The sequence below is a fragment of the Devosia sp. MC532 genome, from assembly GCF_016461625.1.
Lineage (GTDB): Bacteria > Pseudomonadota > Alphaproteobacteria > Rhizobiales > Devosiaceae > Devosia.
This window is the reverse complement of record NZ_JAEMNZ010000002.1, coordinates 230132-287802: the sequence shown is the minus strand read 5'-3', so window position 1 is coordinate 287802 and position 57671 is coordinate 230132. Positions and strand designations below refer to the sequence as shown.

Genomic DNA, 57671 nt, shown 5'->3' with positions numbered 1-57671 from the left:
CCAACGCATCGAAACGCGCGCGCGCTGGGTTGAGGTCAATTGAGTTGGGATCCTCAGCACCTGCTGCCTCAGGATAGGTTTCGATCGAGAGCGCAGCAAAGCTTCGGATCATCCGCAGATAACCCATCTCGTTGGCCTGCATGCCGTAATTGACGCGACCATTGTCCTCCACAGCCGCCGACACTGCTTGGCGAGGGTTCCCCTCAGCCAGAGCCGCCGTTGTGGACAAGGAGCGCGTAATGGCCTGCTCAAAATTGGCGGTTGTATTGGCGATAGCATCGCCCGCCGCAGTGACAGTGCCGATCGTGAACTGCCCTGGCCCCGCGCGCCCAGTCACGGCCTCCAACGTGACCTCCCTTTCCTTCCCCGATGGCTCGGTGAGGGTAAAGGTCACTTTATCACCGGCAGTGGGCAACTGGCTGAACTGCACGGATAGCGACGACGGCGGCCCCGCGGTCTGCGTTACGGTTGGTAGTGTAGCGGTCGGAGGGAACTGGCTGGACTGTGAAGACGCCGCCGTAATACGGAAGCCATGAGCAAAGGAACTTGGCTCCAGGCCCTTTACGGTAACACTGTCGCCACCGCTCGACGAAACACCCAATCGCCCTAAATTGCTGGCTGATACAGCTGCAGTTTCGCCATTGTACCACTGCACGGTGTCGGATGGAGTTGCGACACGCAAAGAGGTGGCAGTGTAAGGATCACTACCAGCAACACGCACTACGGGCTCGCCAGCGGCGTTAAAGAAATTCTCTGCCGCTGCGAAGGTGGATGCCCCCATCAGCTCGCCTTCGGCCGCTATGTGAATCTTCTCCAAAAGCGCGGTCTGGAAATTTGCAGCTGTCGTTGCAGCATCTTCGCCAATAGTGAACTCACCCTTTGTGCCCGTGTCCTCTTCTGAAGCACGCAGGGTAATCTGCGTTTCGGACCCGTCGGGCAAGGTAAAGCCCAAGGTGATACTCTCGCCGGCACGCGGCAGGTTGGCGTCGTCAAAGGTAAACGCCAGAGCCGCCGGATCCGCGTTTTGCGCGCTGGTGTCGATCGCAACCCGTCCACCCACCTGAGAAACCGTCGAGAGCTTCATGCCGAATGGATGTGCACCATCCTCAGCAAATGTCACGGTTTCGGGCGTCAGAACATCAATGTCTGTCGTCAAACGGCCGTAACCCGATTGCCCCAAATCTGCAGCACGCCGTTCGGTCACCACGGTGGCATAGCCAGCACGACCGCCCACACCGTTGAGAAGTTCTTCCGTAGGCTTCAATGGCAAAGTGTCGGTCTTGTTACCACCATAGAGGTAGCGACCGTTGACGTCTGCATTCAGCATGGTGACCAGCTCGTCAAAGCGCGCCTTGGACAGCCCAGGCAAAGTCGCCATATTGATGTTGTTGGACCCGTATTGCCCCTGCACTGCTGAGTTGCGCGCTTCGCCTTCCATCTTGTCCATGCGGGTGAGCGCATTGTTGTAGAAGGACAGGCGCAGGTTCACTTGCTCGACATTGCCCATATAGCCTTCGATCTGGGTCAGCCTAGACCGCGCCGAAAGTGATACAGGCAGGTCTTTGCCCATTTGGGCCAATGTCTGCGCCTTGTTGCCCGTGCCGAGCTGCGTCTGAAGGAGCGCGAATTGGCTGTTCATCTTGGAGATGACACCGAAACCAGCCTGAAGCGGGAACATCGATTTATTGACGATCATTTTCTCGATCTCCCTTAAACGGCTTGCATCAGCGTATCGAGCAGTTCCTGCACGACTGACATGACACGAGCATTGGCGGCATAGGTGCTCTGCAACTGAGTCAGACGAGCCATTTCCTCATCCATGTCGACCCCATAGTCGGCGTCCATCTGCTCGGAAATGGTATCCAGAGTCAGCTGACGATGATCACTCACCCGCTGCGCGTTACCGATCGTCGAACCCTGAAAATTGAGGACCTGCCCAACAATCTGTTCAAGCGAACCGTTGAGCTGATGGCGCCCATAGTTGGATGCTGCGGTCGTGCCGGACACAAACGACATGCCCTGCAATTGCTTGAGCACATATTCAGGTCGACTGGCGTCGCCCAACGGGGAATCCAAGTCATACTGCACCAGCAAACGGTTGTCAGAAAGGACATCCGCGTTGATGGTAATGCGTGACGCAAAGCCAACAATCTGACCAGGCTTATACTCTGTGCTGCCCGAATAGGGCTTTGCCCCATCGGTAAACAGAGAGAACGCAAGCTCCCCCTGCTGCATTCCCGTAGCGGTTCCCCGCGTGGTCAATGCAGTGATATCTCGGGTGCCTTCCGGACCATCGTCCAGAATTTGCAGATTACCATCCGTCCCTGAAATTTGCAGAAAGGAGAAGCGCGACTGTAACGTCGATGCCACCTGAGCGGCATCTGGCGGCGAACCGAAACTGAACGACACAACGCGTTGGCCACTCGCATCAACATAGTCTTCATCGACTGTGCTGTTCACCACCCGCACACGCTGCTCTTCGCCATTTTCGCTATAGCGGAACAGAATATCGTTGCCGGATTTGAGATGCGAAATATCGGCGACAAAGCCACTGGCCTGCGTGGCTTGCTGGGTGACTGGCGTACCCTCAGCGGTAATCGTTGAGAAGACCGAGGCCACACTCGCAGCGATCTCATCGAGCTGATTTTGCGTTTCGACCAATGTCTTGTCGCGCAGCTCAACCAAGGCCGCAAGTTCACCACCACCGAGCACACCCTGCTTGACCAGATCAATGGTCAGACCCGAAGGCGTCGTGAGCGTCAGAATGCCGACTTTATTCAGTTCGGGATCAATGCTCGCTTGCGTCGTCGGCGATAGCGCCCCGGCGGTGACAAAATTAAACGAGCTTGGGCCGTTGTCTAACAGGCCAACCCCGGATCGGGTCATTAACGCCACTGAACCATCCGGTCGATAGTCCGCTTGCACGTCAATGATCTCAGCGAGGCCCGCAACGAGGCGATCTCGCTGATCCATAAGGGATGCACGGGCGGTGTCCGTCATGCCAAGATCCAGCATGCGCTTGTTCACTTCATCGAGTGAATTGAGCATGGCGTTGGCAGTCGTCACATTGCTCTGGATCTGCGTCTCAGTATCCTTGCGAAGCCCCTGCACCGTCGTCGACAGCTCATTGAGGCGGTTGGCAAAGGTTTGAGCGTGCGACACCACATCCGCCCGCGTCGAATAATCGTCCGGACTTGTCGCAAGTGCATGCAAAGAGTTTTTGAGCGAACCTACCAGCGTATCGAGCGAACCTGCGGAACCAGGCTTGCCGAGCACGCCATCCAGTTTACTCAAATAGCGCGTTATCACATTTGAGGCCGACGTGTCCGACACCTGCCGATTGTAATAAGTCTGAAGGCTCTGACTAAAAGCGCGGTTCACCCCGACGGTGCGCGCATAGCTAGAGTTCTCCGTATTGTAATCGACAATATTGAGAGCTTGCCTGTGATAGCCGGGCGTCCCCGCATTGGAGACGTTGCGACTTAGGACCGAGATTGCATCTTGGTTCGTCCTAAGACCCGAAACAGCATTGGAGAGTGAGGACATCAAGCCCATGGAAACAACCCTTCCGCGAAATATGAACCTCAGCCATCCTAGCCAAGGGGAAAGTCATGACCCGCCTTAGCGGATCATGTTCAGCACTTCTTGGAGCATTTCATCGGCTGTAGAGACGATGCGCGTGCTGGCCGAATAGGCCTGCTGCGTGATGATCAGCTTGGTGAATTCGTCGGAGATATCGGTATTCGATGACTCCAGGGCTCCCCCGATAATACCGCTGCCGGAGAGGTCGATGATGGGTTCCCCAGACTCCGCGGTCGCCTGATAGACGCCACCGTCGAGACGCTTGAGCGAGTTCACACCGTTGAACTGAGCCGTGGCCACCTGCGCAAGTTCGAGACGCTCGCCGTTGGAATAGGTCGCAACAACGCGCCCTTCATCGGTAACGGCCACGGAGAGATATTCACCAGCGCCATAGCCGTTCTGGTTGAGCGTCGAAACACTCACGGAACCGTTGACGTCTGCAAATTCCGACATCCCATTCTCTTGGTGACGCAATTTTACGTCGCCGATCCTTACGCCGTTGACCGTCAAATTACTGATCGTTGCTTCGGTCACGCCTGGAGCAACGAGGGTACCGTTGGGGTTGAAGGTGTAGTCTTGTCCAACATTGGTCCATGCCGTAGCGCCGCCGACGGCAGTGCTGTTGGACATGTAGAACAACTGCCACTTGTCCTGACCACCTGTGGCTTCGCTATCCACTTTCGCCCAACGCAACTGGACGTTCGCCGGTGCACCGTTGTCGGCGTAAACGGTGATTGCACCACCAGAAATCGACTCGGAGATGAACTTTGCGGAGTCATCGGCAGTGATCGTGGCGAGCGTGCCAGTGGCGGCAGCAAACGAGCCATTCACTCCAAGCGATGTGGCCGCGCTGCCCGCGATCGACACATTGTAGAGATAGTTGCTATCAAACGAGACAACGACCTTGCCACCCTCATAGGCCACCCGCGCATCAGCAGCACCCGGCCCGCCGTTCGCCTGCAGATCCGTCTGAATATCCGCTAGCATGCCATCCAGTGTTTGACTGGAATTGATGATCGCCTCGCCCGTACCTGCGGTCATGCCACCAACAGCATCGAACGTGTACTTGCGGACCAGACCACCGATGTTGATTTCCATCGATTGACCATGAGAGACAGCCATATAACCTGGCGTCGTGGCCGAAGTCACAGCAGCCCCAGTCTGGGCAGTTTTCGTCCCGTCGCCCAGTCCAAGCATACCGCCAACGACTGCACCGCCCGCAGCGCGCGTCGTGGCTAAGGTAAGGTCTGCCGTATTGCCATCCCCAGCGGACAACACCATCGCGCCATGGCGCAGTTGAGCCGAAACCGTCGGCTCACCCGTCGCCGTGCGCAGGGCAGTCTGAATTCGGTCCACGACATCAGCGACCGTACCAGTGTTATCGATCAGGATTTCCCCAACGGCAGGCGTCGTACCGGGCGGAGCGAACAGCAGGTTATAGGTAGCGCCATGCATCGTCACAGCCAGCAGATCGCCGTCATTGGCAATGGTATTTGCCGCCGCTGTTCCGACATAGATCTGCGCGCCGACTGCACGAGCAGGGACGCTCGTCGCAAAATCGGAAATGGTCGCACCGTTTGTCGTACGCGGATAAGCAGGACTACCGGAAACTCCAGTGTAGGACCAAGTCTTCATCAGCTCGCTATTTGGCGATGCAGCGTTGTAGTTGGCCGTCTTGGGAACCTGTGGAAGGTTCGCCTGGTAGTTGATTAAACGTGTCACATTGGCGGGCAAATAGGCGTTTGAGATCGAAATCACGCTCGGCACAGAGCCCGAGATATTCCCAGTGGCGGTATCGATCGGGAACCCCTTCAGGTAGTAGCCCGCGCCATTGACGAGCAGACCATCCTTGTCGATTTCAAAGTCGCCACGACGGGTAAAGTTATTGGTGCCCGCAAAGAGCGGCGAACCATCAGCCTGACCAATCTTTGGCTCAACAACAAAAAAGCCATTACCGTTCAGAGCGATATAGGTCTCGTTGGAGCTAGTCTGAATATCGCCCTGCTGATTGTTGGTCGATTGCGACTGAGCAAGCACCGCACCAGGGATTTGCGCACGGACCGGCGCGTCTGCGATCAGATCCTTAAAACTCGTGTCGATACGCTTGTAACCAACAGTCTGAGAGTTTGCGATATTACCTGATATATTTTCTAGTGCATGAGACTGAGCGCGCAACCCAGTAACCGCAGTAGAAAGTGCACCATATATACCCATTATTCGCTCCGCCTAACCTCGCGCCCAACTGGGCTCACTTGGCGATAACAAAGCAAGACGAATGCCACTTACTTGGAACGTTGAATCTATTAACGATTTTGACTTTTACCGCGCAATAGACTTGGCAACGACGGCAAAACGCTCCACTCCAACCGGCAGTTTTTGCCTCTTGCTTGTGAAACCACAGAGCATCAGCTAAATCGAACCGATCTATCTAACGACGAGACTGCCCAAATGCTGTTTTCCAGCGCCGATGAATTTGTGAAGGCCCCAAGACGCGCGATCACCGTGTTTGGCATGGCAGGCGTGGGAAAAACTCGTCTGAGCAATATGCTGCGCGACAATAGCTGGTTCCACTATTCGGCCGACTACCGCATTGGCACGCGCTACATGGGCGAGTTCATCGTCGACAATTTCAAACATGAGGCGATGAAGGTCCCGTTCCTGGCGCAGCTGCTGCGCTCGGACTCCATCTACATCTCGTCCAATATCACCTTCGACAATCTCGACCCGCTCTCGACCTATCTCGGCACGCCGGGCGATGAAACGCGGGGTGGATTGCCCTTGGCGGAATATCAACGTCGCCAAGAGCAACATCGCGTAGCGGAAATCGCGGCGCTGCAGGACGTTCCTTACTTCTTCGACCGTGCGAAAGCCCTGTACGGCTACAATGACTTCATTGCAGACACCGGCGGCTCGCTGATCGAAGTGATCGACCCGACCAATGCCGAAGACCCGGTGGTTAAGACGCTGGCCGCGCACACGGCGCTTATTTACATCCGTGGCACCGACAAGGATGCGATTGAGCTGGTGAAGCGGTTTAAAAAGTCTCCGAAGCCCATGTACTATCGCCCCGAGTTTCTCGTTGAAAAATGGGCCGAATATAAGCTGATCAACGGCATTATGGACGACTGCGATGTCGACCCAGCCGGGTTCGGAGCCTGGGGCTTTGAAGCTCTGCTCCATGATCGTCTGCCGCGCTACCAAGCGCTCGCGGACAATTTCGGCTATGTTATCGAAGCTTCGGACTTGGCCACTGTCCGCGATGGCGACGAGTTTATCGATCTGGTGGCCGCCGCAATTGAGAAGCGAATGCGCTAGCGCGCGCACCCCGTGGTGACGCGCGCTCCGCTCGAAACGCTCTCTCCTTGCATCGAATAAGAGGCCACCATGCCTATTAGAATTCCAGACGGGCTGCCTGCCCGAAAGACCCTCGAAGACGAGGGCGTCTATGTCATGGATTCCTCGCGCGCTGCGCGTCAGGATATCCGTCCGCTTGAAATCGGCCTGCTCAATCTGATGCCGAATAAGGAGCGAACTGAAACCCAGTTCACGCGCCTTATCGGCTCGACGCCGTTGCAGGTGAACCTGTCGCTCGTGCGCATCACCGAGCACCAGTCCAAGCATACCTCGGAAGAATACCTCAATTCGTTCTACCAAACCTGGGACGAAGTGAAGAACAAGAAGTTCGACGGCTTCATCATCACGGGTGCGCCGATTGCGCATATGCCGTTTGAGGAAGTACGCTACTGGCCAGAAATGCTCGAGATTATGGAGTGGACCCGCACCAATGTGCACCACACCATGTTTATCTGCTGGGGCGCTCAGGCCGCGCTGCACCACTTCCACGGCGCCCGTCGCTATCGCACCGAGAAGAAGTCGTTTGGTGTGTACGAGCATCAAGTGATCACTCCGCGTTCGCCATTCCTGCGCGGCATGTCCGATAATCTGATGGTGCCCGTTTCGCGCTACAATGATATCGACCGCAGCACGCTCGGTGATAACCTTGAGATTATGGTTGATAGCCAAGAGGTTGGCCTGTGCATGCTGGGCGACAGAAACCAGCGTGCGGTCTATTTCCTCAACCACTTCGAATACGACAATCGCTCGTTGGCGGATGAGTATGAGCGGGACATCAAGGAGGGGCTCGATACCCCGCCGCCGGCCAATCTTTATCCGGACAATGATCCGACCCAAGCGCCGCGCAATATCTGGCGTAGCCACGGGCATCTCTTGTTCCAGAACTGGATCAACGAGATCTACCAATCCACGCCATACAATCTCGACGAGATTGGCGCATAAGATCCAAAGGGGCCCTCGTGGCCCCTTTGTTTTGGAACGGCTCTCCCCCACTTGGGGTTAAAGCCTTGTATTGGCGCAGAACGCCCTTAAATTCTGGGTGCCATTGAGGACTGACCGCGTGCCGCAACCGCCCACCAGACTGACCGACGAAATCGGTATTGCTCTTTCCAATCTTGCAGATAGCGCCACGGGCGTGATGACCCCAACCTTGCGGCTGGGCGTCACCGGCTTGAGCCGCGCTGGCAAAACCATCTTCATCACCGCGCTCGTTCATAACCTCCTCACCAATGGGCGTTTGCCTGGCTTTGTGCCGGCATCTGAGGGGCGTTTCATTGGCGCGCGATTGGCCGAATACCCCGATGCGACCATCCCGCGCTTTGCCTATGAGCAGCACCTGGCAACGCTGACGGGCAACCCGCCGACGTGGCCAGAAGGCACAAAACGCATTTCACAGCTCAGGATTGTCCTGAAATATCAGTCGGCCAAATGGTGGTCCAATATGCGTGGCCCAGCCACGCTGAACCTCGATATCGTCGACTACCCCGGCGAATGGCTGCTGGACCTGCCGCTCTTGGGCCTGTCCTACGCCGAGTGGAGCAAGGACGCGCTGGAGCGCGCACAAAAGCCGGGACACCTCGCCGAGGCTTCCGAGTTCCTGACCGAGCTTAACACGGTTGACGTGAAGGGGGAGGCAACGGACGTTTTGGCCGAGCATCTTGCTGCGGCCTTCACGACCTATCTGCGCCGCAGCCGCGAGCACGGTGCCCTCTCGACGCTACCACCCGGTCGCTTCCTGTTGCCCGGTGATTTGGAAGGTTCGCCTGCCCTCACCTTTGCGCCACTGCCGCTGCCTGCCGGGGACATTCCGCGCAATAGCCTCTACCGCATGCTTGAGCAACGCTACGAAGCCTATAAGGACCGCATTGTGCGTCCGTTCTTCCGCGATCACTTTGCGCGGCTCGACCGGCAGATTGTGCTGGTCGACACGCTGCGCGCGTTGAACACTGGCGCTGCCGCAGTGAGCGATCTCGAAACGGCGCTGACCGCTGTTATGGCTTGTTTCCGTCAGGGTGAAGCGAACCCTATTCTGCGGCCATTCTCGCGCCGGATCGATCGGGTTCTGTTCGCGGCAACGAAAGCGGACCATGTGCACCACACGAGCCACGACAAGCTCGAAGCCATTCTCAATCGGCTGGTTGCTAATGCTGCCAAGCGCGGCCGGTTCGCAGGGGCTGACGCCAAATCCATGGCAGTTGCGGGCATTCGTGCGACCACCGAAGGCACCATCCGCGAGGATGGTCACACGCTGCCCACGCTGGTTGGAACGCCCATCGCCGGCGAAGAACTGGATGGGACCGTTTATGACGGCAAAACCGAAATCGCTCTATTCCCCGGCGACTTGCCTGCGCGGCCGGATTCATTATTCGAAGACGGCGCGCCAGTGGACTTGAATTTCCTGCGTTTCACGCCGCCGCAACGCCTTGAGCGCAACGCCGCCGGTGATGTGGTGCTTCCGCATATCCGCCTAGACCGCGCCATTGATTATCTCATTGGAGACTGGATGGCATGAAGCGCCCTGTTGCCCACACCATCACGTCGTCCGAAGAGAGCCAGGTGCCCGTGCGCGCTCCCAGGGCATTCGCAGCCGAACGCGCGGAGATCGTTGAAGTCGCATTCGAGCCTGAACCAGACCCGGAATTGATAACGCCACCGGCCCGACGCATGGGCTGGGTGGGGCGGATCGCCTGGACGACGGGTGGCATCCTCATATCCGCCGGACTGGGTCTGGCGGCTGAGCGGCTCATCAGCGATCTCTTCGCGCAGAACATCTATGTCGGCTACATTGGCCTAGGCGTTCTTGGCGCGTTCATCGTAGCCATCCTGGCGCTGCTGACGCGCGAGTTTTTTGCGCTCCGACGCCTGCGCGTTCTTGATGCGCTCAAGGCCGATGCCGCACGCGCAAAAGCCGAGAACGACCGCCACCGTGCGGGCAAAGTCGCCGACGAACTGCTCGCCATATACGCGTCTCGCGCTGATCTGGCACAAGCCAAGCAGAACGTCTCCGAACATCTTCCCAATATGTTCGACGGCAATGAGGTGATCGCCCTCTCGGAGCGCGCGCTGATGTCCCCGCTTGATGCGAAGGCCAAACGCCTCACTGCCGCGTCGGCGCGTCGCGTGGCGCTAGTTACGGCGGTATCGCCCCGCGCGCTGATCGACATTGCATTTGTGATTTATGAGAGCATCCGGCTCGCAAGCTCTATCGCAGCCCTCTACGGGGCCCGTCCGGGCCTCTTTGGGTTCTTTAGGCTCACAGGTGCCGTTCTCTCCCATTTGGCCGTCACAGGGGGCCTAGTACTCACGGACGGCATCGTCGAACAGCTAGTTGGGCAAGGTCTGGCCGCGAAGCTGTCAGCACGCTTGGGCGAAGGCGTGGTGAACGGTCTGATGACGGTACGCGTCGGTATCGCCGCGATGCGGGTCGTGAGGCCACTGCCATTTGACACTCAACCGCAGCCGATGGTTCGCGATTTCATTCCCGAGCTGGTGAAGATCACGCAGGATGCGGGCAAAGGAGCATAATGGAGCGTTCGTCGCTTGCCCTTCCGCGCTCCTTGGAGTTTGTCATCACCGGGCTTGTCCGGCAGTGACGGTGGAAGCAATGAACCTCAGTGCTTCACAGCACGGCAAAGAGCCCTCGGGTCAAGCCCGAGGGTGACAGCTGGAGGGGGTGGGCGGGCTGGCCGTTAGGCAGCGAGGCGGATATCGCCAATGGCTTGAAATTGCTCGACCTGTGGCCGAGCGAAATAATAGCCTTGGAAGAGCGAAATACCGGCCTGACGGAGCGCGTGGAGTTCGCCCTCAGTCTCAACGCCTTCGGCCAATACCATCACGCCCAACTGCTGAGCCATGGTGACAATAGCGCTGATGATATGCTGGCGCGCCAACGACGTATCAATGCCGCGGAGCAGTTCCATATCGATCTTGATGAGGTCTGGCTGGAATTTGGCGAGAAGGCCGAGCCCGGCATAGCCGGCACCAAAATCATCAAGCGCGGTCAGAAACCCCATGCGCTTATACTCGGCCACGATGTTGGCGACGTGTGAGGCATCTGCCATGCGTTCGTTCTCGGTGAACTCAAACATCAGGCGATGCGGGTTGAACTCTGTGCGTGCGGCAGCGGCCAAGGTCGCGCGGATGCAGGCGCGTGGCTCATAAACCGCGTTGGGCATGAAGTTAATCGAAAGACGAGCTGTCGACGATGCTGGCAAATGCTGGCCTGCCAGCTCAATGGCTTTAACGCGACACGCCTGGTCGAAGACATAACGGTTCGCTTCCGTGACGACGGCGAGCACCGTACCGGCACCCTGCCCTTCGGCACCCCGAACCAGTGCCTCATAGCCCCAGATTTCTCCGGCACTCACATCGACGATTGGTTGAAACGCCATGGTGAAGGCAATCGGAAACGGTTCCGCATCTTTGCAGCCTCGGCATGAAACGGCACTCATCGACTAGCCTATGTGGTCAGAAAGAAATACGCCGCGTTCCTAAGGCAGGAGAGCTTAAAGCATCGACAACGGAGCATGCTGGAGGCGAAGGTTGGTGTGGGATATGGGTGCTGAGAAGTCCATCCCTGCTTCACCCTCGGCATCCCCGAGTATCCAGACTGTGCAAGCGACGCGATGGACTGCCGGGATAAGCCCCGCATGATGATGGGGGGGATGGCACAGACCCCCACCCGGCCTCCCCCTGGTAGGGGGAGGAGCCAGATCGAGTCCTACGGGACATATTATCAACAGGCGCTGTCGTCCCTCCCCCTATCAGGGCGAGGTTAGGTGGGGGTGATAAAAACCCACTCAGTCCTTAGCTGCGCTTGGGGCGAGGGTCAGTTTGAGACCATCTAGGTCGTCTGAACAGAGGATCTGGCACGAGAGACGCGAGTTCGATTTCACGTCGCCGACCGTGTCCAGCATATCTTCTTCGTCGTCATTGGCAGCGCCAACGGCGTCCAGCCATTCCGGATCAACATAGACATGGCACGTCGCGCAGGCGCAGGCGCCGCCGCATTCAGCCTTAATGTTCAGGCCCCAATCGCGGATCACTTCCATCACGCGCCAGCCTTCCAAGCCCTCAAGCTCGTGAACTTCGCCAGCCTGATCAGTTACAGTGATCTTCATTCAGTCGCTCCTCAACAGCGCGATGGGGATAAAGCCGAAAGGGCGTAGAAGCAAGTCCTACGCCCTCGCCGCAAACAGTGTGTTGGGCGCGAGCCTTATGCGACGCCGAGCTTCTTCTGCAGCTTGGTCGAGCTGGTGGTGTATTGGAAAACAACGCGTTCGCCGGGAGAGATAACGGCCTTAGCGGCTTGCGCCATCAGGGCCGCTTCGTGGAAGCCCGAGAGGATCAGCTTGAGCTTGCCTGGGTACCAGTTGATGTCGCCAATGGCGAAAATGCCGGGAACCGAAGTCTGGAACTTTTCAGTGTCCACGACGATGGTGTTGTCATTGAGTTCAAGACCCCAATCAGCAACTGGACCAAGCTTCATGGTCAGGCCAAAGAACGGCAGCAAGCGCGTTGCTGGGATCGAGAGATCGCCCGCATCGGTTGCGAGGTGAACGTGGTTGAGCTGACCGTTTTCGCCTTCAAGCTTGGCGATTTGGCCGAGCTGGAAGTTGACCTTACCTTCAGCAACCAGTTCCTTCATCTTGTTGACCGAAGCGGGAGCTGCCTTAAAGGCGTCGCGGCGGTGAACAAGGGTGATGGTGCGCGCAACGGATTCGAGAGCCAGGGTCCAGTCGAGAGCGCTATCGCCACCGCCGACGATGACAACGTCCTGACCACGGAAATCTTCCATTTTGCGCACAGCGTAGAAGACGGATTTGTTTTCGAACTGCTCAATGTCAGCAACAGGCGGACGCTTTGGCTGGAACGAACCACCGCCAGCAGCGATGACCACAACCTTGGTGTTGAACACTTCGTCCGCGTCAGTGGTGAGCTTGAACGAGCCGTCTTCCTGCTTCTCGATGGAGTTGACCATGCGCGAGAAGTGGAACTCTGGCGAGAATGGCGCGATCTGCGCCATGAGATTGTCGGTCAGCTGCTGCCCTGTGACGACCGGGAAGCCCGGAATGTCATAGATCGGCTTTTCAGGGTAAAGTTCTGCGCACTGGCCGCCGGCACGATCGAGAATGTCGATGAAGTGGCATTTGATGTCGAGAAGCCCGAGCTCAAAGGCAGCGAACAGCCCGCATGGGCCCGCGCCAATTACAACAACATCGGTGGTGATCTCAGTGGTCATCTCTCACGTCCAATCGAAACCAGAGCCCAGTGGACTCTGGATATAAGGTCCCATCGGGGCCAAGTGCCCCGCACTGAATGAATGGGAACAGCCGCTGTCACCAGCGCCCCCGTTTTGCCTCGTCAAAGGCGATACGCGCGCTCCACTTAACTCACGACGCGCGTCGAAGGAAGGGGCGCGTGCCCGCAGGCACTTCCGTCAATCCAACTGGCTGATAAAACAACGCCATCTCTGGCAGTCGTTTTTCGATCAGCGCTTGGCGCGACGGCTCATGGCTGACCACGAGCGCGGTGAAGCCACAACGATACATATGCGGAATCTGATCCTGCAGAACATCGCCTACAGCTCTGATTTCACCGACATATTTGAGCCTTTCCGCCAACAAACGCGCGGTCGAATAGCCGCGACCATCGGTATAGGCTGGAAACGAGATCGCAATGGAGGCAAAGCGCGCGAGATCATCTTCCACGGCTTCGATTTTGTCGCCGGGGGCTATAAGAAGTCCGAGCGGATGCGGATTGGCAAGATAGTCGCCGCGGTGCGTGAGGAAGTGGGCAAGCGGGACGTGCACATAGCGCGCCTCCGAAGGCGAGACATCCTCTGAAAAAGCGGTGAAGGGATCGGCGATAAAAGCGCCATCCTTCCAGAGCGTGTGACGAGCAGCGGCGGTCATAGCGGGGGCAATCGCTCCGTTGAAATCATAATGGATACCGCATTCTTTCTTGTTTTTGCCGCGCCAACGGCCAGCACGCGGGTCTTCGCCCTCTGCCACCGCCGACGTGCATGGCGCGCAGCCGATGGACTTAAAGCCCTTGGCGTAAAGCGGATGCTCGGGGAGCTTGTGCTCATTGCGATAGGCGATGACGTCTTCGTCGGTAAAATAAGCGAGCGGATTGACCTTGATGCGATCATCAGCGGTCAATTCAAAATGCGGAAGAACGCCGCGCTCTCTGGTCTGGTGGCGCTTACGCCCCGTCACCCAGCCGCCAAATTGTAGCGTGATCGGTTCGAGCGGTTCGGTCTTGCGAATATGGCAGCAGCTATCCGGGTCCGACTGCCAGAGCGTGCCATCAGGATCAAATCGCGTGATGTCTTTGGGATCGGGATGGATCGCGCGGACATTGGAGAGGCCGAGCGTGCGCTTGAGCGTTTCGACGTATTCGAGCGTCTCGGCGAAATGCTTGCCGGTTTCAAGAAAATAGACCGGCATGGACGGATCGACTTGCGCCACCATATGCAGCAGCACAGCAGAGTCCGCACCAAAGCTTGAGACAATGGCGAGATCGTCGGGCAGGACATCGCTGACGGCATAACGCAACACACCAACGGCATCCATTTCGTCGAACATGCCATTGAGGGCGAGGATGCCAAGCGCGCGAAGCTTTTCATTGGCGACGGGAACGGGGGCGAGTTTAGGCATTGCCATAAGAAGAGGCCCCCTCACCCGTCTCTGCGCGCCGACCGCTCCCCCAAAGGGAGAGGTATAGAGAAGTAAGATCAGCCATAGAGCGCCTCCTTGAAGGGGGCTTCGCCTAGGCGGCGATAGGCTGCGAGGAAGGTTTCTTCTTCGCCCTGACGCTGGCTGATGTAGAAATCTACGAGCTTCTCAATGGCGTTTGGCACCTCTTCGGCCTCAAAGCCGGGCCCGATGATCTTGCCCACAGACGCGCTTTCGGTGGCGTCGCCGCCGAGGGTAATCTGATAGAGCTCGCCGCCCTTCTTTTCGACGCCCAAGAGACCGATGTGACCAACGTGGTGGTGACCACAAGCGTTAATGCAGCCCGATATCTTGATCTTGAGGTCGCCGATTTCCTTCTGGCGTACCGGATCAGCAAATTTGCGCGAGATTTCCTGTGCGATCGGGATCGAGCGTGCATTGGCAAGCGCGCAGAAATCGAGGCCCGGGCAGCAGATCATGTCGGTGATGAGGTTGTTATTACCCTCAGCCAAATCATGGGCGACGAGCACATCAAACACCGCGCGCAGATCGGCAATGGCGACATGCGGGAGCACGAGGTTCTGCTCGTGAGTGACGCGCAGCTCATCATAGGAATAGCGTTCGGCGAGATCCGCCACCACATCCATCTGCGCATCGGTGGCATCGCCCGGCGCGCCGCCTACTGGCTTGAGCGAGATCGTCACCGAGGCATAGCCCGACTGTACGTGCGGATGCAGATTATTGTCGAGCCAACGGCCATAGGCCGGATCGATGATCGACTGATAGGCGATGTCGATACTGTCGCCCGAACGGTCGGCAAACGCAGGCGGGGCGAAATAGGCAGAGATACGATCAACCTCTTCCTGCGGAAGGGTGAGAACGCCACCACGCACTTCGGCGAACTCGGCCTCGACCTGCCCCTTAATGCTTTCCAGCCCTTCTTCGTGGACGAGGATCTTGATGCGGGCTTTGTACTTGTTATCGCGGCGGCCATAGCGGTTATACACCCGCATGATGCTTTCGAGATAAGCCAGCAAATGCTCGTTTGGAACGAAGCTGTTGAGGAGCTTGGCGATCATCGGCGTGCGACCGAGGCCGCCACCAACCCAAACTTCCCAGCCGATCTCACCCGCGCCGTTGACGGCAGCCTGAAGGCCAATGTCATGGAAACGAATGGCGGCGCGATCATTGGGCGAGCCGGTGATGGCGATTTTGAATTTGCGTGGGAGGTATGAGAACTCCGGGTGGAGGCTCGACCACTGGCGCAGGATTTCAGCAATCGGGCGCGGGTCGATGATTTCATCGGCGGCAGCGCCAGCGAACTGGTCCGTCGTGACGTTGCGAATGCAATTGCCCGAGGTTTGAATGGCGTGCATCTCAACGCTCGCCAGCTCTTCCAATACCGCGGGGATATCGCTCAGCTTTGGCCAATTGTATTGAATGTTCTGGCGCGTGGTAAAATGGCCATAGCCCCGGTCATATGTGCGGGCGATATGAGCCAGTTTCCGCATCTGGCGCGAACTGAGCGTGCCATAAGGCACGGCCACACGCAGCATATAGGCGTGCAGCTGCAGGTAGAGCCCGTTCATCAGACGAAGCGGACGGAACTGGTCTTCGCTCAGCTCGCCGGAAAGACGACGCTTCACCTGATCAGCAAATTGCGCAGTGCGGCCTGCAACGAAAGCCGCGTCAAATTCATCGTATCGATACATGCCCGTCTTCACCCAAGTGCTGGCGTTCGTATGCCTGCCCGTTCAAAGAGAGGGGAGCGGTGGGGCCCGCCGCCCTGATGCGTTCGCGCAGACGCTTGGGCACAATCACCCCAGCGACCTGCTCAACTTCTTCAATTTCGAGACTGACCACGCGGCCTGTGGCCTTGCTGGCTGCCAGCGCCTCATCGCGAGCAACGGCCTCGTCCTTAGCGTAAAGGCGCGCGGACTGAAGGTCCTCCACCCAAACGCCATGTCCGTCGAGATAAACAGCGGCGCCCGAGATCAGCTCGTTGCCGGTTAGAATTTCCATAGTCACGCTACCTTAAAACTCTCAGCAGCGGCCGAGGCCGCTTGCGCCCAATCACCGTGGGCGACAGCCCGTCCAATCAGAATGACGGCGGGTCCATCGACAAATTCGACTGCGCCCGCAGCCAAGGCACCCAGCGTGCCCGAATAGAATGTCCGATCCGCCCTGCCCGCATTGACGACAATGCCGACAGGAAGATCAAAACCTGCCCCATGCGAAACCAGTCGCGCGGCCGTTTCGGCGGCGATGGCTTTGCCCATGTAAAGCGCGACAGTCAGCCCCGACTGCGCCAACGCCGCCCAATGGTTCAAATCTGTGTCGTCCGCACCGTGAGCCGTCGCAACGACAAAGCCCGTCGACACGCCACGCAGAGTAACTGGCGTTGCCGTATCTGCGGCAGCGGCAAGAGCCGCACTGACGCCAGGCACGATATCGTAAGCAATGCCGGCTTTGCGCAGAGCCGCGATCTCTTCGCCCGCGCGCCCAAAAATCATCGGGTCGCCGGACTTGAGCCGGGCGACCTTTTTGCCCTCGGATGCGAGACGCACGATGAGGGTATTGATCTGAGCCTGACTGAAGGAATGGTGTCCCCGCGCCTTGCCAACGCAAATCTGTTCAGCATCACGGCGGCCCATCTCCACCACGGCTGCGGGGACGAGCTGATCGTGAACAATCACATCAGCGGATTGAAGCAAGCGCTGCGCGCGCAGGGTAAGGAGGTCTTCAGAACCCGGGCCCGCGCCGATCAACCAGACGACGCCTTCGCTGCGGCCAGCATTCGCGTGTTGCTGAAGGAGATCATTGGCTGCGGCATCACCTGTCCCCGCTTCGACAGCACGAGCGACGGCGGGTGAACTGACAAGCTCTTCGTAATACCGACGACGCTTCGGCCCCTCGTGGATCAGGCTCTCGACCGCGTGGCGCATCTTTCCCGCAAGGCCAGAGATCTTGCCGACGCTGGGCGACAGCATGGCTTCGATTTGCGCGCGCACGAGACGCGCGAGAACTGGAGCATCGCCCTCAGTGGAGATCGCCACGGTCAGTGGCGCACGATCCACGATTGAGGGCGTATAGAAATCACATTCGGCTGGAACGTCGACCACATTAAGCGGAATGCCGAGGCGACGTGCTGTCGCTTTCGCCAACTCTGCCGCGTCACTTTTTTCTGCGACGAATACGAGGCTGGCGCCGACAACGTCGTCTGCAGTGATCGCGCGGGGGATGATGGCCACAGGAAAGGCGGAGAAGTCAGTTTCGACAGTCTGGGAGTAAATCTCTACCGAAGCTGTCGTCTTACTAACCAACCGGACCTTATTAAGGGCTTCATCGTTACCGCCGACGATGATGATGCGCTTACCCTTGACCTTAAAACTCAACGGAAATGTGTTGAGACTGCCCATTTGGTTTCCAAACAATAGATGCTGGAACCTAATCTAATTTCATCAAGCGCAACAATGGCTTGAAATTCGATAGCTTTTATTTTCCTCTTCAGACGCGTGACTTGGAAAGAGCATCACCATGCAGGCCACTTCTCGCCAAATAAATCTTTCCCGGATCGCCAGAGAGAATTTTTTGCTGACGAGCGGCGCAAGTTTTGGTCGAGCAATTTGCGTATAGCGACACGTTTGGAGAGAAATATTCTCCGAATTGCACGGTCCGCGTCAGGCCGGATAATTCTGCAAGTCAGAAGATGACGGGCGGTGAGTGGTGTGCGGTCCGTTGCGACGGCTGACGCGGAGAGAGGAACGCTTCTGCGTGAAAGCAGAATGGCCAACAAAAAAGGGACCGCATTGCTGCGGCCCCTTCAAACTTGAAAATCAAACCCTCAGCCCTGGCGGCTCGGTACGTGAACGACAAGACCATCGAGCTCGCCACGCACCTTGATCTGGCATGACAAGCGGCTTTCGTCACGAACGTCGAAGGCGAAGTCGAGCATGTCTTCTTCCATCGACGATGGACCACCGACCGTGTCGCGCCATGCAGCGTCGATATAAACGTGGCAAGTCGCGCAAGTGCACGCACCACCGCATTCGGCGACGATGCCCGGAACAGCGTTCATGATCGCCGTTTCCATGACGGTGGAGCCGTTTTCGCCAACAGTTTCGATACGTTCACCCTGAGCGGTGACATAGGTAATCTTGGTCATTAAGGGGCCTTCCAGACGATCAAAGACCCATAAGGCCTTCGAGGTAATGCTTTTCTATCCCAAACATAGCCTTGACTGAAGCAATCCGGTCAAGCGCGGCTTCGCGAGACATCGCCTGTCCCTTTTGCGCGACGATGAGATTGTTCTTGGGCGTATGTGCATCAGATATGAATTCGAACACCTTGGTGCGATAGCCGTGCACTTCAAGAATGAGTGCGCGTAGACCGTCCGTCACCATCTCGGCCTGCTTTTCAAGGAACGTGCCGTGGCGCAGCAGGAAGTCGAGGCGTTCATCGGCTTGCCCCTGCTCCATCGAGCGACGGATCTGCTTATGGCAGCACGGCGCAACCGCAATCAGGCTCGCGCCTGATGTAATGCCCTTAAAGATTGCGTCGTCGGTGGCTGTATCGCAGGCGTGGAGCGCGATTATGGCATCAGCGCCGCTCGTGTCGAAATCAAGGATCATGCCGGACGCGAAGCTGAGGCTCGCAAAGCCAGACTTTGCGGCCAGGACATTGCCGCTCTCGACCAAGGCGGGACGCATCTCTACGCCCACAATTTTGGCCTTCAAACCTTCGCGCTTGAAATAGTCGGCCAAGGCGAAATCCAGATAGCCCTTGCCCGCGCCCATATCCATGATGACCGGCTCGGTTGCGCCAATCTGCTGAATCAGCGGCGCAAAGATCTCGACCATCTTGTTGATCTGGCGGAACTTGTCTTGGGACGCCGAAAGAACCTTGCCATCAGCACCAGTAATGCCGAGTTCCTTGAGCCAAACAGAAGACGTGTCTGCCAGTGGCCGGTTCTTCGCCCGGTCGTGCGTAGCGGGGGCAGCTTCTCTGCCCTTCACGTCGCGACGCTTGAGGCGAACGTCGTCCTTTTGGCGCTCGAGGCTGAGATCGAACGCAACTGTTTCAAGCTTGGCGCTGCGATAGTCGTTCGCCAGACCCGCCGACAAAAACGCTTCAGCTTCTGCCAAAGCGAGGTTTTTGGTGATGTCGCGTGTTTTGTAGCGATATACCAAGCTCAAACGCTCGCCGGCCTTGATGACAACCTTGCGGGCTTCTACCGATTTCAATTCGGCTTCGGCACCGTGGTAGCCAGCAAGCTTCAGTTTCAGCAGCGTACCGTCCGCGAATGTGTCGCGAACAGCAGCTACAAACTCAGCGATGCGGTCGGACGCGCTCAATGCCGTTCCTTCGTGGTGAGGAAGCGGATCTTGGGCCAGTCCTGCTTCGCGCGGTCAGCCCACCAGGCGTTCTGAGCGAGGAAGACAGGGGATTCAGCGCGATCTTCGGCCATGTTGACCTTCTGCGCAGCAATGAAGCGCTTGAGTTCATCAGCGTCATCACATTCGACCCAACGGGCAACTTCATAGCCCATGGATTCAAAGGTGATCGGCACGTTGTATTCCTTGGCAACGCGCGACGCCAAAACTTCAAGCTGCAGCTGACCAACGACGCCCACGATCCAATCCGCGCCCACCATGCGGCGGAAGACCTGCGTGACGCCTTCTTCGGACAGGTCCGAGAGAGCCTTAGCCATCTGCTTGGTCTTCATCGCGTCGGTCAAACGAACGCGACGGATGATTTCCGGCGCAAAGTTGGGGATGCCGGTGACGTTGATATTCGCGCCTTCGGTGAGCGTATCACCTACGGACAAAGTGCCGTGGTTTGGGATACCGACGATATCGCCCGCAACGGCTTCTTCAGCCAGTTCACGGTTGTTACCAAAGAAGAACATCGGGTTCGACACGGCCATATCTTTGCCGGTGCGGACGTTTTTGAGACGCATGCCGCGCTCGAAAGTGCCCGAGCACAGGCGCACGAAAGCAATACGGTCGCGATGGTTCGCGTCCATATTCGCCTGCACCTTGAAAACAAACCCGGTGACCTTCTTGTCGGCAGGGTCGATTGGCGCGGGCAATGCTGGTTGTGGGCGCGGTTCAGGGCCCCACTCACCGAGGGTCCGCAGCAGTTCAGCAACGGAAACACCCTTGAGCGCCGAGCCGAACAGCACTGGGCTCAAATGGCCAGCGTGGAAGGTTTCGAGATCAAACTCTGGCAGCATGGCTTGCGCCATTTCCAAAGTTTCAAGGGCCGTCATGAAGACTGGATTGTTCGCCAATGCTTCGACGTCCAGCAGATCTTCGAGGCTTTCGAACTCGACGATGGTCTTGCCCTTAGGATCAACAACGCGCTTTTCGATCAGATCGATATAGCCGGTGAAATCCACGCCCTGCCCGATTGGCCAGAGCACAGGCGTCAAATCCAGCGCCAGCTTGCCTTGAATTTCGTCGATCAGTTCAAGCGGGGCATGACCTTCGCGGTCCACCTTATTGATGAAGGTGATGATCGGAATGTCGCGCAGACGGCAGACTTCAAACAGTTTGAGCGTCTGGCTTTCGATACCCTTGGCGGCGTCGATGACCATGATGGCCGCGTCAACGGCGGTCAGCGTGCGGTAGGTGTCTTCCGAGAAGTCCGAGTGGCCCGGCGTATCGAGCAGGTTGAGCGTCAGCCCGTCATAGTCAAAGGTCATCACCGAGGAGGTGATGGAAATGCCGCGCTGCTGCTCCATTTCCATCCAGTCCGAGCGCGTGGCGCGCACGCCCGACTTGCCGCGAACAAGGCCGGCAGACTGAATTGCGCCTGCTGCTGCCAGCAGGCGTTCGGTGAGGGTCGTCTTACCGGCGTCAGGGTGCGAGATGATCGCAAAGGTACGGCGAAGACGGAACGGTTCGTTGGTGGGCCGGGCTGGTGCCGCGGCAGCGGTGGCAATGGTCATCGATACTGCTGAATGTGTTGGCGCTGGCAGAAAGAGCCGAGCGACCCGGCCTTACATATGGGTGCGCTGTATAGTTTGACAGAGGTGTTTGGTCAAACGGACGCAGTGTCTCGCCTGTTCCAATTCATTCTGGAACAAACTTGAGCGTACCGATCTGGCGCAGGGCAAACCCGTCAGAGGTGTGGTGCACCCCATCCATGAGCGGCACATCATGAAAATCGTAAGGGCTAATGCCCTCAAGACAGGCGACGTTCACGCCATATTGCCCGGCAACGGAGCGGCGAACGTGGAAGGTATAGATGCCACAAACCGAGCAGAAGTAGTGCTTGGCCGTGTTGGTATTGAATTGATAGAGCGTGAGCTTGTCTTCGCCCTCTGTGATGGTGATCCCGCCGGGATCAGCCGACACCGCCACGGCCCCACGCATGCGGCAGAACGAGCAAGTGCAGCGCCGTGCCGTGCGCAAACCGTCCGTCAGCTTTACCGTGAATTGAACTGCACCGCAGTGACAGGCCCCTTTTGTTGTCGCAACATCGAGATCCATCACCGCGCCTCCTAGGTTCTCGGCTTACTCTGCTTCGCTCAGAATATCAGCGATTGTTGCCCGCACTTCTTCTACCGCCATGCCCAAATCATCGAGCTGTTCGGTGGTGAGCGGGCGCATGCCCTGCAAATCGCGTTCAAGCTGGCGCGCGAGTTCAGTCACTTCAAACGCACCCACCCCTGCAGAGGCTCCCTTGATCGCATGCAAATTCATGGCCATGCCGTCGTAGTCCGCCGCCAGACGCAGGCGTTCGTAATAGGTTTTGATGGTCGTATCAAAGAGACGCAAAATTTCGAGTTCTAGGTTGGGATCACCCAGGCACTGCTTGGCCAAATGAGCGCGATCAATGGGACGCTTCGGCAGCGCTTCATTGTTCTCTAGCTCGTTCTCGTTGACTGCCCACTGAGCCATAGTCGCACTCCTAGAACCGATCGAAATCGGCAAATACCCTGTGAACAACTTACGCAACGCCCATGAACAGGGAATTAAGCCACAGCTTTGCCTTGCTCAAACGATCAAAAGGTTAACGTTTTTCACTCAAAAATTAACCTTTGAGCAAGAAAGCGGTGGGTTTGCTTAAAATTGAATGTAAGTATGCGCTTTAACCAGCGCGCGGCGGCGAGGGTTTGGGGGACAATCTGGGGCATTTGCATCGCATTGTCCCGTTGTGGCGTTCAGCTTGCTAAGGGCTTGAACGCGATAACAACTCCCAAAATCCGCCGTATTGCTGCAGTGCCGACGCGAGAGTTGTAAAGAGTATGGCGAAGAACACGACACCCCAGAACGATCCGGCCGCACTGGCTTTTTCGGCCGTCGAGGATGCGCTTAAGGATTCGGTGTTCGATTTCGAAGAAGGCGCCGAGCCTACTTCGGAAAAGAAGCCTACGGCCCCAGCCCGTTCGGAACGTTTGCGCGCCGCCGATAAAATCGCGCAGCAAGCTGGCGTTGTCGCCAACGACGACCGCATCTCAACTTCCAAGCTTCTCTATAGCTTGCAGAGTCGTTCTTCAAACACTCCGACCTATCTCGCTCTCGGTCTCTCCCTCGTTTGGCTGCTCGCTTGTGGCACCGCTGCCTGGCTGCGTTTCGCGCCGCAGATGTCCAACTTCGGCCAGTTCATGGGATCGGTCGAATTCGTAGCACTGCTGGCCATCGTTGTTCTGCCGATCGTGGGTTTCTTCGCCGTAGCCACGCTCTTCCGTCGTGCAGCAGACCTTCGCAACGCTGCATCCTCCATCACCCAAGCCGCGATGCGCTTGGCCGAACCAGAAATTACTGCCGCCGATAAGGTCGCTTCGGTTGGCCAGGCCGTTCGACGCGAAGTCAACGCGCTTGGCGATGGTCTTGAACGTGCGCTCTCGCGTGCTGGCGAACTCGAAGTGATGATTCACAACGAAGTCACCGCCCTCGAACGCACCTATTCTGACAACGAATCGCGCATGCGTGCGCTGATTGCCGAACTCGCCAGCCAGCGCGAAAGCGTGCTGACCAACACCGAACGTGTCCGCGAAGCCATCACCGAAAGCCATACCGGTCTGGTCTTCGATCTCGACATGATCAGCCAGCGCATTTCGGGCTCTATCGTCGATAGCGGCGGCAACCTCACCCGCGCGCTGGAAACAGCGGGCAACACGCTTAACACTGGCTTCAACGACCATGCGGACCAGTTCGTCCACCTACTCGAAAACCGCACGACGGATTTCCTCGGCGCACTGAACGACAGCTCGCGTCGCCTTGAGAGTGGGTTCGACGAAAAAACCGCAGAGATGGCCAAGGCTCTCGATGCGCGTGCGCTCAACCTCAATTCTGGCGTTGAAGACCGTATCGCCCTGCTCAGCCAAGCACTGGACGCTCATCAGCAGTCTATCTCTGCGACGATCGACGCGCGCACTCAGCACATCGCCGAACGTGCTGACGTGCTCACCGGTGCTTTTGAAGACCGCACAAAGAATATTGCCGGCCTGATCGAAGCACGCACCACCAACCTTGCCTCTGAACTTGATCTGCGCACAGAAGCGCTGTCGAACCTGCTCACCGATGGTGGCAGCTCGCTGCTCGAACAGCTGCGTATACGTGGCGAAGAAGTCAGCGCCGCCCTCGCCGCTATTGGCGCACAGGTGTCGGGCGATATTTCCGGTCGTTCCACCGAAGCCGAACTGCTTCTGGCAACGCTGTCGCGTCAGCTCGATGAATCGGTCTCAATCCAGCTCAATGCCCTCGATAGCCGCCTGCAGTCGGCCATTATTGAAATTAACGGCGCACTCGATGATACCTCGGAGCGCGCGCGCCTGACCGTTTCGTCGGCTGGTCGCGATTCCTTGCAGGACTTCGACAACCGCCTCACCGAAATCACCGGCGCTCTCGACGACAAGCTCAAGGCACTGGACGATGTTATTGGCGAGCGTGGCGAACAGCTTGTTGCGCGCTTGGGCGAACAGGGCACCAATTTTGCTGCGCGTGCAAACGTGCTGGAAATGGCCCTCAACGCAGAGTCCGGCCGTTTCAACGACATCGTTTCGGAACGCACACGCGAACTGAGCGAAACCCTTGGTGCCAAGACACAGTTTGTTGCTGACAACTTGACCAAGCGCGCAGAAGCGATCGCCGATGTACTCGACGGCCAGGCGACGCTGATTGCCGATACGCTTGACGCTCGCACTGGTCAGCTCAATGAGATGCTGATCAACCGTGCTACCGAAGTTGGTCAGACCATTAAGGCTCAGACCGACGAACTCGGCGAAGTCCTCGCGAACCGCACCGTCGAAGTCAGCGAAGCCATTCACCTTCGTTCGCAGGAACTGGGCGAGACTATCGTCACGAGCACCCAGGCGTTCGATCAAGCTATTGCCGGTCGTACCCAACGTCTCTCCGACACCTTGGAGAACCAGACCCGTCAGCTCGACGAAACTCTCACTATTCATACGCAGGGCCTCGACGAAACGCTCACAGCGCGTAGCGAGTACCTCAATAATGCTCTGGGCACGCACGCGTCGTCCATCGACCAGAGCCTAGCCGTTCGCTCCGCAGAAATTGCGTCGACACTGACTGTCCGCGCAGCTGAAATCGACCAGAACCTGGCAGCGCGCTCGAGCGAAATCGCGTCGAACCTAACAGAACGCGGCTCTATGCTTGATCTCAATCTTGCAGCGCGTGCGGCTGAAATTGCTTCCACTCTGGCCGAACGCAATGCTGAGCTTGATCAGAACCTTGCGCTCCGTTCTGCCGAAATCGCAGCTACCTTGGCTGAGCGCGGCTCCGAACTCGATCAGAGCTTTGCAACACGCTCGGCAGAGCTCACTTCGACCCTGTCGGCGCGTAGCCAGACACTCGAACAGAATCTCGCCCATCGTGCAGCGGAGATTGCGGCAAGCCTGGCCACCCACGCCGGCGACATCGATCAGAACATGGCTCTGCGCTCGACAGAGCTCTACAACACCCTTGCCGCTCGCGCTTCGGAGTTGAACGAAACCTTCTCCGGCCGCGCCGACGAATTCTCCACCACCATTTCCTCGCGCACGCAGGAACTGGCGGCAACATTGGCCGACAGCACGCAGAACCTATCGCAGGCCTTCGATGGTCGTGCCGACGAGCTGGCAAGCACCATTTCGGCGCGCACCCAGGAACTGGCGGCCACTCTGGCCGACAGCACGCAGAACCTATCGCAGGCCTTCGATGGCCGTGCCGACGAGTTGGCAAGCACCATTTCGGCGCGCACCCAGGAACTGGCGGCAACACTCACCGAGCGCACCGACAACCTCTCGCAGGCCTTCGATGGTCGCGCCGAAGCCCTTGCCGACACGATCACCGCGCGCTCGCAAGACCTCAGCGCCACACTGTCGGAACGCACCAACGCGCTCTCGCTCGAATTCGAAACCCGCACCCGCGACCTCGCTGGTCAAATCGACGAGCGCACCGGCACTCTGGTGTCGAACCTCGACGAACGCACCTACGAGCTGGCCAACGCAGTTCACACGCGTACCCTGCAACTCAACGAAGCTCTCGGCACCCGTACCCAGTCGCTCTCCGACACGCTCGCAACCCACACAGCCTCGATTGGCGAAACCATCGGCCTGCATACCGCAGAGCTGGCGTCGACCCTTGATCAGCATGGTGCAAATGCCCGTGGCAGCATTGAAAATGCTCTGCGTCAGGCAACCGACACCATGTCGGAACGTCTCGAAGAAATGTCGCAGACGGTCACCACTAAGGTCACAGAAGTCAACAATGGTCTCGAAAGCGGCCTCGATGCTGCCATCGTTCGCATCGCCGACGCAGAACGCGGCGTAGCAGCGAGCATCGAAAGCGCCAGCATCACTGTCGGCGAAAGCGCCCGTCAGGCGGCTGAGCTCATCGAACACGGTGTTAACTCCGCCCGTCAGGCCATCTCTGACATGGTCGATGAGCGCCTTGGCACCCTGCCGGAGGCAATCACGGCGCGTGCAGACATTACCGCAGAACGCCTGGCCGCCCTCAACGCGACCATCAGCACCTCGATCACCCAGTCCATGGCGGACCTCGAAGCGGGCGCTGACCGTATCGAAGAAACCATCGCGACCCGCATCACTGCGGCGGCTCACGCGATTTCGGACAATGTCGAGAACACAGCGACCCGCATGGACTCCGCTGTGCGCTCTGCACTCGACCAGATCCGTCTGGCCGCAACCAATATCGATCAACTGGTAAGCGTGAAGGCAGTGGACGCTGCCGAAGCAATCGAAACTCGCCTCACCGACATCAATCGCTCGGTGGAAGTGCACACTTCGACCTTCGCGCAGTTGGTCACCGAAAAGACCGGCCTGCTGCACAACGCTTTGGCGAACCACGGCAATATCCTACGTGATGCTCTCACTGAGAACAGCACACAGGCTGAGCAGCTGATGGCAAACTCGACAGGTCGCATCCTGAGCGACGTGAGCACTGCCCTCAACAAGCTCAACGACTCCAATCTCCTGCTGCAGCGCGTCCTCGACGCTTCGACTGCAAATCTGGCGAGCCTCGAAACCAGCGTGGCGCAGCAGACCGCGAACTACTCCAGCACCATGCGCGAAGCCATGGGCCAGACCGAACAGGCTGGCACGATGGTTGCCCAGCACGTTGGCGCCCTCCAGACGACAATTCAGTCGATGGTCCAAGAGTTTGGCTCGATCCTCGGCCGTCTCGACCACGAGGCCGTTGGCCTCAACATGGCCGCGCACGCCCTCGACAGCTCGAGCACCACTGCACTGGAAAATCTCGAACAGCGCCGCGAGGCAATGGACTCCCTCGCGCAAAGCTTCGCGTCGCGTGCGGACGACATCGACGGCCGTATGCGCGTTTTTGCACAGAGCATTGCCGATACCGTCAACGACACGGAACGCCGCCTGATCGGTGCGCGCCGCGCCATGGACGAAGCCCTCAACGCGACCACACACACGGTCACCGACGTGCTGGCGAACACCACCCAGACCCTCACAGAGGCTCTGGAACAGAACAGCGAAAACGTCGCCAACGCGCTCTACACCACCAACGAACGCTTCACTTCGACCCTTAACAGCAATGTTTCGCAGGTTGATCAGGCCGTTCAGCGCGCCGCCGATGCAGCAGCAAATGTTCTGCACCAGACCCAGAGCCAAGTGCGTCTGGCGCTGTCCGAACAGGCCAACCAGGTCAACGCTGCTCTCGACGAAAATGCCAACAAAGTCAGCGATGTACTCTCTACCACTGCTGGCAGCGTAACCGACGTTCTGACCACGACCACCAGCTCGCTCGCCGACACAATTTCGGATTCGACCGCTTCGGTTCGCAACGCGATTTCGACCAATGCTGGCCAGCTGCGCCGTGCTCTGGACGAAACCACTGGCGACGTGACCGGCAAGCTTGGAGAGTTCCATTCGGTCGCCGATACCGAAAGCCGCCGTGCAAGCGAAGTTCTTCAGGAAGCGCAGCAGCGCATGATGGTTGAGATGCAGCGCGCAATCGATGAAGCCACCCAGCGCTTCAACGAAACCGCTCGTGCAATGCGCGAAACTGCCCGCGAAGTGGGTGGCGAACTGGAAGCGACCCGCGCCGAATTGGCTCGCAGTGTCAACGATCTACCGGAAGAAACCCGCGCCAGCGCCGCCGCAATGCGCCGCGTCGTGGCCGAGCAGATCGAAGCGCTCAGCGAACTCAACGCCATCGTCCGCTCGCAGCCAGCCAGCCACGACGTCGCTGAGCGCCGCGCGCCAAACCGCCCTGCCCCACGCCAGCCAGAAGCACCTAGCTTTACGCAGCGTCAGCCAGAACCTGCCCGCGAAGTCTACCGTCCGGAACCGGCTCAGGCGACCTTGGTTGACCCGATCCGTACCCAGCCGGTCGAGCCGCAGCCAGCACCAGCACGCGTTGCACCGCGTCCGCAGCCACAGCCACAAGCGACTCTGCCAACTGCGGCAGAAGTTGCTGCGGCCGCTGTTGCCGAAGCCGGTCCTCCACGGGACGGCGGTTGGCTCCGCGACGTGCTGCGTAACGCCTCGGCCAAGCAGGCCGGTGGCATTGCCCCACAGGGCCTTTCGGGCCTGACCGAAGAGATCGCCCGTGCGATTGATGAGAATGCACTGGCGGAAGCTTGGGCACGCTATCAGTCTGGTGAATCGAATGTTTTCACCCGCCGCATCTATTCGCTGACCGGCCAGGGCACCTATGACGAAGTGCGCCGGCGCATCCAGCGCGAGCCAGACTTCGCGCGCACAGCACAGGCCTATATGACCGAGTTTGAAGCGCTGCTGAAGCGTGCCGCCTCGGGCAATAACCCAGCTGCCGAAACCCGCGAGTATCTGCTTTCGGATCGCGGCAAGGTTTACACGACTCTCGCTCACGCCAGCGGTCGCCTCGCGTAAAACAACACATGATCGAGATGAAAAAGCCCCGGAGAGATCCGGGGCTTTTTTTGGCACATCTGTGGCCCGGTGCTGGCACTTTTGGGCGTCAGGCGTGGCGCGGGCGTGGCTTTTTGGGGCCACGGCGGAGTGGCAACGTGTTGGCGATGCAGAGCAATTGGTGGTTTTTGGGGGGCGGAGGCGCGACTGTCCTATGGGCAGGCAGAAGCACTATCTCTGGGAGGAGAATACAAGATCTGGGGAGTGCGGGGTTAAGTGAAGGGGCCGGACCAAGAGGCTGATGGAAGGCCCCCTCACCCGCCCCAAGAGGGGCGACCTCTCCCCCAAAGGGAGAGGTGAAGGAGGATAGTGTAGTTACAGTCTGCGCGCGCAGTGACCCTTGGATTCAAGTCGACCTTTCAGCACTTGCTCGCTGATCTCAAAGTGCAACGTCCTCGGGTCAAGCCCGAGGATGACGGCTGGTGGGGTGGTTGTTTCACTGATGCGAAGGTAGGCCCCCTCACCCGACGCTGCGCGTCGACCAAGCCTTTCGAGCGTAGCTCTCACGGCCGTGTCCGCGAAGGGAGAGGTACAGAAGCAGCTGCGTGGAAGTTTGGGAAGCAGTAAGGGATTTTACGAATGCCCCCTCACCCGCCCCAAGTGGGGCGACCTCTCCCTTAGGGGAGAGGGAAAAAGAGGTGGGGCGAGTTAAAAGTGGCTCAGAGGGATTTTGGGGGTTTGAGTTTGAGCGAAATCAGAACGCAGATCACCGCTAGAGCGCAGGCGAGGACTGAGTAGAAGAACGCGAAACTACCGAGTGGCTGCATGAGAGCGCCGAAGACGATCAGACCCACCATCGCGGCGGCTTGCGTCAGCATGTTGGAAAAGCCCTGCGCTTCAGCAGCGTTCTCTTCGCGGGTCCAATTGGCGATGAAGTGGACCATGCCAAAATAGCCCAGACCAAAACTCAAGGCGTGCAAGCACTGCGCGACATAGAGCAGCCAAACAGGTGGGCTGAAGGCCATGATGGCGAAGCGCACGAGCCCAGCAATCGCCGACACCATGATCATATTGCGCGCCGTGAACCGGCCGCCAAATTTGCGCCAGCCAAACATCAGGGCCGCTTCTGCTGCCGCCGATACGGCGAGCAAGGGCCCGATGTGATAGCTGCCAATACCGTTCTCGTGCCAGAGCAGCGAGGCAAAGCCACCCATGATCGCATTGCCCCCGTTGACGAGAGCAAAGGCGACAAGTGGCAGAACAAACCAAAGCTTGAGCGAGTCTTTGAGGCGGCTGGGTGCGTTCTGATCAGCGGTGACGGCGGCAACAGTGAGCTGCGGCTCTGGGGCGCGAAAACGCGGGAGCAGGAATGCCAGAAGCGCACGCGCGACGACCACAGCGACATAGAGATAGACGAAGGCTTCTGCGCCCCAAGTGCTCAGAGCAGACCCCATGATAATGGCAGAAGCGACATAGCCAACTGTCGCCCAAGCGCGAATGACACCGAAGTCTGTGCCGTTGCGCCGGGTCATGCGCACAGTGGCAGCATCAATCACCGGGGGAACGAGGCCGTTGCTTGAGGCGCACAGGGCCCAGACGAACAAGATGCCCCAGAATTCCGATACGTAGAAGAGCGGCAAGGCAACCAAAGCCGAGACGATGGATAGACCGATCAGCGCCGTCCGCCAGTCATCGGCCTTATCAGCAATGCGTCCAACGACAACGTTGAGGATGAGCAGCAACAGGGTCGGCAAGGCATTGATAAAGCCAATTTGCTCAGCCTGAATGCCGTTCTCAAAGAGCCAGATGCCTAAGAAGACAGAAGCAACGCCACCGGGAAAATAGACGGTGAACTGATAGATTGTCGCGCGCAGCTCGGGAGTATCCCAGCGCGAAGCCAACGACTGCATGAAACTTGAACTCCGGCGCAAAACCGCGCCCCCAAAACCCTACATGAGCCGGAAGTTCAATTGACGCAAGGAGATTTTACGTGGTGACGTCAGAGGTCGCCAAAAACCGATAGGGCTCAGTCCCTTAGGTACGTTTTCGACCTGTCGTCGCGGTCATCTCCGTCCAGCGGATAAGCTCAAAATCGCCGGAATGATTTTCAACGACGGCTGTGCAGCTTTCGACCCAATCGCCGGTGTTGATGTATTGAATGCCCAAGCGGTCGTGCATGTCAGCGAGGTGAATATGACCGCAGATGACGCCATCGACACCAGTTTCCTTGGCCTCATGGACAAGGGCTTCCTCAAACCGCCCGATGACGGAAACGGCGTTTTTCACGCGCTGCTTGGCCCATGCACTGAGTGACCAGTATTGCAAACCAAGGCGACGGCGAACCCAATTGATGGCGCCGTTGACGCGCAGGGCTGCGTTGTAGGCCCAGTCGCCGACATGCGCGAGCCATTTGGCGTTCATCACCACCACGTCGAACTGATCACCGTGAATAACGAGATAGGTTTTTCCGGTGGCGGAGGTGTGGATGGTGCGCTCGACCAGCTCGATTTCACCGAAATAGGTGCCGAGATATTCGCGCAAAAATTCGTCGTGATTGCCCGGCAAGTAGACGACGCGCGCGCCAGCCTTGGCCTTGTCGAGAATGATCTGTACCAGCTGATTGTATTCTTCAGGCCAGTGCCACTGCTTGCCCAAGCGCCAGCCGTCGACAATGTCGCCGACCAGATAAATCATATCGGCATCGTGGGCGCGCAAGAAGTCGATCAATTGCTTGATGCGGATCGGTTTCATGCCGAGATGCACGTCGGACAGAAATAGCGCCCGGACATGTCGGGTTTGACGATCTTCGGCCATAAGCCAGGCGCCCTCGTTTCAAGCAGAACTTATACTATCGCTGGTCGCTATCGCTGAATACGCAAAAGCAGGCAAGTCAGAATTAAATCGCCAGCTCAACGGATACGCGACTTCAACGCGAGGATGCGTTGGTAACTCTGGTCAATATTTTTTGCAAATTCTGGGTCGCGTTCCGCCTCGGAAACGAGGATGTCGCGGATTTCTTTCCCCAGTTCTGGTCGATATTCGGCCGTGTTGGAAAAGAGAAGAACATCCACACCAGCGCGGACAGCGCGCGTCACGGTCTGTTCGAGCGTGTAGTGATCGCGGATTGCACCCATTTCGAGATCGTCAGTGATGACTACGCCATCAAAGCCGATGTCATTGCGGAGCACGCCATCGATCCACTGCCGGGACAAAGAGGACGGGGTTTTATCGCCCTCGTCGGAATAATCCGCGTGATAGAGGTGCCCGACCATCACCATGTCCATCAAGCCATCCGCCTGCATGAGACGATAAGGCTCAAGCTCAGCGTCAGACCAGGTTTTGGTGATGTCGACATAGCCTTCGTGACTATCGGCGGTCGACGAGCCGTGTCCGGGGAAATGCTTGAGTGCCGTCACCAGGCCCGCTTCATGATGCGCTTGGATAAAGGCACTGTCATAAGCTGCAACCACCACAGGATCTACCGAATAGGATCGACCAAACTTGGCGATGATCTGATTGTTGAGATTGGTATTGAGGTCTGCCACAGGGCCGAAATTGACCGAGAAGCCGACGTCGGCAATGCCGCGCGCCATTTCTGCGTAAATCGCCTCGGCTTGCTCCACCGAGTTGACCGCTGCAATCCGGGCCGCATTGGGGATTTCTTTAAAACCAACATCTTTGGTCAGGCGTTCAACCGCCCCACCCTCTTGGTCGAGGGTGATGAAGGGTTTTATGTCCGCAGACGCAGCGCGAAAACTGGCGTTCAATTCGGCAACGCCGGCAAGGCTGGAGACATTCTTTTTCAAGAACATGACGCCGCCAATAGCGCCCTCGGCCAATTGCTCGGTAACGGCGACAACGCCCTTGGACGTGGGGGAAGTGCCTTCAAAGCCCACCACGACCATCTGCCCTGCTTTTTCGGCAAGGCTGGCAGCTGTTGCTGCGGAAACCGAACCCAAAAGCACAGCGATAAACGCAAAAGTTCGAAGCAAAGCAATCACCTGGTTACGCGCAGAGGAGCAAATGGACCGTCAAAAATGTCCATAGCGTGGTGAAAATGCATTTTTAACGTGCAGAGCCAGCACCAAAGCGCGATAATGGCCCTAGGTGGACGCAATGCCGGATGTTCAACCTTTCATCCGACAACCATCAAACTTTTCGGGCGGAGACCGCAGGGTCGCCGCCCGATTTTTTTCGTTTAGACCTTGTTCTGGCGGTTGGCGATGAGATCATCCACCACAGCCGGATCGGCTAGGGTCGAGGTATCGCCCAATGCGCCAAAGTCGTTTTCGGCGACCTTGCGCAGAATACGGCGCATGATCTTGCCCGAACGGGTCTTTGGCAGGCCTGGAGCCCACTGAATATAGTCTGGCGACGCGATCGGGCCGATTTCCTTACGGACCCAATTGCGCAGTTCAGCGCGCAACTCGTCACTGGAACTCTCGCCAGCCATCAGCGTGACATAGCAATAAATGCCCTGTCCCTTGATGTCGTGTGGGAAGCCAACGACAGCGGCCTCGGATACCTTTGGATGGGCGACCAGAGCGCTTTCCACTTCGGCAGTGCCGAGGCGGTGACCCGAGACGTTGAGAACGTCGTCGACGCGACCGGTGATCCAATAGTAGCCGTCTTCATCGCGACGGCAGCCGTCGCCCGTGAAGTAATAGCCCTTGTAGGTTTCGAAATAGGTCGAAACGAAGCGACCATGATCGCCCCAAATGGTGCGCGCCTGCCCCGGCCAAGAATCCTTGATGGCGAGAACGCCTTCACCCTTGGTCTGATCCTGCAGCTTGCCTTCTGGCGAGAGCACAACCGGCTGAACACCATAGAATGGTACAGTGGCGGAGCCCGGCTTGGTCGGTGTTGCACCCGGGAACGGGGCAATCATATGGCCACCGGTCTCGGTCTGCCACCACGCATCGACGATGCCGCAGCGGTCCTTACCGATGTGCTTGCGATACCACATCCATGCTTCTGGATTGATCGGCTCACCAACGGTGCCGAGAAGGCGCAGCGAAGGCATGTCATGCTTATCAGCATATTCAGAACCAGCACCCATAAGCGCGCGAATGGCGGTTGGTGCGGTGTGGAAGATGTTGACGTTATGACGCTCAACCACCTGCCAGAAACGGCTGGAGTCTGGCCAAGATGGAATGCCTTCGAACATGACCGTGGTCGCGCCATTGGCGAGCGGGCCATAGACGATGTAGCTGTGGCCAGTGATCCAACCCACGTCTGCCGTGCACCAGAACACTTCGCCACGACGATAATCGAAGCTGCGCTCATGGGTCAGCGAGGCATAGGTGAGATAGCCGCCAGAGGTGTGCAGCACGCCCTTTGGCTTGCCGGTTGAACCAGAGGTGTAGAGGATGAACAGCGGATCTTCCGCATTCATTGGCTCTGGGTCATGGAAGGGTTCAACGCCAGCAGCGGCTTCGTGCCACCAGACGTCGCGCGCCCCCTTCATGTCGACAGTGCCGCCCGTGTTCTCGACAACGAGAACCTTGGACACGCCGGGGCAATTCTGCAGGGCAGCATCGACGTTCGCCTTGAGGGGAACGGTCTTGCCACCGCGACGGCCTTCGTCAGCGGTGATGACCAGCGATGAATCGCAGTCATTGATGCGGCCAGCCAACGAATCCGGCGAGAACCCGCCGAACACAACAGAGTGAACCGCACCGATGCGCGCGCAAGCGAGCATGGCGTAGGCTGCCTCTGGAATCATTGGCAGGTAAATGGTGACGCGATCACCCTTTTTGACGCCCAGATTCTTGAGGACGTTTGCGCAGCGGCAGACTTTTTCATGCAGCGTGCGGTAGGTGATATGTAGTGCTTCGTCGGCCGGATTGTCCGGCTCCCAGATAATCGCAACGTCATCGCCACGCTCGGCAAGGTGCCGATCAATGCAGTTGGCAGCAACGTTCAGGACACCGTCTTCGAACCATTTGATCGAGACATCCGGATAGGCAAATGTGGTGTTCTTGATTGTCTTGGGGAAGCTTACCCAATCCAGCCGCTTGGCCTGGTCTGCCCAAAAACCATCGGGGTCTTCTACCGAACGACGATAGTCGGCCTGGTATTGGTCCTGCTTGGTGTGGGTGTGCGCGAGTGCTTCAGCGCTTGGCTGGAATACGAGCTGTTCGCTCATAGGCATCCTCCCTTCGTCTCTCCCACAACTGTTCTACCTGACACCGCAACTATGCGGCAAGTACCGTGGGAGTCGCTGACCGTCTTACACCAGCATGGGGGCTTGCCGAAATGGCAGGTGAGAACCCATTAACAGCTAACCTGTTAGTGTGGCGAAACGCACCAAGAAGCGCGTCCATTGAGGGGGCTCATGGCAGAGATGACAGTACGGGCGGCGACGCCCGCAGATATCGGCCTCGTGCATCGGCAGTTGGCTGCGGTGATCCACGAGTCACCCCATTATTCAGAGCGTTTCAAAGCCCATGAAGCGGCGCGGCTGGACAAAACCTTCCTCCGCAATTTGCTCGCGATTGACCCGTGGCACATCATGATCATGTGTAGCGACGGTGTGCCGGGTGGCGCGATGGTTTCAGGTCCGGAATGCGGCGCAGTCTTCCGCTATTGGTCCTGGGTATTCCCAGAGGCACGGCAAACCAAGCTGGGCATGTTTGGCATGCGGGCCTTCGACGAGCATTGGGACAATGGCCGGTTTCACAAGACCTATACCTATGTGCGGCCTGACAATGCCGTGGCGCGCGCTTTGCTCAAACGCTACGGCTATCGGGAAACGGCGCTGCTGGAAAAGCACATCTTCGGCGAGGACTATCTCCTCATCGAGAAATTCTACACGCGCCAGGACGGGCCGTATGACAGTGGCTATATGGGGCGCCTGGGTCGCCTCAAGAAACAGATCAGGCAGTTGGTCGGCGGCTAGCGCGCGAAATATTGGCGAATGGAGACATCGACCTTGGCGACGCGCCAAGCGATGAGCCAGAGCACCAGCGACCATAGGCTAATGGCGAGGCACGCCGAAACGGCCGCGCCGACGAGCCCATAGGCTGGCACGAGGGCCAGATTGCCCAAGACGAGCGCCGATAGGCCGATGAGCACGGCCGGAACGCTGGCCCAAGGGTGATCGTAGATCGACAGCACCATGGCGGCCGGGCCCAAGAGAGAGCGCACCAGCAAGGCCAGCGACAGCAAGACCAAGGGCCAGAGGCCTGCGCCAAAACCTTCACCAAAGATTGAAAGCGCCAAGGGGCCAAAGATGATGACCCCGACCAGCATCACCAGCGCCGCAAGGCTGGCAGCAAGATTGGCTTCCCCGACTTTACGCAAGAAGCCAGCCCTATCGGAATTAGCCTCGCGCTCGAAGATTTCGGGGAGAATGACGGCATAGACCGCAGCGACACCAAAAGAGACCAGAACGAAAATTCGGCTGACGACGCCAAAGATCGCCAGATCCTCTTTGCTCAACTGGGTCGAGAGCAGCAGAAGATCGATGTCGAAGAAGAAATCGGTGGCTAGACCAATGATCACCCAAGGCAGGGCAAAGCGCCACCAGCGGCGGGTTTCGGGCTGAGGCGGCTCAAGCGCAATGGGAAGCTTGCGCAGGATCGCAAGAACATAGGCAAACTGCAGCGCGGCAATCGCCAGAAAACCGAAGGCAATGGCCCACAGCAAGGTGGCGAAGCCTTGGGTCGGTTGCTCGATGAAGGTGAGACAGACGAGGAAAGTGGCGACCACCATCATCGGTCGGAAAAGGCTGTCGGCGAAATAGCCAGCATAGGGGCGCTTGAGGCCCACGAGCACAGCACCACTGATATAATTGACCGCAGTGGCGCAGGCCAGAATGACGATGGGCAGATGCAGCGCACCCTGCCCCAAAAGCGCCAGCACCAGAACAACGCCGAAGCAAATCGCGACATGGGCATAAGCGCGCTTGATGAAGGCGACGAGTTTTCCGGTTTCGCGCTTGGCCGCATATTCGGCAACGAAGTAAGTGCCGATGGTCTGAAAGCCTAAGGGCATGAAGCAGGCGATCAAATTTACCGCTGCAATGGCGAGCATATAGTCCGCAAGGATCGCTGCGCCCCATGCGCGGGCAATCAGCGCCTGGACGATAAAGGTGAGCCCCGCCCCCGCAAGGCGACTGGCAAAAATAATGCTCGACTGCGACGCGAGCCGTCCGGCAAAACTCATGAAAACTGTCGATCCAAGGGCGGTAATGGTTGATCGGACTGGGCAATATTGCGGTTGGCGCGACTGAGAGTGCGGCGCAGGCGATGAAGCATCTCTCTCGCGCCTAAGGCCCCTACACCCAAGGCATAGGCCAGAGGGTTGGAGGCATAATTGACCACTGGAGGGACTGGGGTAATGACGCCACGCGACCCCACCATGCCTTTTTTGAATTGATGAAGGCCAAGGAAACCATCGGTCCCACCGAGATCATACCACTCAGCATCAGTGCTCTGGCTGAGCCATTGGATGATATGGAAGTGGAGGAAATAGCCCGCACGCAAAGGCAGCGCCGCAGCATTGGTCGCGCCATAAAGATAGACAGCACGCTTGCCAGCTTTAAAAATGACCGCACCCGCAACGAGCGCGTCACCCTCGTAGACATAGAACAGCTCCGGGCGCAGCGTGGGATCGAGCACAAAGAGCTTATCAAGCGTGTCAAAGGCGGAAAAATCGGGGAACAGCTTGCGCTCTGACATAGCGGCATAGAGCAATTTGAACGCACCGAGCTGTTCGGGCGGGGCGTGCTCAAAGCGCAAATTGTTTTTCTCAGACTTGGTGAGCTGGCGTCGCCAGGTTTGATCAAAGCTGGCGCGCAGCTCAGCCTCTGAAAGTTGCAGTTTGACGAGATAGCGATCGGGATAGGTGAGCGCATAGCCGCGCTTGAACCCTGCCCCGCGCAGTGCAGCATAATCAGCATTGTGCGGATCGGTGCTGGCATGGGGAAGGATCGACACCAACATCCCGCGCTTATCGGCATATTCGGCCTTCAGCGCTGCCACCATAGCGTTATAGATTGCATCAGCTTCTGGATGCTGGGTGTCAGCGATCATCGGCGCCCACTTGGCAATAGCGATAGAGGATAGCCCTCCGGGCAAGCGCTGAATCATGATCAGCACACCACCAACTGGCACATTGCTGACGTAAAACAGATTGGGCTCCAGAGTGACCGAGGGCCAGCGCAATTGAGCAAAGGCGAAGATCTGCTCCTGACAGACCGTGTCGAACCCCGAAATGATCGCATCCCAATCATCGGCACTGACCAGCCGACGTGTCAGCTCGATAGTATCCGCCCGAAGCGCGCCGCTCGGACGCAACATCTCGACGCGATCAACAGAACTAACTGCAGCGGACATAAAAACATCTTCCGGACGGCATTCAACATCCGGAAGATAAAACGCTCACATGTTTAAATTCCTACTGCGACAGTGAAAGGCCGGAGAGCTTTTCACTATCGTTTCGCAACTCTTAATGTGCAGCCGCCACATGCGGCGTGTAGAGGAACGGAATTTCCGGAATAGCAACAAAGCTACCAACGCCCTCGAGCAACATCCGAACGGCGACAAAGAGAATGATGATTAGACCAACCCAAGCGATCCAGCGGAACTTGTGCAGAAGACGCGCAATAAAAGACGCCGCGACGCCCATGAGCACTACAGAAAGCGCCAGACCAAAGACCATTGCTTCGATGTGATGTTGCGCTGCGCCGGCTACCGCCAAAACATTGTCCAGCGACATGGACACGTCGGCGATAACGATCTGGGTCACAGCCTGACGAAGGGTTTTCTTTGGCGCCTTGCCGGCAACACGTCCGTCAGCATTGATATCAGCATTGTCGAGGGCTTCGTGCGCCTCAACTTCATCCTGATGGGAAACACTGAGTTCGCGGTACATTTTCCAGCAAACCCAAAACAGCAGCGCGCCCCCAGCAACGAGCAAACCTCCGCCCAGAGAGAGAAGCTCAGTGGTGATCAACGCAAAAATAATGCGCAGTCCCGTAGCGGCCAGAATACCGATGAGAATTGCTTTACGACGCAGGTCGGAGGCTAGCCCGGCCGCGGCCAAACCAATGACAACCGCGTTATCACCAGCAAGGACGAGATCGATAAAAATTACTTGCAGGAGCGATGACAGAAAACTCGAGTCTATGCCAAACATCGAAAAATTGTCCCAGAGTATTGGCAGCGCTATACGCCTGCTCGGCCAAGCTGGGAATGCTCTTTGTCAGGCACAGATCACACACAAGCCATGACACTTGCGCATAGGGCGAGCCGAGAGCCTCGATTAAGAGGCTATCGTGCGGCCAGAACAGAATTTTAAGATTAGAAAATCCACGAAGACCTGAAGGCCTTGGTGGGTGCACAAGGGCTCGAACCTTGGACCCGCTGATTAAGAGTCAGCTGCTCTACCATCTGAGCTATGCACCCGTAAGGGTTTGGGTGATTTCTCACCCCTTCGTATTCTGACCACCGAGGTTAGAAAACCTTGGTGGGTGCACAAGGGCTCGAACCTTGGACCCGCTGATTAAGAGTCAGCTGCTCTACCATCTGAGCTATGCACCCGTAAGGGTTTGGATGATTTCTCATCCCTTCGTATTCGGACCACCGAGGTTAGAAAACCTTGGTGGGTGCACAAGGGCTCGAACCTTGGACCCGCTGATTAAGAGTCAGCTGCTCTACCATCTGAGCTATGCACCCGAAAAGGTTTGGCCGGAGCCAAGAAACAAAACCTCAATGAAGAGATTTAGACTTTGGTGGGTGCACAAGGGCTCGAACCTTGGACCCGCTGATTAAGAGTCAGCTGCTCTACCATCTGAGCTATGCACCCGAAGGCGGTGTGAACCGCCGTCACCAAAGTGGGTGCTATGTAACAAGCGAGTTTCCGACTGTCCAGCGTGAAAAATGCTGGATGTGTATAACTTTGCTGAGAGTTAGGCAGGCTGCGCTTTTCGGCACCGCAAATAGGAATAGTCTGACATTTCAACGACATTGGCGCCGAAGGTGGACAGCTGCGCCTGCTGATCTTCCAACAACGTTACCGTACGCGCGATGATGTATCGAATCTCTTCAGTCCGGTCGTCATCCCCCTCGAGAATGGACACGGCGCGCAACAGGTAGTCACGTGCGAGCAGGTGCGATGATTGCATAGGAGGCTCCGCAATGAGTTTTGGAGAAGACACTGGTTGAAACAGGCGCGAATTTGCCTGACCCAAGTTGCAGCGCTGTTGCACTGTCCGACTCAGATTAAGTCAAATGCGACAGATTCCGGTAAAGTGCTGTGGGTATGTAAAATTTGTCGATACCGATGAGTTTAATCACGGGGGCGAGAGGTGGGGTTTTGGGGGGCGTTTTGACCGGTGATATTGCAGGGGTTTAGGGTGTGGCTGGAGGTGTGGAAGGCCCCCTCACCCGACGCTACGCGTCGACCAAGCCATTCGAGCGTAGCTCTCACGGCCTTCTCCGCTAAGATCGGTCCACCGGACCGATCTCTTCACGCTGCGAAGCCCCCGAAGGGAGAGGTGAAGAGAACAGCGACGAAAAACCTAGGGTCGGGGTGGCTTGCCTGAGGGTAGACTGGGGGACGATTCGTACGAAGGAATAGCCCTGTGCCCGTCCCGCCATTCACCGCAGTGGTCGATACTCTGCCCGAAACTGTACCCTTTGTCGGGCCCGAAGCGATTGAGCGGCGGACCGGAATTAAGACGCGCGCGCGTATCGGCGCCAATGAATCTGTCTTCGGCCCGAGCCCAAAAGCGCTGCAAGCCATTCGCGACAATGCCGACAGTGTTTGGTCTTATGGCGACCCAGAGAATTTTGAGCTGCAGCATGCTCTCGCCGCCAAGTTTGGGGTCTCGCCTGATGAAATCACCATTGGTGAGGGCATTGACGGGCTGATGAGCTGGGTCGTTCGCCTGTTTATCGCACCGGGCGATAAGGTGGTTATGGCGGCGGGTGGCTATCCGACGTTTATCTATCATGTGTCGGGCTATGGCGGGGATTTGCACTACGTCCCCTATATGCGCGACCATGAAGACCCAATCGCCTTGGCCTCAAAGGCCCGCGAAGTGGGCGCGAAAATGGTCTATCTCGCCAATCCGGACAATCCGATGGGAACCTGGTGGCCCGCCGAGACCATTCAGGCGTTTATTGATGCTGTGCCGGAAGACTGCATCATTGTGCTCGACGAAGCCTATGGCGAATGCGCGCCCGAAGGCACAATGCCCGCCATCGACACGACGCGCCCCAATGTCTTGCGCATGCGAACCTTCTCGAAAGCCTATGGCTTGGCCGGGATGCGTTGCGGCTATGCCATTGGCAATGCGCGCCTAACCCGCGCCTTCAATCGCATCCGCAACCATTTTGGTATTTCCCGCCTGACCCAAGCGGCGGCCCTCGCCGCGCTGCAGGACGAAGCACACTTGCAATGGGCGCTAAACTCGATCGATGCGTCGCGTGAGCGTCTTTACGCCATTGCCAGAGAACACGGGCTAGAGCCCATTCCATCGGCGACCAATTTCGTGACCATTGATTGCAAGCGCGATGGCGCGTTTGCCAAGGCCGTGCTCGATGCGCTGGCCGAACAGGGCGTGTTTATCCGAAAGCCCGGATCGCCGGGGCATGATCGGTGTATCCGTGTCAGCTGTGGGCCTGAACGCGAAATGGATATTTTCGCGGCAGCGCTGCCCATCGCGCTCAAGCAGGCTCAGGGCGCGGCGTAGAGGCTGATTTCTGCGCGCAACGGCAAATGATTGGACCCTATAGGATCACCCGCCTCTAGGGTTTTTATACGCGCATTGCCACGCGAAAAAACGTTGTCGATTGGCACGCCGAGCAGCCCGAGATTGACCGGCCAGGTGGCCGAAGGCCAGCCACCGATGGCAAGGCTTTGATTGGCGGCCAGAGTGGCAAGCGGATCGGACCAAGGGGCCGAATTAAAATCCCCCGCCATAACGACTGGGCCTTCGATGGTGTTGAGGAACTCGCCGACGGCCTGAAGCTCAACCCAAGAGGCCCCATCAAAATAGGGTTTGGAGAGGTGTACGCCGACAATGGTGACGGTCTCGCCATTGAGCGTCAGTTCGGCAGAGACGAGACGATCGCGGGCAAATGGCGGCAAGCGCTGCACACGGGCATTTGCCATCGGCAAAGCTGAGTGAAGCGATATATCGCACACCTTCCCCTCCTCGCAGCCGACGCTATAGGGCAAGGCGCGCTTGAGCCGATCAAACTGATGGCTGATGCCGGGGCTTTCCAAGATCAGAGCAACATCGGGCGGGTTGGCCAGAATGCTATCCACCAGCTTGGAGGGCGTGGGATTATCAAACAAGACATTGAACGAGAGCAGCGTAAATTCTGCCTTGGGCGCTTCATAAATCGGCGGACGACGCCCGAGGTAATCGCGGACATAGGTGACGCTGTGAACGGCACCGGCGATCATGATGAAGAGCAGGAGGATGCCGCGCAGACGCGCGCCAGCGATCATCGCGCCGATGGCGAAAATCGCGCCGAGCGCGAGGATGTGAAAGCGCAGGGTTTGGAGCAAGAGCTCGCCCGGCAGGCCCGGCAGATACCAGATCAGTCCGAGAAGGCCGAGCACAACTAAACCTAGCGCCAGCATGGCGCCGCGGAATTCTGCACGCTTGAGCATCAACACTCCATCATCACCCGAGTGATCGGCTAGACCAGTTTCGACAGCTCAGTGCAAGTGCGCAAAACAAAAGGCCCCGGCTTATCGCCGAGGCCCATAATGACACTTGCGTGTTTAAAAGCGATTAGCCTGCCAGCGCGCCTTGTGCGGCAGCACCACGCTCGATGACAACACGGTTGAGTGCGTTGAGATAAGCGCGGGCCGAAGCCACCAGAGTATCAGGCTCGGCAGCATTGCCCGAGGCGATACGGCCGTTCATTTCGAGGCGAACGTGTGCCGATGCCTGCGCGTCGGTGCCCCCGGTTACGCCGTCAACCGCATAGAGAACCAGATGCGGGTTGGCGTCTGCGGCCAGCTTGATGGCGTTGAAGATCGCGTCAACCGAGCCCGTGCCTTCATAGGTCACTGACTTTTCTTCGCCCTCAATGGTGACGGTCAAATTGCACTTGTGAATGCCACCGGTCTTGGAGATGACTTCGAGGTCAACCAACTTGATGCGATCGCCAGCCGAACCGACTTCGTCATCAACCAGCGCTACAAGGTCAGCGTCGTAAACGTGCTTCTTGCGGTCAGCCAGATCCTTGAAGCGCTGGAAGGCTTCCTGGAAGGCATTGTCGCCCAGCTCATAGCCCAATTCCTTGAGCTTGTCCTTGAACGCAGCGCGGCCCGAGTGCTTGCCCATGACCAAGGTGGTTTCCTTGATGCCGACGCTCGCCGGGGTCATGATTTCATAGGTTTCAGCATTCTTGAGCATGCCGTCCTGGTGGATGCCGCTCTCATGGGCGAAGGCGTTCTTGCCGACGATGGCCTTGTTATACTGAACCGGGAAGTTCGCAGCGGCAGCCACAATACGGCTGGCGCGCGAGAGGTGTGTGGTTTCGATTTCGGAATAGAACGGCATCGCGTCGCCGCGAGTGCGCAGCGCCATGACGACTTCTTCCAAGGCCGCATTACCAGCGCGTTCGCCCAGGCCGTTGATCGTGCACTCGATCTGACGCGCGCCACCGGCAACACCGGCGAGCGAGTTGGCAACAGCCATGCCCAGATCGTTATGGCAGTGAACCGAGAAGATCGCCTTATCCGAGTTCGGCACGCCTTCAATGACGGTCTTGAACATGCGGAAATGTTCGTCCGGCACAGCGTAACCAACCGTGTCTGGCAGGTTGATGGTGGTCGCACCAGCACGGATGGCGGTGTCGACGCAGCGCATCAGGAATTCGATTGGCGTGCGGGTCGCGTCCATTGCGGACCACTCGACGTCGTCGATGAGGTTACGAGCCTGCGCCACGGTGCGCGCAATGATCTCGATCACTTCGTCTTCAGTCTTCTTCATCTGGTGGGCCAGATGGATCGGCGAAGTGGAAACGAAGGTATGGATACGGCCAGCATTGGCGTGGCGCACAGCTTCAGCGGCGCGATCAATGTCGGCGGTGATGGCGCGAGCCAAACCAGCAACGCGCGCGTTCTTGACGTGCTTGGCGACAGCGACCACGGCTTCAAAGTCGCCGTTCGAGGCAATCGGGAAACCGGCCTCGATAATGTCGACGCCCATTTCGTCCAGAGTTTCAGCAACCTGCAGCTTTTCTTCCAGCGTCATCGTCGCGCCGGGCGACTGCTCACCATCACGCAGGGTGGTGTCAAAGATGAAGACGCGTTCTTTATTGGAATTGGTTGCAGCGGTCATACTAGTCTCTTTCTTATCGGCCCGGGCGCAAAGGCTCACTGGACCGGACAAAATCTCTGTTCGGTTTAAGATGCGCACTCCCCTGACCACCCGCTCGCAAAATCGAGCTGTCGGTTATCAGGGGCTGATAAGAAGGAGGAGAAGGAGTGGAAGCAGCGACAGCGCAGCAACAATCGCGAGCTTGGTCTGGTTGACCTGCTTCTGAGCGACTGCAATGGCTTTGGCGCGGTTGCGCTGCATACGAGTACCCAAGAGTACGGCTTCTGATAATTCCAACAATGCGCGAACTGAAAGCACGTTGCAAGACCAATGTGACAAAATGCGTTCGATTAGCAGCAGAGAGGCTTGAAAAATAACGAGCGGGATCGGGAAGATTTTATGAACTGGGTTATTCTTGCCGTTTGCTGACCCGGCGCATTTCAAAGCCGGTTTTTGTATTGGCAAAGCCGCAATTGGCATAGAAACCGAGGACTTCGGGCTTTGCTGAGCCCGTGAGCAGCATGATCTTGTAGCAGTCGGCAAGCCAAGCGTGGTCGACGACGGTGCTGAGAAGATGTCGACCGAACCCTTGCTTGCGGAAATCGGCGTGGGTGACGACGTTCTCAAGCAAAGCGAACGGGCGACCACCGCGGGTGAGATTCGGTACGATCACGACGGTTACGGTGGCGACAATCTGGGTGTCGACCAAGGCGATGAACACGCCACTGCCCGGCATGACGGCAAACCGCGCCAGATTTGCTTTGAGCGTATCTGCGCGCAGCACAGGGTCATCGGGATGCAGCTGGCGATAGAGGATGGCAAGACCCGCAAGATCGTCGGCCGTAGCCAAGCGTATGGTGCTTGCAGATATCGCCATGTTCATCTCCCTGTGCGTTGCAATAGAGAGGCGACGTTAGCCCCCTCCCCTATAGTTCGAGTGTACCGGAGGCGATGATGACGGCGTCGCCACCGATGGCCGCGTGGGTCAGTGCCCCAGCCTCTTTCTTGATGTGGATGGTCATTCGACACGGCCGGCCCATTTCATGGCCCTGACGAAGACCAAAATCAGCATGCTCATTGTCTCCGAGCTGAGTGGCCAACATGCCGATAAGAGCGGCAGCGGCGGAGCCTGTGCCGGGGTCCTCGAGGCGAGCGTTGAACATGCGCGCGGCGATGTCGACGCCGGGCTCGTTGGGCGTGAGGGTAAAAATATAGGCCGAGTTCCGCGCGAAGGGGAAAGCCTTCTCCCAGATCAGCGCATTGGGTTTGACGCGTTTGAGCACTTCAGTGCTGCGCACCGGAATGAGGTGGAAGGGATTACCCGCCGAGTAGCCCGCAGGCCTATAGAACTCGCACCCGATATCTTCCGGCTCAAGACCAAGCGCCTGGGCGATAGTGAGCGTATCGGGGAGATCGCCGACAAACTCGGGAAACTTCGGCAGGGTAAAGCGCGCGGAGCCCGTGCGGTGGTCGATCTTTTCGACAAGGGCTGAAACGAGCCCGATCTGCTCCTCAATCCGAACCACCCCGCCCCGACCGTTGAGGCCGAGAACGACAGCGGCGCCAACGGTCGGATGCCCGGCAAAAGGCAACTCCTGCGTGGGCGTAAAAATGCGGATCGAGGCCGCATTCCGCTCAGACAGAGGTTTGAGGAAAAACACCGTTTCGGAGAGATTGAACTCCTTGGCAATGGCCTGCATCTCGTCGTCCAACAACCCCGTGGCATCGGTAAGGACAGCGAGAGGATTGCCGCGCAAAGGCGAGCGGGTAAAGACGTCGAGAAGCAGGTAATCGCGTTTCACGCTGCAGTCTCCGGCAGAGCATAGTCAGCGCGCGCCTTGCCCAGATAGTCGCAGAGCGCATCAACGACAACGCCGTGATCCTTACGGCCCGGCAGGCCCGAAATCGTGATGGTACCGATAATGCCTGCGCCCGGTACGCGAACCGGGAAACCTCCGCCCGCAATCACATAATCAGCCGGATCGGCACCTGACTGCGGCGAGAATGGCACTTCGCCACGCTCAAGCACGAGGCGGTAGGATGCGCGCTGGAAACGGCGCACGGAATTGATCTTGCGACGGACCCATTCAGCATTGTCTGCGCCCGTCCCTTCAATCGCCGTAAAGAACAATTGGCGGTCCCAAGTGCGAATATCGCAGACGAGGACAAGGCCTTCCGCCAGCGCGCGGGCGCGTATCGCCGTGCCAATGGCATAGGCGACGTCTTCGTTAAATGCAGGCAGGACAAGCTCCAGTTCCTGGCGTTTCACTAGGGCAATTTCGTCGTCTTTGGTCATATTCAAACCTCGTTCGCCCTCGCCCATGCTTGGATGAGGGGTTCGCGGCCCGGTGGGCCTTTTGGAAAATTGACAAGTGTTGGATCAATGGGCGCCCAAGACGCAGCGCTATCCGTCCAGATATTGCCGACCGGCTTGGCCCAGCTGATATCATCGAGCGTCCCGGCGCGCACAATGCGGAAACCGGGGCTTTGCGGATCGTTCCAGAGCCAGCTGTAGCAGGTGGAGCAAAAGTTCATGGCAATGACATTGCCGCTGTCGGCGGTGCGCTGATAGGTGACCACCTCGCCGGTGACAGAAAAACTCGCATCCGGAACAACGACCGGCATGCCCCATGACGAGCCGGACGCGCGCTGGCAGTCTTTGCAGTGGCAATTATAGACGGTCAGAGGTGGTGCGCTCAGCGTGTAGCGGACCTGCCCGCAGCTGCATCCACCCGAAACCGGAAATTTTGGTAGTGCCATCTCGCCCCTCCAGACGATCAGCCAGCGACTCCCCGCGCTGACTTGCACCACCAGTTGTACCGGCTTTTTGCTCTACTGCGAGGGGATTTTAGGGGCGAATAAAGCCGCCGGTTTCGAAGGCCCAGAGTAGCGCCGCCACATAAGGCAGAGGCTCGCCAAACGCTTCAAGCTCGGCCTTGCTGCGCACGGCAACAACATCGGCCAGCTCGCGCTCTTCTTGCATATCCAGATTGGCGCGAATGGTGGCGAGCATGTCTTCGGCTGTGTGCGGAAAGTAGAGGGCGCGAGCGACGGAAACGCGCGGGCCATCAAACACGGCAACCATTTCTCCCTCAACGCCATCGGCATAGGATAGGCCGGTCTCTTCCATCAACTCGATTTCAGTGCTGCGCCGCACATCGACCGACCCATTTGGCAGAACGTCACGCGGCTCAAGCGAGCCTGCGGGCGGGTAAATGCGCCCAGCATTGGCGGTGTCGGCGCCCATGACGCCCAGAATAATTGCGTTATCGGAGGAGATGATCAGCGCCGAACCGAACAGATTGCGCAGGCCAATCTCGGGAAACCCCTGATCGCGCCAGGTCATGAAGGCAGAGAAGGCATCTTCATAGGCTGTGGCGCGCAACACGCCATTGCCGTCAATTTCTGGAACAGAAACGCCGATGATGCGGCCATCCCAGAGATGGGGATTTTCTTGAAGTTTGCGCGCCCAAGTCTCCCCCACCGCTGCGCGCAGAGCCTGCGGCAATGGCCAAGCTTCGTGACTAAACCGAATATCGAGGGCGGTGATGGGAAATACGGAAGTCATGGTTGCCTAGTGCGGTATACAAAAGTTCGCAAAATTTCTCTACCAACCATCCCTATTCGGTCTTGGCCATGAGGACCACAGCGGCAGCACGAGAGCTTACTGCAAAGCTCTTAACAACCTCACGCAGCGCCACGAGAATTCACATTTCGAAGCCGTGATTAAATCTTTATCATCTATTCGAATTTAAGAACTTCAGAATTTTAATACGCGCTTTGCCGGATATTTTTTTAATGTATGCCTTTGCTCGTTTCATCTGGACGACACGTCTGGTCTCAGTTGCCTCTCTGTCGGCCGCAGCCCTCCTTACAACCTCACTGGGCGCCTCGGCGGAAACCTCTACATTTTCGACCACGCCTTCATCGACCCAGTTGACCCGCGTACCACAGATATACGAAGGCGTTAGCCATAGTTTTCCTCGCTACGGCACTTGGAGTTTCATCTATTCGCAATACGCGTTCCAAGTGACCGAAACTGGAAGTTATAAGGTCGTAGCGACGACACTCAACGATAACGCCCCGATCGTCAACGTCAGTTGGATTTTGAACGGCGAATTCGCGCCTGACTCCCCAGACGCTCCAACGACACCTATTGAGAATTTCATTGTTGGCGCTAACAATATGGGAAACGTCTCCACGATGCCCAGCGTCAACCTTACGGCGGGCAACCATTACACCATTCTCACCGTCTATGAACAAAGCACCGCAGGTTCGTATCCCTATACCGTCACTTGGGTCTTTGAAGGCCCCGGCTGTGTGAACATTGGGAGCCACACGTGTGTCGACGCTGCCCCAAAATCGGGCTCCATTTTGACCAATACTGCGCCGGGCACGATTAATATCGCCCGCGATTTCGGTCATTCGGTACAAGGACGCATGGGCCAGTTGCGCAATGGTGGGCACGCAGCAGATGTCCCCGACACTCAAATCTTGAGCTTCTTCCCGAGCGCACAGCATGAGGGCCTAGACGCCATCGGCTCGGCCACGACGACTGAAGCCCGAACGCAAGCACTGAGCTTTTGGGTCAAAAGCTTCGGCAATTTCATTTCCAATCGCGGCAATGGCGCGAGCCCCGGCTTCAATCAGTCCGCCGGTGGTGTCATCTTTGGTGGCGATACCCAAGTTCTCGACGATATGTGGATTGGGGCGTCGCTTGGCTATGCCCAGTCTCAAACTTCGGGGAATGCCGATTCCGGCAATGCCTCGGCCGACAACTACCACGCCGGTCTCTATGCCAATTGGTCTAAGGGCCTGTGGTATGTGGCAACCGATCTGGGTTTAGCGCTTTCGCACTTCAAGACCGAACGCACGGTAGGTGCCAGCACGGCCAAGGGCGAGTCGCATGCGCTCGATACCAGCGTGAGCGCGGAATTTGGCTACCAGCTTGATCTCGGCGGCACCACCTTCACCCCATCGGCAGGCTTGCGCTACGACGTGATCAACGCAAAAGGCTATGGCGAGACCGGTGCTGGTGCATCCAACCTCAAGGTTGATGATGCCATCCACCATGCCTTGCGCATTGATGTGGGGGCTGAAGCCAACACAGTCTTTACCCTCACCGAAGATCTTGAGCTTGAGCTGTCAGCCACAGCGCGTTGGCAACACGACCTTCTCGACATGGGTTACACCACAACGCAATCGCTGAGCGGAACAACCTATCAGGTCAGCGCCACCGATCCGGGTCGTGATGCAGCTGTCCTCGGCCTCGGTGCGAAGGCCGTGTTCAGCGACAATCTCAATGTGACGCTGGATTACGGTGCAGAGCTCCGCGCCCGCCAAACCAACCACACCATCACCGCCGGACTGCGCTTCACCTGGTAAGCGCAGGACCCCGTTTGACTGTCGCCATCCCTCATTGTCGCGCGCGCCCGCGCCGCCAGTGAGGGGCTGGCCGTCGCCCCTCCCCGACAAGACAAGCAAGATTGGGCAGACCGCCCCGCGACGCGCGACGGCGTTTCATGCCTGTACTCTCTCGGCCTGAGCCTGCAAACACGCGGACTTTGGGCAACTGGTCGTCTGGAGTGGGAACAAAAAAACGGGGGCCCAAAGGACCCCCGTTCAATAGAGAAACTAATAGAAATTAGTTCTTTGCCTTGTCGACCAGTGCGCCGGCCTTGATCCATGGCATCATGTCGCGCAGCTGGTGACCAACTGCTTCGATTGGATGCTCGTCAGCCAGACGACGGGTTGCCTTGAAGCGTGCGCCGCCACCCGACTTGATTTCCTGCATCCACTCGGAGGTGAACTTGCCCGACTGAATGTCGTGCAGAACGCGCTTCATTTCGGCCTTAGTTTCCGAAGTGATGATGCGCGGACCGGTGACGTATTCGCCCCATTCTGCAGTGTTCGAGATCGAGTAGTTCATGTTCGCGATGCCGCCCTGGTAGATCAGGTCGACGATCAGCTTCACTTCGTGCAAGCACTCGAAGTAAGCCATTTCTGGTGCGTAGCCAGCTTCCACGAGGGTTTCGAAGCCCGCGCGGATCAGCTCAACGAGACCACCGCAGAGAACTGCCTGTTCGCCGAAGAGGTCGGTTTCGCATTCTTCGCGGAAGTTGGTTTCGATAACGCCCGAACGGCCGCCACCAACACCCGAAGCATAAGCCAGAGCGATGTCATGTGCATTGCCCGAAGCGTCCTGGTGAACAGCGATAAGGCATGGCACGCCGCCACCCTTAACGTATTCGCCGCGAACGGTGTGGCCTGGGCCCTTTGGCGCGATCATGATCACGTCAACGGTCGACTTTGGTTCGATCAGGTTGAAGTGAACGTTCAGGCCGTGTGCGAAAGCAAGAGCTGCACCGTCACGGATGTTTGGCTCGATGTCCTTCTTGTAGATATCGGCCTGGAGTTCATCTGGGGTCAGCAGCATGATGACGTCTGCCCATGCTGACGCGTCGGCAACCGACATAACCTTGAGGCCTTCGCCTTCTGCCTTAACAGCAGATGGTGAACCTGGACGCAGACCGACGACAACGTCGGTGATGCCGGAGTCGCGCAGGTTCAGAACGTGGGCGTGGCCCTGCGAACCGTAACCAATGATGGCGACCTTCTTGGCCTTGATGATGTTCAGATCGGCGTCGCGATCGTAATATACGCGCATTGGGAGTCTCCCTCGGAAAGCGGTTTGTTTATGTATTGGCCTTTGCCCCGTAAAGGGCCAAGAATTGATCTGTCGCAGCTTTAACGTCGGCTTCGACGTTTTCTTCGACATTGGAGCTGGTCAGGGCCTTGTCGCCGAGCAGCAGACGGATCTGCACATCGCGAACCACAAGACCAAAGAAAGTGCGGTATGCCTCTTCGCTAGAGGTGAACCGCAGAAGGCGCGCGTCACGCGCAGCTTCCAGAATGGGTTTGAGGCGGCGGCGAATGGCCAAAGGACCGTTCTCGAGCACGATATTGCCCAGAGAATCCTTCTCCTGCGCCGCATGCGTAATGGCTGTCCGGTTGAGCGTGACAGACACTTCGCCGATAATGGTCATCAGCAGATCGCGCGCAAAAGCTTCAAGGCTGGTGCGCAGCGCTTTAAGCGACAAATGGCTACGGTCGACAAATGGCATACGCACTTTGGCGGCCTGCCATTGCACAGTGGCGGTGAGCAGACCATCGCGGTCGCCAAACCACTTGTAGAGGGTTTCCTTCGAGCACGAGGCGCGGCGCGCCACGGCTGTCATTGTCAGCCCGTCACCGTTCTCGACCAGAAGATCGAGCGCGGCCGTCAGCACTGCTTGCTGGCGGGGCGTAAACGTCTCTTCGTTGACCTTGATGGCGAGTGCCACGACCATACCTTCCACGCGTTGACCGAACGCATCGGCGTTAATCCGTTCGATGGCGTACCGTACGGTACGGTTCGAAGCAAGTGGATTCTTCGGATTAGGCGGAAGGATTTCACCAGCTCCCGCCCCGCTCCAATTCAGCCGATCGAAACGGCTCAGTGAAAAGACCGAGTGAAAATGAGAATTTCCAATGCGTTAGATGCTTGGAATGGCCGATCCATCGAACTTTTCCGGAAAGCGCAGGACAAACTTTGCGCCGCCGCTATCGCTATCCGAAACGACGACTGAACCGCCGTGATAGTGCATGATGGAGTAGACCAGATTGAGTCCCAGTCCCGTTCCGCGACCGGCGCGGTGTAGGCGTTCAAAGGGCTCAAAGATACGCTCGCGCGCTTCAGCGGGAATACCCTCCCCTTCGTCCGTGACCGAAATGGTGCGATCTGTTCCGACGCGGACAAGGATTGCTCCAGCCCCGCCACTATGGGCGATGGCATTCTGGATGAGATTGGTAAGGGCGTGATGCAGTGAGCGATTGTCGCCGGTGACGATGACCGGGGCGTCGCCCATATCGAGACCCAAATCATAGCCGGATTTGAGCGCAAGCGGCGCCATCTCTTCGACAACCAGCTCAGCGATCTCACGCAAATCGAGTGGCACCAAGACGCCTTTGACGATGCCGAGGCGCTGCACCTCGAGCAATTGCTCGGCAAGAGTGGCGAGGCGGGCCACGTCCAAGAGGAGGTTCTGCCGCTCCGGGAAAACGTCGCTGTTTTCCAGCCGCATTTGCAGAATGGCGATTGGCGTTCGCACTTCATGTGCAGCGGCGGCGAGGAATTTTTGTCGGCCAGCGTAACTCATATCGAGACGCGCTAGGGTTGCGTTGACTGCCTTCACCAGCGGAAGCAGTTCGCTTGGAACGCCGGTTTCGCGCAGGCGATCACCGCGGTTTTCGTAATTGATCTGGCTAGCGTCCTCTGCCAGCAGCTTCACCCCGCGCAGCTCGCGCCGAACAATGAGCGGAATGGCAATGACGGTCACGAGTGTGAGTACGAGCCAAATACTGAAAGCGAGGAGGATCGTGGCATTACGCAACAACCCAACAACACTGACCGTCGGGCCGTTACCGATAAGCACGTGGACGGGGCCGATGCTGGAATTTTCGGTACGGACAAAGAAGCGCCCACTGGCGTCCTTGGTGCGCAGATCCAAAATGGTGACCTGAGACAGGTTAGCAATAAGCGGCTCCGCGCTTGCCGGTACGGCACCGAGTGTCAGAGTCGCTCCGCTATCACTGACCGCATAAACATACATGTCGGGATTGTTGACGAAGAGGTCACGAACCTCTGGGCTTGGCCGTATGACGATTTCGCCATCTTGGACTTGAGCGAAACTGGCCGCGAGCGTGCTCGAAACACTGGGGTCAATGGCCCGCGCTGTGCCGGCCTGGCTGACAATGGGGTAAATGACCAGCGGGAACACGCCCACACCAAAGAACAGCGCGAGCGAAAACAACTGCACGACAATCATCTTGCCCGTGAGCTTGCGGCCAAGGGAGGGCGATTTGCGGTCCATCATGATTGAGCCTGCAGAATGTACCCGACCCCGCGCACAGTGTGGAGCGTGGCTGTCGCGCCAGCATCGGCTAAGCGCTTGCGCAAGCGCGAGACATGGGGCTCGAGAGCGTTGGCCTGCACCTCGTCATCAAACCCATAAACTTCTTCTTCAATGAGACTGCGGCGGACCGTGCGCCCTGAACGTCGGATAAGGCTTTCTAAAAGCAGCAATTCGCGGCGCGGCACCTCTAACGGCTGGCCATTGACGCTAACCTGCCCGAGCGTGACATCGACCTCGACATTACCCAAGGCAAAGGCTTCGGTGACGACATCGCGGGGGCGACGCAGCAAAGCGCGGACCCGGGCGATCAACTCATCGACCATAAAGGGCTTGGCAAGGTAGTCGTCGGCACCAAGATTGAGCCCCTCGACCTTGTCGGAGGCTGCCCCATGCGCTGACAGGACCAGAACGGGCATGGAGGGATAGAGCTTGCGGACGACGGGAATAAGCGTGGTGCCTTCGCCATCCCCCAAAGAACGATCGAGCACGATGAGATCATACCGCGTGCTTTGGATGGTTTCGGAGGCGGTCGCCAGAGAGGGCGCCCAATCGGTCACGAAACCAGACTTTGTGAGCGCGGCACGGACCAACTTGGCCATTTCCGGTTCGTCTTCAACGAAAAGAATCTTCATGCCCGACCTCACGCAAAAAGCCGACTTCCGGAAATCCAGAAGCCGACTTTTGTTATTCTACAGCAATTGCTGCCGAATTTTGATTAGTCGTCGGTGTTCGGGATCGACTTAGCTTCGCAGAACGATGCTTCCTTGAAAGTGCAACCGTGGGTGGTGGCCTGCGCGAAAGTCGGCGCGGTGACGCCAGCAACCAGAGCAACGGCGAGGAGAGCGGATGCGATCTTCTTCATTTTCAATTCCTTGTTCGCGTCTCGAGGAGGGATCGAGTGCGGTGAAATTGCATCGGCAACCTTGCGTCAAACTTGCCTCATCAGCGAGTAAACGCACAATTCACCTCGAACACAGAAAGTTGATCAAAATCAGCCAGATACGAAGGCGCCCGCGCGCTGAAACGCGATGAGTAAAACGAAGTAGAGAAACGTGCTTTAACGAGCAAACATACCATACAAGACATGTAAAACATTGACACGATCAAAGCTCGAATGGTTGATGCAGCAATGACCGCACGGCGCACTGTTCTAAAACTCGAAGATATTCATCTGCACTTCGGCGATGTCGTTGCGCTTCATGGCGTGGATCTCGCTGTTATGGATGGCGAGATCATTTGTCTTTTGGGGCATTCGGGCTGCGGCAAGTCTACTCTGCTGCGCGCCATTGCCGGTGTCGAAACGCCTCATGCGGGGACAATTGCAATCGACGAGACGCTTGTTTTTGCCCCCAACAGGTTTGTGGAGCCGGAGCATCGTCGGATTGGCTATATGTTGCAGGACTATGCTCTATTCCCGCACCTGACAGCGCGTCAGAACATTGCCTTTGGCCTGAAAAAACTCACGAAGCAGGAAGCCAGCACACGCGTGGACGAGCTGTCCTCTAGGCTTGGCATTGACCATTTGCTTGAGCGCTATCCGCATATGCTATCGGGCGGCGAGCAGCAGCGCATCGCCCTTGCAAGAGCATTGGCCCCCCGCCCGCATGTTCTCTTGATGGACGAGCCCTTCTCCAACCTCGATCGGGGGTTGCGTGACACCTTGCGCGGGGAAGTTGTGGCGCTGCTGCGCGAGCTCAACACCACCGCGATCATCGTCACCCACGACCCGGAAGAAGCCTTGGCGGTTGGCGATCGTATTGTTCTGATGCGCGAGGGCAAGGTCGTCGAGGCCGGGCGCGGCAGCGAATTGTTCAACGCGCCCAAGAGCGCCTATACGGCCGAGTTCTTTAGCCGGATGAACCGCATTCCGGCCACCCGCAACGGGCAATGGCTCGACACAGCACTCGGACGTTTTCCAGCACCCGATAAGCCAAACGCGATCAGCGAGATTTTCATCCGGCCGCGCGCGCTCAGTTTTGGGGCCGACGGAATCAACGCCACTATTCTTAGCCATGCCGTTTTGGGCGAAATCGAAGAATGGCGCATTGCGGTTCCAGAATTATCCGAACCCATTTTGATGCGCACCAGTCAGCGCTATAAATTGCACCCCGGACACACCGCCAAGCTAAATGTCTCTGAAGACGAAATATTGATCTTTTCTCCGTGATCGATATTTTCTTTATAGTATTCTTGAGAAACATCTGTGGTTTAGAACTATTCTAATTCCAATCTATATTTCTTGACTCAATAATTCCACTTAGCTTATTGCCCGGCCATGGGCGCAGAATTCTCCGTCGACGGCGCGCTTGTTTGAGTCAGCCACAAGGGAAACACCATGGCATCGCTTCACAAGATCATCTTTGCGACCAGCGCACTCGCGCTTGGCGTCGCAGTTCCTGCATTTGCCGAAGAACTCAACATTTACACCACTCGCGAGCCAGGCCTTGTGCAGCCTTTCCTCGATGCCTTCACCGCCGAAACCGGCGTGACCGTCAACACCGTCTTCCTGCAGGACGGGATCATCGAACGCGCGAAAGCTGAAGGCGAAAGCTCGCCCGCCGACATTCTGATGACCGTCGACTTCGGCAACCTCATCGACCTCGTTGATGCGGGCCTCACCCAGCCGATCCAGTCAGACGTGCTTTCGGCAGCGATCCCAGAAACGCTGCGCGACAAGGACGGCAATTGGTTTGCCCTGTCGTCTCGCGCCCGCGTTGTTTACGCGGCCAAGGACCTTGATCTCGACGCCATCACTTACGAGCAATTGGCCGATGAAGAGTGGAAGGGTCGCCTGTGCATCCGTTCGGGCCAGCACCCTTATAATACAGCGACGTTTGCGGCCTATCTCGCCAAGCATGGCGAAGAAGCAACAAAGACTTGGCTCGAAGGCATCAAGGCCAACCAGGCCCGTGCAGCAGCAGGCGGCGACCGTGACGGCGCACGCGATATTGCAGCCGGAATTTGCGACATTGCGCTGGCCAATTCCTACTACGTTGGGCTGATGGCTTCGGGCGCTGGTGGCGACGAGCAAAAGGCCTGGGCCGATGCGATCAAGGTCATTCTTCCGACCTTTGAGAACGGCGGTACTTTGGTGAACATCTCGGGCGCTGCTGTTGCCAAGCACGCACCGAACAAGGATCAGGCCGTGAAGCTGCTGGAATATCTAGTGTCGCCAGCAGCGCAGAAGATCTACGCCGAAGCCAATTTCGAATACCCAGTCAACGCTTCGGCTGAAGTCCATCCGATCATCGCCGCATTCGGCACGCTGACCCCAGATAGTCTGGCGCTGAGCGACATCCTTCCGTTCCGCAAGCGCGCCAGCGAACTTGTGGATGAAGTGAACTTCGACACCTTCTCAAACTAACACAGTTCGGTGCGGCGGCTCGTTCCCGCCGCACCGTTTCCCATCATGACCATGGCGGCCAACGCGCCTCTAGCGCGCACCAGAAACCCAATCTCTGCATGGACCGCCGTGGCTGCTGCCACCGCGGTTTTGGTGTTTGTGCCAATCCTCGTCATTGTCTTCACCGCGAGCGCGGACACGGGCGATCTGTGGGGCCATGTGCTGGTCAATGTGCTGCCCCAATCAGCCTGGAACACCGGCGTTCTGCTGCTCGGCACCGGCATTATCGCGACGATGGTGGGCACGGGCGCGGCTTGGATCGTTTCGGCCTACGAGTTTAAGGGCCGCGGCGTGCTGGAATGGGCGCTGCTCCTGCCCCTCGCGGTTCCGACCTATATTATGGCCTATGCCTATCTCGACATTTTAAACCCGCTCGGGCCGGTACAAGGCACGATGCGGTGGGCCCTGGGCTATTCCTCGCCCCGACAGTTCCGACTGCCCGATATTCGCTCGATGTGGGGTGCAATCCTCGTCTTTGGCTTCGTGCTCTATCCCTATGTCTATCTCACGACGCGGGCGATGTTTCTGACCCAAGCCGCAAACCTTGTGGAGGTGTCGCGCACCTTAGGGGTCAGCCGTAACATGGTGTTTTGGCGTGTGGCCTTGCCCCTCGCCCGCCCCGCCATCGCTGTGGGTGTAGCGCTAACGCTTATGGAAGTGCTCAACGATGTGGGGGCGAGCCAGTTTCTTGGCGTCCGCACGCTGACGGCTTCGGTCTATACAACTTGGATTGTGCGCACCGATCTGGCTGGCGCGGCCCAAATCGCCACCGCCATGCTCACCCTTGTGCTGTTGCTGCTGGTTCTTGAGCGCTGGGCGAGACGCAACCAACGCTATGCGAGCAATGCGCAACGGGCTCGCCCCATGCCAGCGCAAAAACTAAGGGGCTGGCAGGCCGTGCTGGCGCTTTGCCTTGGCCTGACCCCAATCCTCATCGGCTTTGCGGGACCAGCGATTTATCTGATCTCGTCAGCAATCAAGCGGTTGGATTTTGCCGGGTTCTCGCCAAGCCTATTGCGCGCGACGGTGAACACAGTGACGATTTCATCGCTGGCGACTGTGCTTATTCTATCCC

At 57.8% G+C, this 57671-nt stretch carries 47 protein-coding genes and 4 tRNA genes (2 of these 51 running past the window's edge); 11 read left to right on the top strand and 40 right to left on the bottom strand.

The features are described 5' to 3' along the window. The 3 genes from JHC09_RS04305 to JHC09_RS04295 all read right to left on the bottom strand — a co-directional run. Positions 1–1696, bottom strand: the 5' portion of a protein-coding gene (locus JHC09_RS04305; protein ID WP_199530951.1) for a hypothetical protein. Its footprint begins 278 nt before the window's first position; only the first 1696 of its 1974 coding nucleotides appear in the window; it begins with the start codon at positions 1694–1696; its stop codon lies off the left edge, out of view. A gap of 14 nt (positions 1697–1710) precedes the next feature. Beyond that, on the bottom strand, positions 1711–3555 hold the full coding sequence (gene flgK / locus JHC09_RS04300) for a flagellar hook-associated protein FlgK (RefSeq protein WP_199530950.1): 1845 nt from the start codon (positions 3553–3555) through the stop codon (positions 1711–1713). Between the two features lie 66 nt (positions 3556–3621). Then, positions 3622–5796, bottom strand: a complete 2175-nt coding sequence (locus JHC09_RS04295) for a flagellar hook-basal body complex protein (RefSeq protein WP_199530949.1) — start codon at positions 5794–5796, stop codon at positions 3622–3624. Between the two features lie 234 nt (positions 5797–6030). On the opposite strand from JHC09_RS04295, the gene JHC09_RS04290 reads away from it, so the two are divergent. From JHC09_RS04290 to JHC09_RS04275, 4 genes are all read left to right on the top strand, one after another. Continuing rightward, positions 6031–6897: an ATPase gene (locus tag JHC09_RS04290; RefSeq protein ID WP_199530948.1), complete on the top strand. Its 867-nt coding sequence runs from the start codon at positions 6031–6033 to the stop codon at positions 6895–6897. Between the two features lie 69 nt (positions 6898–6966). After that, entirely contained in the window at positions 6967–7878 is a 912-nt protein-coding gene (gene metA / locus JHC09_RS04285; RefSeq protein ID WP_199530947.1) for a homoserine O-succinyltransferase, read from the top strand. A 118-nt stretch (positions 7879–7996) separates the two neighbouring features. Beyond that, positions 7997–9448: a YcjX family protein gene (locus tag JHC09_RS04280; protein WP_349236509.1), complete on the top strand. Its 1452-nt coding sequence runs from the start codon at positions 7997–7999 to the stop codon at positions 9446–9448. Further along, positions 9445–10461 carry a TIGR01620 family protein gene (locus tag JHC09_RS04275; RefSeq protein WP_199530946.1) on the top strand — a complete coding sequence of 339 codons (1017 nt, stop codon included), beginning with the start codon at positions 9445–9447 and terminating at the stop codon, positions 10459–10461. The genes JHC09_RS04280 and JHC09_RS04275 overlap by 4 nt, the downstream gene beginning before the upstream one ends. Positions 10462–10625: 164 nt before the next feature. Here the strand turns inward: JHC09_RS04275 and JHC09_RS04270 are convergent, their stop codons facing one another. The 12 genes from JHC09_RS04270 to JHC09_RS04215 all read right to left on the bottom strand — a co-directional run bounded on the left by JHC09_RS04270 (position 10626) and on the right by JHC09_RS04215 (position 22522). Next, the gene (locus tag JHC09_RS04270) at positions 10626–11387 is read right to left on the bottom strand and encodes an EAL domain-containing protein (RefSeq protein WP_199530945.1); all 762 of its coding nucleotides are present in this window, start codon (positions 11385–11387) and stop codon (positions 10626–10628) included. 348 nt (positions 11388–11735) lie between these two features. Beyond that, positions 11736–12056, bottom strand: coding sequence for a 2Fe-2S iron-sulfur cluster-binding protein (locus JHC09_RS04265; RefSeq protein ID WP_169195225.1), 321 nt, complete (start codon positions 12054–12056; stop codon positions 11736–11738). A 95-nt stretch (positions 12057–12151) separates the two neighbouring features. Further along, positions 12152–13177 carry an NAD(P)/FAD-dependent oxidoreductase gene (locus tag JHC09_RS04260; protein WP_169195224.1) on the bottom strand — a complete coding sequence of 342 codons (1026 nt, stop codon included), beginning with the start codon at positions 13175–13177 and terminating at the stop codon, positions 12152–12154. 151 nt (positions 13178–13328) lie between these two features. Continuing rightward, complete coding sequence (locus tag JHC09_RS04255) at positions 13329–14603, bottom strand: phosphoadenylyl-sulfate reductase (protein ID WP_199530944.1); 1275 nt, start codon at positions 14601–14603, stop codon at positions 13329–13331. Positions 14604–14674: 71 nt separating this feature from the next. Continuing rightward, positions 14675–16327 carry a nitrite/sulfite reductase gene (locus JHC09_RS04250; RefSeq protein WP_199530943.1) on the bottom strand — a complete coding sequence of 551 codons (1653 nt, stop codon included), beginning with the start codon at positions 16325–16327 and terminating at the stop codon, positions 14675–14677. After that, positions 16311–16637, bottom strand: a complete 327-nt coding sequence (locus JHC09_RS04245; protein WP_210338099.1) for a DUF2849 domain-containing protein — start codon at positions 16635–16637, stop codon at positions 16311–16313. Before JHC09_RS04245 ends, JHC09_RS04250 begins: the two co-directional genes overlap by 17 nt. Before the next feature lie 2 nt (positions 16638–16639). Further along, entirely contained in the window at positions 16640–18034 is a 1395-nt protein-coding gene (gene cysG, locus JHC09_RS04240; RefSeq protein ID WP_199530941.1) for a siroheme synthase CysG, read from the bottom strand. 425 nt (positions 18035–18459) lie between these two features. Further along, positions 18460–18780 carry a 2Fe-2S iron-sulfur cluster-binding protein gene (locus tag JHC09_RS04235; RefSeq protein ID WP_169195219.1) on the bottom strand — a complete coding sequence of 107 codons (321 nt, stop codon included), beginning with the start codon at positions 18778–18780 and terminating at the stop codon, positions 18460–18462. Between the two features lie 19 nt (positions 18781–18799). Then, positions 18800–19969 carry an SAM-dependent methyltransferase gene (locus JHC09_RS04230; RefSeq protein WP_199530940.1) on the bottom strand — a complete coding sequence of 390 codons (1170 nt, stop codon included), beginning with the start codon at positions 19967–19969 and terminating at the stop codon, positions 18800–18802. Further along, on the bottom strand, positions 19966–21567 hold the full coding sequence (locus tag JHC09_RS04225) for a peptide chain release factor 3 (RefSeq protein ID WP_199530939.1): 1602 nt from the start codon (positions 21565–21567) through the stop codon (positions 19966–19968). The genes JHC09_RS04230 and JHC09_RS04225 overlap by 4 nt, the downstream gene beginning before the upstream one ends. 124 nt (positions 21568–21691) lie before the next feature. Then, positions 21692–22111, bottom strand: coding sequence for a GFA family protein (locus JHC09_RS04220; RefSeq protein WP_199530938.1), 420 nt, complete (start codon positions 22109–22111; stop codon positions 21692–21694). 24 nt (positions 22112–22135) lie between these two features. Beyond that, positions 22136–22522: an Hpt domain-containing protein gene (locus JHC09_RS04215; RefSeq protein ID WP_199530937.1), complete on the bottom strand. Its 387-nt coding sequence runs from the start codon at positions 22520–22522 to the stop codon at positions 22136–22138. A 347-nt stretch (positions 22523–22869) separates the two neighbouring features. Here JHC09_RS04215 and JHC09_RS04210 point away from each other — a divergent pair, with 347 nt between their 5' ends. Beyond that, a complete protein-coding gene (locus JHC09_RS04210; RefSeq protein WP_199530936.1) occupies positions 22870–28965 on the top strand; it encodes a hypothetical protein in 6096 nt (2031 codons plus the stop codon). A gap of 698 nt (positions 28966–29663) precedes the next feature. On the opposite strand, the gene JHC09_RS04205 is transcribed toward JHC09_RS04210, so the two are convergent. From JHC09_RS04205 to acs, 4 genes are all read right to left on the bottom strand, one after another. Next, positions 29664–30854, bottom strand: coding sequence for an MFS transporter (locus JHC09_RS04205; protein ID WP_199530935.1), 1191 nt, complete (start codon positions 30852–30854; stop codon positions 29664–29666). Between the two features lie 124 nt (positions 30855–30978). After that, positions 30979–31758, bottom strand: a complete 780-nt coding sequence (locus tag JHC09_RS04200; protein WP_199530934.1) for a UDP-2,3-diacylglucosamine diphosphatase — start codon at positions 31756–31758, stop codon at positions 30979–30981. Positions 31759–31853: 95 nt separating this feature from the next. Continuing rightward, positions 31854–32936, bottom strand: a complete 1083-nt coding sequence (locus tag JHC09_RS04195) for a glycoside hydrolase family 3 protein (protein WP_199530933.1) — start codon at positions 32934–32936, stop codon at positions 31854–31856. Between the two features lie 206 nt (positions 32937–33142). Beyond that, a complete protein-coding gene (gene acs / locus JHC09_RS04190; protein ID WP_199530932.1) occupies positions 33143–35092 on the bottom strand; it encodes an acetate--CoA ligase in 1950 nt (649 codons plus the stop codon). A 189-nt stretch (positions 35093–35281) separates the two neighbouring features. Here acs and JHC09_RS04185 point away from each other — a divergent pair, with 189 nt between their 5' ends. After that, on the top strand, positions 35282–35845 hold the full coding sequence (locus JHC09_RS04185; protein ID WP_199530931.1) for a hypothetical protein: 564 nt from the start codon (positions 35282–35284) through the stop codon (positions 35843–35845). Here the strand turns inward: JHC09_RS04185 and JHC09_RS04180 are convergent. The 8 genes from JHC09_RS04180 to JHC09_RS04145 all read right to left on the bottom strand — a co-directional run bounded on the left by JHC09_RS04180 (position 35842) and on the right by JHC09_RS04145 (position 40075). Beyond that, the gene (locus JHC09_RS04180; protein WP_199530930.1) at positions 35842–37113 is read right to left on the bottom strand and encodes an oligosaccharide flippase family protein; all 1272 of its coding nucleotides are present in this window, start codon (positions 37111–37113) and stop codon (positions 35842–35844) included. The two genes, JHC09_RS04185 and JHC09_RS04180, sit on opposite strands and share 4 nt — an antisense overlap. Then, positions 37110–38285, bottom strand: a complete 1176-nt coding sequence (locus JHC09_RS04175) for a peptidoglycan bridge formation glycyltransferase FemA/FemB family protein (RefSeq protein WP_199530929.1) — start codon at positions 38283–38285, stop codon at positions 37110–37112. Before JHC09_RS04175 ends, JHC09_RS04180 begins: the two co-directional genes overlap by 4 nt. A 112-nt stretch (positions 38286–38397) precedes the next feature. After that, the gene (locus tag JHC09_RS04170) at positions 38398–39087 is read right to left on the bottom strand and encodes a YjbE family putative metal transport protein (RefSeq protein ID WP_199530928.1); all 690 of its coding nucleotides are present in this window, start codon (positions 39085–39087) and stop codon (positions 38398–38400) included. Positions 39088–39280: 193 nt separating this feature from the next. Then, positions 39281–39356: transfer RNA gene (locus JHC09_RS04165), tRNA-Lys, on the bottom strand. Positions 39357–39415: 59 nt separating this feature from the next. Then, a tRNA-Lys gene (locus tag JHC09_RS04160) sits at positions 39416–39491 on the bottom strand. 59 nt (positions 39492–39550) lie between these two features. Further along, positions 39551–39626: transfer RNA gene (locus tag JHC09_RS04155), tRNA-Lys, on the bottom strand. A gap of 54 nt (positions 39627–39680) precedes the next feature. Further along, positions 39681–39756, bottom strand: a tRNA-Lys gene (locus tag JHC09_RS04150). A gap of 103 nt (positions 39757–39859) precedes the next feature. Next, complete coding sequence (locus tag JHC09_RS04145) at positions 39860–40075, bottom strand: hypothetical protein (protein WP_169195205.1); 216 nt, start codon at positions 40073–40075, stop codon at positions 39860–39862. 459 nt (positions 40076–40534) lie between these two features. Here JHC09_RS04145 and JHC09_RS04140 point away from each other — a divergent pair, with 459 nt between their 5' ends. Further along, positions 40535–41647 carry a pyridoxal phosphate-dependent aminotransferase gene (locus JHC09_RS04140; RefSeq protein WP_199530927.1) on the top strand — a complete coding sequence of 371 codons (1113 nt, stop codon included), beginning with the start codon at positions 40535–40537 and terminating at the stop codon, positions 41645–41647. On the opposite strand, the gene JHC09_RS04135 is transcribed toward JHC09_RS04140, so the two are convergent. The 8 genes from JHC09_RS04135 to JHC09_RS04105 form a co-directional block, all read right to left on the bottom strand. Beyond that, on the bottom strand, positions 41632–42576 hold the full coding sequence (locus tag JHC09_RS04135; protein ID WP_199530926.1) for an endonuclease/exonuclease/phosphatase family protein: 945 nt from the start codon (positions 42574–42576) through the stop codon (positions 41632–41634). The two genes, JHC09_RS04140 and JHC09_RS04135, sit on opposite strands and share 16 nt — an antisense overlap. A gap of 124 nt (positions 42577–42700) precedes the next feature. Further along, a complete protein-coding gene (locus JHC09_RS04130) occupies positions 42701–44260 on the bottom strand; it encodes a 2-isopropylmalate synthase (RefSeq protein ID WP_199530925.1) in 1560 nt (519 codons plus the stop codon). Positions 44261–44377: 117 nt separating this feature from the next. Next, complete coding sequence (locus tag JHC09_RS17050) at positions 44378–44512, bottom strand: hypothetical protein (RefSeq protein WP_282567656.1); 135 nt, start codon at positions 44510–44512, stop codon at positions 44378–44380. 136 nt (positions 44513–44648) lie between these two features. Beyond that, positions 44649–45116, bottom strand: coding sequence for a GNAT family N-acetyltransferase (locus JHC09_RS04125; protein WP_199530924.1), 468 nt, complete (start codon positions 45114–45116; stop codon positions 44649–44651). Positions 45117–45165: 49 nt separating this feature from the next. After that, positions 45166–46041 (bottom strand): PhzF family phenazine biosynthesis protein, encoded by an 876-nt coding sequence (locus JHC09_RS04120; protein WP_199530923.1) that lies wholly within the window; start codon positions 46039–46041, stop codon positions 45166–45168. Then, the gene (locus tag JHC09_RS04115; protein ID WP_199530922.1) at positions 46038–46535 is read right to left on the bottom strand and encodes a heme-degrading domain-containing protein; all 498 of its coding nucleotides are present in this window, start codon (positions 46533–46535) and stop codon (positions 46038–46040) included. Before JHC09_RS04115 ends, JHC09_RS04120 begins: the two co-directional genes overlap by 4 nt. Positions 46536–46537: 2 nt before the next feature. Continuing rightward, positions 46538–46999: a GFA family protein gene (locus tag JHC09_RS04110; RefSeq protein WP_199530921.1), complete on the bottom strand. Its 462-nt coding sequence runs from the start codon at positions 46997–46999 to the stop codon at positions 46538–46540. An 88-nt stretch (positions 47000–47087) separates the two neighbouring features. Further along, positions 47088–47807 carry a hypothetical protein gene (locus tag JHC09_RS04105; protein WP_199530920.1) on the bottom strand — a complete coding sequence of 240 codons (720 nt, stop codon included), beginning with the start codon at positions 47805–47807 and terminating at the stop codon, positions 47088–47090. Positions 47808–48037: 230 nt separating this feature from the next. On the opposite strand from JHC09_RS04105, the gene JHC09_RS04100 reads away from it, so the two are divergent. Further along, on the top strand, positions 48038–49624 hold the full coding sequence (locus JHC09_RS04100; RefSeq protein ID WP_199530919.1) for an autotransporter outer membrane beta-barrel domain-containing protein: 1587 nt from the start codon (positions 48038–48040) through the stop codon (positions 49622–49624). A 259-nt stretch (positions 49625–49883) separates the two neighbouring features. On the opposite strand, the gene ilvC is transcribed toward JHC09_RS04100, so the two are convergent. The 5 genes from ilvC to JHC09_RS04075 form a co-directional block, all read right to left on the bottom strand. Next, positions 49884–50906, bottom strand: coding sequence for a ketol-acid reductoisomerase (ilvC, locus tag JHC09_RS04095; protein ID WP_182394074.1), 1023 nt, complete (start codon positions 50904–50906; stop codon positions 49884–49886). 28 nt (positions 50907–50934) lie between these two features. Next, the gene (locus JHC09_RS04090) at positions 50935–51582 is read right to left on the bottom strand and encodes a TetR/AcrR family transcriptional regulator C-terminal domain-containing protein (RefSeq protein WP_248306511.1); all 648 of its coding nucleotides are present in this window, start codon (positions 51580–51582) and stop codon (positions 50935–50937) included. 192 nt (positions 51583–51774) lie between these two features. Further along, a complete protein-coding gene (locus tag JHC09_RS04085) occupies positions 51775–53154 on the bottom strand; it encodes a HAMP domain-containing sensor histidine kinase (RefSeq protein WP_199530918.1) in 1380 nt (459 codons plus the stop codon). Beyond that, complete coding sequence (locus tag JHC09_RS04080) at positions 53151–53825, bottom strand: response regulator transcription factor (RefSeq protein WP_199530917.1); 675 nt, start codon at positions 53823–53825, stop codon at positions 53151–53153. The genes JHC09_RS04085 and JHC09_RS04080 overlap by 4 nt, the downstream gene beginning before the upstream one ends. 83 nt (positions 53826–53908) lie before the next feature. After that, on the bottom strand, positions 53909–54055 hold the full coding sequence (locus tag JHC09_RS04075; RefSeq protein ID WP_169195190.1) for a hypothetical protein: 147 nt from the start codon (positions 54053–54055) through the stop codon (positions 53909–53911). A 252-nt stretch (positions 54056–54307) separates the two neighbouring features. Between JHC09_RS04075 and JHC09_RS04070 the strand changes: the two genes are divergently transcribed. The 3 genes from JHC09_RS04070 to JHC09_RS04060 all read left to right on the top strand — a co-directional run. Beyond that, on the top strand, positions 54308–55360 hold the full coding sequence (locus JHC09_RS04070; RefSeq protein ID WP_248308876.1) for an ABC transporter ATP-binding protein: 1053 nt from the start codon (positions 54308–54310) through the stop codon (positions 55358–55360). A gap of 168 nt (positions 55361–55528) precedes the next feature. Continuing rightward, the gene (locus JHC09_RS04065; protein ID WP_199530916.1) at positions 55529–56557 is read left to right on the top strand and encodes an extracellular solute-binding protein; all 1029 of its coding nucleotides are present in this window, start codon (positions 55529–55531) and stop codon (positions 56555–56557) included. A 51-nt stretch (positions 56558–56608) separates the two neighbouring features. Then, positions 56609–57671, top strand: the 5' portion of a protein-coding gene (locus JHC09_RS04060) for an iron ABC transporter permease (RefSeq protein ID WP_248308887.1). The gene runs 599 nt beyond the window's last position; only the first 1063 of its 1662 coding nucleotides appear in the window; the start codon lies at positions 56609–56611; the stop codon falls past the right edge of the window.

Excerpts from the sequence above, each read along its gene's own strand:
- JHC09_RS04215 (WP_199530937.1), bottom strand. The coding sequence starts at position 22,522 with ATGGCTCAGTGGGCAGTCAACGAGAACGAGCTAGAGAACAATGAAGCG.
- JHC09_RS04265 (WP_169195225.1), bottom strand. The coding sequence starts at position 12,056 with ATGAAGATCACTGTAACTGATCAGGCTGGCGAAGTTCACGAGCTTGAG.
- JHC09_RS04075 (WP_169195190.1), bottom strand. The coding sequence starts at position 54,055 with ATGAAGAAGATCGCATCCGCTCTCCTCGCCGTTGCTCTGGTTGCTGGC.
- JHC09_RS04205 (WP_199530935.1), bottom strand. The coding sequence starts at position 30,854 with ATGCAGTCGTTGGCTTCGCGCTGGGATACTCCCGAGCTGCGCGCGACA.
- JHC09_RS04220 (WP_199530938.1), bottom strand. The coding sequence starts at position 22,111 with ATGGATCTCGATGTTGCGACAACAAAAGGGGCCTGTCACTGCGGTGCA.
- JHC09_RS04135 (WP_199530926.1), bottom strand. The coding sequence starts at position 42,576 with ATGCTCAAGCGTGCAGAATTCCGCGGCGCCATGCTGGCGCTAGGTTTA.
- JHC09_RS04100 (WP_199530919.1), top strand. The coding sequence starts at position 48,038 with ATGTATGCCTTTGCTCGTTTCATCTGGACGACACGTCTGGTCTCAGTT.
- JHC09_RS04200 (WP_199530934.1), bottom strand. The coding sequence starts at position 31,758 with ATGGCCGAAGATCGTCAAACCCGACATGTCCGGGCGCTATTTCTGTCC.
- JHC09_RS04295 (WP_199530949.1), bottom strand. The coding sequence starts at position 5,796 with ATGGGTATATATGGTGCACTTTCTACTGCGGTTACTGGGTTGCGCGCT.
- JHC09_RS04185 (WP_199530931.1), top strand. The coding sequence starts at position 35,282 with ATGGCAGAGATGACAGTACGGGCGGCGACGCCCGCAGATATCGGCCTC.
- JHC09_RS04065 (WP_199530916.1), top strand. The coding sequence starts at position 55,529 with ATGGCATCGCTTCACAAGATCATCTTTGCGACCAGCGCACTCGCGCTT.
- JHC09_RS04125 (WP_199530924.1), bottom strand. The coding sequence starts at position 45,116 with ATGGCGATATCTGCAAGCACCATACGCTTGGCTACGGCCGACGATCTT.
- JHC09_RS04225 (WP_199530939.1), bottom strand. The coding sequence starts at position 21,567 with ATGACCATTGCCACCGCTGCCGCGGCACCAGCCCGGCCCACCAACGAA.
- JHC09_RS04085 (WP_199530918.1), bottom strand. The coding sequence starts at position 53,154 with ATGATGGACCGCAAATCGCCCTCCCTTGGCCGCAAGCTCACGGGCAAG.
- JHC09_RS04290 (WP_199530948.1), top strand. The coding sequence starts at position 6,031 with ATGCTGTTTTCCAGCGCCGATGAATTTGTGAAGGCCCCAAGACGCGCG.
- metA (WP_199530947.1), top strand. The coding sequence starts at position 6,967 with ATGCCTATTAGAATTCCAGACGGGCTGCCTGCCCGAAAGACCCTCGAA.
- JHC09_RS04260 (WP_169195224.1), bottom strand. The coding sequence starts at position 13,177 with ATGACCACTGAGATCACCACCGATGTTGTTGTAATTGGCGCGGGCCCA.
- JHC09_RS04070 (WP_248308876.1), top strand. The coding sequence starts at position 54,308 with ATGGTTGATGCAGCAATGACCGCACGGCGCACTGTTCTAAAACTCGAA.
- JHC09_RS04275 (WP_199530946.1), top strand. The coding sequence starts at position 9,445 with ATGAAGCGCCCTGTTGCCCACACCATCACGTCGTCCGAAGAGAGCCAG.
- JHC09_RS04270 (WP_199530945.1), bottom strand. The coding sequence starts at position 11,387 with ATGAGTGCCGTTTCATGCCGAGGCTGCAAAGATGCGGAACCGTTTCCG.
- JHC09_RS04180 (WP_199530930.1), bottom strand. The coding sequence starts at position 37,113 with ATGAGTTTTGCCGGACGGCTCGCGTCGCAGTCGAGCATTATTTTTGCC.
- cysG (WP_199530941.1), bottom strand. The coding sequence starts at position 18,034 with ATGGGCAGTCTCAACACATTTCCGTTGAGTTTTAAGGTCAAGGGTAAG.
- JHC09_RS04245 (WP_210338099.1), bottom strand. The coding sequence starts at position 16,637 with ATGGAAATTCTAACCGGCAACGAGCTGATCTCGGGCGCCGCTGTTTAT.
- acs (WP_199530932.1), bottom strand. The coding sequence starts at position 35,092 with ATGAGCGAACAGCTCGTATTCCAGCCAAGCGCTGAAGCACTCGCGCAC.
- JHC09_RS04170 (WP_199530928.1), bottom strand. The coding sequence starts at position 39,087 with ATGTTTGGCATAGACTCGAGTTTTCTGTCATCGCTCCTGCAAGTAATT.
- JHC09_RS04115 (WP_199530922.1), bottom strand. The coding sequence starts at position 46,535 with ATGACCAAAGACGACGAAATTGCCCTAGTGAAACGCCAGGAACTGGAG.
- JHC09_RS04175 (WP_199530929.1), bottom strand. The coding sequence starts at position 38,285 with ATGTCCGCTGCAGTTAGTTCTGTTGATCGCGTCGAGATGTTGCGTCCG.
- JHC09_RS04130 (WP_199530925.1), bottom strand. The coding sequence starts at position 44,260 with ATGACCGCTGCAACCAATTCCAATAAAGAACGCGTCTTCATCTTTGAC.
- JHC09_RS04105 (WP_199530920.1), bottom strand. The coding sequence starts at position 47,807 with ATGACTTCCGTATTTCCCATCACCGCCCTCGATATTCGGTTTAGTCAC.
- JHC09_RS04250 (WP_199530943.1), bottom strand. The coding sequence starts at position 16,327 with ATGTATCGATACGATGAATTTGACGCGGCTTTCGTTGCAGGCCGCACT.
- ilvC (WP_182394074.1), bottom strand. The coding sequence starts at position 50,906 with ATGCGCGTATATTACGATCGCGACGCCGATCTGAACATCATCAAGGCC.
- JHC09_RS04145 (WP_169195205.1), bottom strand. The coding sequence starts at position 40,075 with ATGCAATCATCGCACCTGCTCGCACGTGACTACCTGTTGCGCGCCGTG.
- JHC09_RS04235 (WP_169195219.1), bottom strand. The coding sequence starts at position 18,780 with ATGACCAAGATTACCTATGTCACCGCTCAGGGTGAACGTATCGAAACT.
- JHC09_RS04210 (WP_199530936.1), top strand. The coding sequence starts at position 22,870 with ATGGCGAAGAACACGACACCCCAGAACGATCCGGCCGCACTGGCTTTT.
- JHC09_RS04255 (WP_199530944.1), bottom strand. The coding sequence starts at position 14,603 with ATGGCAATGCCTAAACTCGCCCCCGTTCCCGTCGCCAATGAAAAGCTT.
- JHC09_RS04110 (WP_199530921.1), bottom strand. The coding sequence starts at position 46,999 with ATGGCACTACCAAAATTTCCGGTTTCGGGTGGATGCAGCTGCGGGCAG.
- flgK (WP_199530950.1), bottom strand. The coding sequence starts at position 3,555 with ATGGGCTTGATGTCCTCACTCTCCAATGCTGTTTCGGGTCTTAGGACG.
- JHC09_RS04080 (WP_199530917.1), bottom strand. The coding sequence starts at position 53,825 with ATGAAGATTCTTTTCGTTGAAGACGAACCGGAAATGGCCAAGTTGGTC.